Below are 57,671 nucleotides of genomic sequence, written 5' to 3' on the forward strand. Positions count from 1 at the left end.
ATATGCGGGATTCGCTTTTTCTTTTTATCTTTTATTTCTTGAAAAATATAATATGATAAGAATTAGAGGGGGTGAGTGAGATGAAAAAAAGTTTACTCGCAGTACTCAGCTTAGGATTAATATCCGGTGTAATTTATTTTTTGGCTTCATACACCGCAGAACCTGCAAAGCCAGTTATCCCTGCTGTTTCCCTGGAAAAGGATATCTGTGAAAGAGTTTCAGAACAATTTGGCGAAGACTGCCAGCGGGTTCTATTGTTTGACCCCCATTCACGATTAGTTTTTGCAGAGACCAATTCGGGAATTATCCCTGTTCTGACCAATCAGGAATTTACAGAATTTAAGAAGTTCATATATCCGATGATGGATTTCCAGGAATTCAGCGAAGAAAAAGGAGATAGGGGAGCCATCGACTGGCGGGCAGATAATAAGTCTGAGAAGGATTTTGCCATCCTATATGGATTTGCTGAGGATGATGCCAAAACCATCATAATTAACAGTGAAGGAAATATCCAGCCAACCCGCTTTCTTGTTCGGGATAACTTGTGGGTTTGGTATGCTGTTTTCGAGAAAGATGAAATTAAATTGCCGGTTGAGGTTACAGTTTATGATGCAGATGGACACATTGTTAAGGGAAATGAATAAGCATATCCTCCACTTCCTATTCAATCAGGAAGTTTTTTTATTTCCGCTGATTATCCATGAGTCCAATCCTTGCAAAAACCACCTTACAGAATTCGGACTTCAATTTGTGTAATACAGGAGTATAATACGTAGTAAGCAGACAATTCGATGAATTTAGAGTCTGACTTTTTGCAAACTTACTATTATAGAATCAGGTAAAGGAGGGAGCGCTCCCGATGATTCTTGACCAGCGCTGCATGACGATTTTGACGAAAATGGTCCATGCGCCTACACATGTTTCTCCGCAGGAGCTTATGGAAGAATTACAGATTTCCAAGCGGACCGTTTATTATGATGTTGACAAAATTAATAGCTGGCTCAAAGACCAGGGTTTAGATGAGCTGAAGTATATCCGTGCTGCTGGATTTTTCTTGATGAAGAAGAAAAGCAGCAGGTTAAACAGCGGCTGCACTCGTTTGATAAAGCTGCCGGTTATGAGTTTTCACGAAAAGAAAGAATGGCCTGGACTGCCATACTCATCCTGACCCGCGAGAAAACCATTTATCTGCAGGATCTGATGGATAAGCTGGGTGTCAGCAGAAGTACGCTTCTGGCAGATATCAAGGAATTAAAAAAGCAGCTTAACCAGTACCAGGTTCAGTTGAATTTCCATAAATCTTCAGGCTACTTTATTGCCGGTGAGGAGCAGGATAAGCGGAAAATGCTGATTTACTGCCTATCACAGGTTTTAACCAATCGCGGCTGGAATGATCTATTATCCGAAGTTCAGTTAACCATCCAGGACACGCCTGGACTGTCACCTGAAATGTTTCAGCGTACTGATTTAGAAACGATCTATGAGATTCTGAATGAAAGTGAATCATTTTCCGGTGTTCATTACACAGATGAAGTAATGGAGACGCTGAGTGCCCATATATTTATGCTGATCAAAAGGTTTAACCAGGAAAAATACATCAAGATGGATCCTGTTGAAAAACAGGTCATTAAAGAAACAAAAGAGTACACCGCTGCTCGATTTATTTGCCGGAAAATTGAAAGCGGTTTCCAGCTTGAAGTTCCTGATGATGAAGCCTGTTATCTTGCAACCTACCTGTTGGGTGCGAAAATAAGCGACTATGATACACATGAGCTGGAAAACCAGGACCTTGAGATCCTTAAATCAATGGCAGTAAGAATGGTCGATGATTTTCAAAAATATGCGTGCGTATTTTTCCAAAATCGGAAGGAGCTTGAACGGAATTTATTGATTCATTTAAAGCCCGCTTACTTCCGAATCAAATATGGGATCGAACTGGAGAATCCATTATCCAAATCTGTACAGGAGTCTTATCAGGATCTGTTTATTCTAACCAAAAAAGTGGTTCATCATTTTGAATACGTGCTGGGCAAAAAAGTATCTGATGATGAAGCGGCCTATATTGCGATGCACTTTGGAGGCTGGATTGATAAAGAAGGCGTCAGGGTGGAAGCCCGCAAAAAAGCGGCTGTGGTGTGTGCCAGCGGAATCGGCACGTCACGAATCCTTCAGAAACAAATTGAAGATCTCATGCCGTTTGTCGATGTGGCGAATGTATACACCGTCCGTGAATATGAGAAAGCGTCCCTGGCAGATTTGGACTTTGTCATTTCGACAACGCCAGTATCCCGGAAACATGTACCGGTGTTTATTGTAAATCCGATTCTTAACCCGTCTGAGAAGGAATCTCTGCTTAAGCAGGTTCAGGCATCAGAAAAAAGGCCGAAATCAGAAAACATAGACGCATTGATGGACATTATCCGGAAGCATGCAGATATAAATGACGAAAGCATGCTGATCCAGGAATTGAAGGTTTACTATCAATCAAATAAAGAAGCAAAAAGTGAGGTGGATCAAAAGCCAATGTTAAATGAAGTTCTAACCGCCGATAAAATTCAATTTGCAGATTCGGCTGCAAGCTGGCAGGAAGCACTGCAAATGGCATCACAGCCGCTATTGGCCGATCAATCCATCAGCCAGCATTATATTGATGCCATGATTGAAAACGTGAATGAAATGGGACCATATATTGTCATCGCGCCGGGAATAGCCCTTCCTCATGCCCGCCCTGAAGCTGGCGTGAACAAGCTGGGAATGAGCTTCCTGCAATTAAAGGAAAGCTGTGCTTTTTCGGAAAAGCCGGAGCATCAGGTAAGATTATTCTTTGTGCTGGCAGCCATCGATAATGAAACCCATTTAAAAGCATTATCCCAGCTGTCTAAAATGCTGTCTGACAGCGATAACCTTGAAAAACTGCAGAATGCTGATACTCAAGCTGACGTATTAGAAATCATTAATCAATATTCACAAGACTAAGGAGGAAAAAAATGAAAAAAATTCTAGTAGTATGCGGAAACGGACTTGGAAGCAGCTTTATCGTAGAAATGAATGTGAAAACAGTTTTAAGCCAACTGGGAGTGGAAGCAGATGTTTCACATACTGATTTAACTACGGCTAAATCTGAAAAAGCAGATATCTACCTGGGATCTAAAGACCTGATTTCCACTTTGGATGACGGAACAAGAACGATCATTGGTTTGACAAACATCCTTGACCAAAACGAGCTAAAAGCTGCATTGGAATCCCATTTATCATAATAGAGAAAGAAAGGGCAGGCGATAGACTCGCCCGCTGAAAAATAAAAAGAACAAATACAGTATAACCTGAAAAACTGTTAGATGAAAGATAGATACAGAGGATTTAAAAGGAGGGGTAAACATGTTTGATTTTATCATGAATGATATACTGGGCACGCCCGCCATCCTGGTTGGTTTATTCGCCTTGTTTGGCTTGCTTCTGCAGAAGAAGGGCATTGCCGATGTCATATCAGGTACGCTTAAAACGATTATGGGCTTTCTCATCCTGAATGGAGGAGCAAGCATCTTAATAGGCTCACTTGATATTTTCGGAAAAATGTTTGAAAAGGCTTTTCATATCCAGGGCGTTATTCCGAACAACGAAGCCATCGTAGCGATTGCCCAGCAGACATTTGGGAAAGAAACTGCGATGATCATGCTTTTCGGGATGGTCATGAACATAATAATTGCCCGTTTTACACCGTTTAAATATATTTTCCTTACCGGCCATCATACTTTATTCATGGCTTGCCTTATCTCAGCTGTATTTGCAACTGGCGGAGTAACAGGGCTTCCATTGATCATTATCGGGTCTATTATTCTAGGATTATTAATGGTATTCATGCCTGCGCTTGTCCAGCCATATGTACGCGAAATCACTGGCAATGACAGCATAGCTGTCGGCCACTTTGGATCTTTCGGCTACTTTGTTTCCGGCTTTATTGGAAAGCGTGTAGGGGATAAATCCAAATCGACGGAGGATATCAAAGTGCCAAAATCACTTGGATTCCTGCGCGATACATCTGTTGCGATGTCTCTCACAATGACGATTCTCTTCCTGGTTGTGGCGCCGATCGCCGGAAAAGGCTATGTAGAATCTGAATTGAGCGGCGGAGTTAACTTCCTTGTATTCTCGCTCATGCAGGCCATTACGTTTGCAGCTGGTGTATATGTAGTCCTTGCCGGTGTGCGGATGCTGATTGCAGAAATCGTTCCAGCTTTTAAAGGAATCGCTGATAAAGTGGTTAAAGATGCGAAGCCTGCCCTTGATTGCCCGGCAGTGTTCCCTTTTGCTCCAAATGCAGTTATTATCGGATTCCTATTCAGCTTCGTAGCTGGTTTGCTTTCCATGTTCCTTCTTCCATTATTCGGCCTGAAAATAATTGTGCCAGGCCTGATTCCGCACTTCTTCACAGGTGCAGCGGCAGGGGTTTTCGGAAATGCCACTGGAGGCAGACGAGGAGCCATGATCGGAGCATTTGCCAACGGTCTATTAATCTCATTCCTTCCGGCCTTATTGCTGCCGGTACTGGGATCACTAGGGTTTGAAGGAACTACTTTTGGAGATTCGGACTTTGGGGTTGTGGGGATTTTATTGAGCTTTTTGATTAAACTGTTTTCATAATATGCTTTATCAAAAGGGATTTCGCTTTCGGGTGGAATCCTTTTTTGCATTTTAATTTGCCGATTGAATTCATTGGACAAGGTGCATCATTTTTCGAAAATTCAAAAATATAATCATAACCTATTGATATATTTGGAAAATTGATTAATAATAATAAATGATAAAGAAAGCGCTTAACTAAAATGTGTTTTGATGATTAATAGTAGGCTAAAAACTATTATCTGAGACACAGATGAAATCAGCTAAGATGGAACAAGGAGAGAGGACATGAAAGTAACCATATATGATGTTGCAAAAGAAGCAAATGTCTCAATTGCTACCGTCTCTAAAGTTATTAATAATACCGGAAGAATTGGAGAAAAAACAAAAAGGAAAGTACTGGAGGTCATGAAACAGCTGGATTATCAGCCCAATATGATGGCTTCTGCATTAATGGGAAAACAGACAAAGACAATCGGCCTTCTGATTCCGGATCTTGCTAATCCATTTTTCTCAGAGCTTGCACGCAGCATAGAGGATCGTGCACATGAATTTGGATACAGCCTTGTTATTTGCAGTACTGATTACCAAACAGAAAAGGAAAACAAATATCTTGCTCTTTTAAAAGAAAAAGTGTGGATGGCTTCATTTTAGCATCTGGATTTGAAGATTTAAATAAAGTGGAAGAATTGGTAAAGGAAGATGTTCCTGTAGCGATAGTAGCACGTGATCTTCCAATGTTTTCAATAAATACGGTTGCATTAGATGATTTCATGGGCGGTTACTTGGCTGCGTCCCATTTAATGGAACTTGGCCATCAAAACATAGGTGTGATTGCCAGGGATGTCTGGAGCAACAGGGAGAGGCTGCGGGGATTCAAGCAGGCATTAGAAGAGAGTAATTTAGAGTTTACCCAGGAATTTGAATATATCAATGGGATTAGTCATGTTGAACCTGGAAAATTTATGACAGCTAAATATCTTAAAGGCAATAAGCCGCCAACAGCTATTTTTGCATGCAACGATTTATTGGCAATCGGAGCAATCCAGGCTGTTAAAGAACAGGGTATGCGTGTGCCTGAGGATATTTCAGTTGTGGGTTTCGATAATACTCTTATTGCTACAATTGTAGAGCCTCCATTAACTACGGTTGCCCAGCCAATTCAGCATATGGGAAGAGAAGTGCTGGATTTGATCATTTCGATGATTAAAGGAGAAAAAAGAAAAAATGCGTTTGACATTACTGCCTTCTCTAATCACCCGAAATTCCACAGCAAAAAACAGGAATAAAGACCTGAAAGAAAAATTAGAAAATTTATAAAAGTTATTGATTTTTTATAATATTATGAATAAAATAATATCAACACCTTTGATAAAGCGCTTAACTAAATGTGTGAAAACCCTCTTTAAATTAGAAGGGTAATTAAAAGCATTGGTCTAGATCGGCAGAGGGTTTAAAAGGCCTTTAAAAGAACTTTTTGTTTTTAAAAGGCCTTCCATTTTGTGAAAAATTATTTTTTTCAAAAAGTAAGCGCTTTAACAAAAGGCTCCTAACCAATGATTAAATTGAAACTTTTCCACTTGATTTTATTTTTATAGAAAAAGGTAAGCGCTTACTGTACTGAAGGAGGAGAATGCAATGAAGGCACTTCTAAAAACAGAGCCAGGGATTGGAAATATTGACCTTTTAGACATTGATGAACCCACTATGGGTCCAAATGAAGTGAAAATCGAAGTGAAGTTTACGGGGATTTGCGGCACGGATTTACATATTTACCATGAGACCTTTAAAAGTTATCCGCCTGTCATTATAGGTCATGAATTCTCGGGGGTTGTAGCTGATACAGGAGAAAATATTTCAAAGGTGAAATCGGGAGATCGGGTAGCAGTGCTTGGGTCAACTGCCATTACATGCGGCACCTGCCATTACTGCGAAACAGGATATTACATGTTTTGTTCAGAACGCCGGGGAATGGGGCATGGAGTGGATGGCAGTTTTACGCAATATGCTGTAGTTCGAGAAGATATGGTTTATAAGATTCCTGACAATGTAAGTCTTGAGGAGGCGGCATTATCCGAACCTCTCGCTTGTGCGGTTCAGGCCATTGAAGAGCTGACAAATATTCAAGTTGGCGATACCGTTTTATTATCCGGGCCAGGTCCTATTGGCCTCATCTGTTTGTCCTTGCTGGCTGTAAAAGGCTGTAAAGTCATTGTAGCAGGAACATCTGCAGATAAAATGAGGTTGGAAATTGCCAAAAAACTCGGAGCAGATGTTGTCGTTGATGTAACAGTTGATGACTTGCAATCCATTGTGATGAATGAAACGAATGGTATGGGTGCTGATGTAACGGTAGAATGTGCAGGTGCTGCCCCATCAATCAATAGCTGCCTTAAAGCTTTAAAAAAACGGGGCAAGCATATTCAAGTTGGCATAGCAGGCAAAGAAATCACAATGGATTTTGATATCATTTTGTACAAACAAATACAGCTATTTGGTTCTCTTGCACATTCCATGAAAACATGGAATCGAGTCATACAGATATTAGATCAAAAGAAAGTAAACCTTCAGCCAATCATTACCCATAAGCTTCCGCTGACACAATGGAAAGAAGCGTTTGATCTATGTGAACAAAAGCAATGCGGGAAGGTGCTTTTAAGCCATTCCTCATAAAGTTCATTTAAATGCAATTGATATATTCCGAAGGGAGGAAGCCAGATGTCAAAGACAAAATTGGCAGCTAGTGAAAAAGAAGATGTTCTTATTCCGGAGACAATGAAGTCTGCCTATTTGCAAAGACCTTTGGAAGTTAGTGTTGAAGAAGAAAGAGTCCCTAATGTGACTGGTAAAGAAGTACTGGTCAAGTTAATGGCCGTTGGGGTATGCGGTTCGGATATTCATTATTTTGCTCATGGGCGCATTGGCAAAAGATATGTCCAGTATCCGCATGTACAAGGACACGAGTGTGCAGGAATCGTTGTGTCTATAGGTGAAGAAGTAACAAAATTTAAGGTTGGAGATCGTGTAGCTGTAGAACCGGGTGTTGCTTGCATGAACTGTGAATGGTGTAAAGAGGGAAGGTATAACCTATGTCCCGACGTGCAGTTTTTATCTACACCGCCGGTAAAAGGGGCTTTCGTTCAATATTTAAGACACCGGGAGGATTTTCTATTTCCAATTCCCGATTCTTTATCTTACGAAAATGCAACTCTTGCAGAGCCATTATCCGTATCGATCCATGCCGTAAAACGCGGAGGCTTAACTCCTGGTTCCACCGTAGCCATTACAGGTATGGGACCTGTAGGTTTGATGACCGTCATAGCGGCAAAAGCATTTGGTGCAAAGGAGATCATTGTCAGTGATATCGAGCCATTAAGGCTGGAAACAGCCAGAAAATTTGGCGCTACAAAGATAGTTAACGCTGCAAATGAAGATCTGAATGCATTCATTGAAGAGATAACCTCGGGCTTAGGCGTTGATATGATTATAGAAACCTCCGGAAACGCTAAAGTATTACAATCATCAATTGAATCCGCGAAAAGAGGCGGCGCCGTTGTTGTTATCGGATTTCCGGCAATTGAAGAAGTGCCTCTCAACATCACATTAATGCTTCAAAAAGAAATAGATCTTTTTTCTGTCTATCGTTATACGAATACCTACCCTTTGGCCATCAGCCTGCTAGATACTATCGGCAGCAAGATAGAACCCATCATCACAGATAAATATCCGCTGGAAGATATCCAGGAAGCAATGAACCAGGCTCATACAAACCGAAGCGGAAGTTTAAAAGTCATGGTATATCCCAATCATTTACAAGATTAATAGAAGAGGATTTTAGAATTTGGAGTTATTTTTGAGGAGTTTATCTTCAAAAGGCTCTAAAAATAAAAAGGGGGATTTAAAATGAAAAAAGCATTGAAAGCGGCTTCACTGGCAACGATCTTAACTTTGACTTTAGCAGGGTGCGGAGGGGATCATCAGAAAAGAAATCGGCTAGTGCAGATGCAGCAGAAGGAAAGCAAACTGTACTGGAATTAAGTATTCCTGAGCCTGAGGGAGCAAAATTTGATGTAGCAGCAAAGGCATTTAAAGAGGAACTGGAGAACTTAACAGATGATCAAATGACAGTAAAAATACATTATAATAATGCACTTGGCGGAGAAAGAGAAGTATTTGAATTAATGGGAATGGGTTCTCTGGATATGGCTATTCAATCTGCAGGTCCTATGGGAAATTGGGTTCCGGAATTTAATATGTTTGATCTGCCGTTCCTATTCGATAATCGAGAGCATGCACATGCAGTACTAGATGGAGAAATTGGAGATGAACTGGCTCAAAAATTTGAAGAGCAGACAAATGTTAAGGTGCTTGGCTGGGTGGAAAATGGTTTTGTAGCAACATCTTCAAATAACGCCATTAACAGTGTGGAAGATGTAAAAGGGCTGAAGGTGCGTGTTCAGGAAAATGAGCTGCAAATTGATGCATGGAAGGCTTATGGTGCAGATGCAACACCAATGGCCTGGACTGAAGTATTTACTGGATTACAGCAAGGAGTTATTGACGGTCATTCCAACTCATTAGCAACCATCCAAACATCCAAGATTTTTGAAGTGCAAAGTCATGTTGCCCTGTTGGAGGACAGATATGCGCCTGGCCCAATTTCTATAAGCAAGGCTACTTTTGATGGTCTTACTCCAGATCAGCAGGATGCGGTTATAAAAGCTGCTGAACATGCAGAACCAATTGGAAGACAGGCAAATGAAGATAAAATAAATGAAGCAGCCAAATTCCTTAAAGATCAGGGATTGGAGCTGACAGAGCCGGATAAAGAATCCTTTAAAGCGAAAACCGATGCTGTCTATGAAAAGTGGGCACCAAAAATTGGGGAAGAAATCATTGAAAAAGTAAAAAATCTGGATTATTAGGCTACTGAGAGGGCAATGATGAATTGAATGATTTGTTGCCCTCTTCATTTAAGGAGTTGATTAGATGAAGAGCATACCCGGATTGTATATTCGAACCATCGATATGCTGAACAAGTTTTTTGGATATGCTTTGGCTTTTATCATGGCATTTATGACTATTATTATCTTTTGGCAGGTTATCGCACGCTACGTAGTCGGCTCTTCTTTGGCCTGGTCAGAGGAGCTTTCAAGATTCTTAATGATATTTATGATAATGATTGGCGCCTCGCTTGCGCTTAGGGAAAACCAGCTTATATCCGTTGAAGTCGTACCGGAAATGTTAAGGGGACGAGTGAAGAAATGGCTGACAGTTATAGTCCATCTCATTTCCATCTTTTTTTATACGATAATTATCATGTTTGGATGGAAGGTAGCACAAAGCTTTGGCAATCAAATTGCTCCTGGTACAGGAATATCAATGTTCTTTATCTACCTTTCTTTGCCTCTGGGAGGCGTATTGCTTCTAATGAACTCCATTACATGTATTTTGGAAGAGTTCATAGAAAGAAAGGAGTGAAATGATGCTGCCTGTTTTCTTTATATCTCTATTCATCTTTATCTTTCTAAGTGTGCCGATCGCTTTCTCTTTGGGGTTATCTACGGCATTAGGGGTTTGGATGCATGATACTTTGCCATTGGAAATAATTCCGCAGAGAATATTTGTTTCCATGAACTCGTTTCCATTAATGGCTATCCCGTTTTTATTCTTGCCGGAAATTTGATGGGCGCTGGAAGCATGTCGAAGAGACTGGTTAATTTCGCAAGTGCTCTGGTGGGTCACTTTACTGGCGGATTAGCTATGGTAGCGATCGTTACATCAATGTTTTTTGCAGCTATTTCAGGATCAGGTGCCGCCACAACAGCGGCGATTGGTTCTATTCTCATCCCGGCTATGGTGGCAAGAGGTTACAAAATTGAGTATGCTGCGGCCAATCAGGCGGTGGCAGGTGCTTTAGGGATTATCATTCCGCCAAGTATTGCCATGATATTATATGGTGTCGCGGCGGAAGTTTCTATAGGGGACCTTTTTATTGCGGGCATCCTCCCGGGCTTATTAATTACTTTTTCGCTTTTGATCAGTGCATATATCATCGCAAACCGCCGAGGCTATGTTGGGGAGGAGAAGAAGAGCTTCCCTGATGTCCTCGTGTCGTTTAAGAAATCGTTCCTTGCACTTCTAATGCCTATTATTGTGCTGGGAGGCATCTATTCAGGTGTATTTACTCCGACAGAAGCATCAGTTATTGCAGTTGTTTACTCTTTTGTTGTCGGTTTCTTTATTTATCGGGATATTACTATTCAGCAGCTTGCTGATACCTTAAAGAAATCAGCCATTAGCAGCTCAATCATCATGATAGTAATTGGAACTGCCGGCTTGTTTGGCTTTTTCATCGAGATGAACGGTGTTCCAGGAATGATATACAGCTCAATATCAGATGTAGTTACAAATAAATATATTTTCCTTATTATTGTAAACATCATTTTGTTTGTAGCAGGCATGTTCTTAGAAGGGGAGCTGCAATCCTTATTTTTGTTCCTCTGTTATTGGGTACTGCAGTCAATTTGGGAATAGATCCCGTTCATTTTGGAGTAATCATGGTTTGTAATTTAGCGATTGGATTGGTAACTCCGCCTGTAGGGATTGATTTGTTTGTTGTATCCCAGCTTACAAAACTTTCAATTGTAAGAATTGGAAAAGCGGTAATCCCATTAATTTTCATCTTGATTATCGATGTGCTCGTTATTTCATTTTTTCCGCCGCTTTCTACCTGGCTGCCTTCGTTATTAAAATAGGAAAATACGAGCTACGAGCAAAATTCTAAGTTCTTTATAACAAGATAAGTTTCCTTATCTTGTTCCTTTTTCAACATTTGGTAAAGCGCTTAACTAGATTAATAGAACAAAGCCTAAGGAGGATTTAAATGAGTATCCCATTAAACGAAGAAAAATTAAGTTATTTAATTGAGAAGTCATCTAAAGCAAGACAACTAATTATTCAGACGGTTCATCATGCAGGAGCAGGACATATAGGAGGTCCAATGTCTGCTTCTGATGTCCTCGTAAATTTGTATTTTAATGAAATGAATGTAAATCCAGATAACCCTACAGATGTACAGAGAGATCGATTTGTACTATCAAAGGGGCATTCAGCAATTGGGCTCTATGCAGTTTTAGCACTTAGAGGATATTTTCCGACAGAGGAATTGCAAACGTTTGATTCATTAAATTCCCGTTTGCAGGCTCATCCGGATATGAATACCCTTCCAGGTCTGGACATGTCAACAGGCTCGCTTGGCCAAGGGATTTCTGCAGCTGTCGGAATGGCCCTGGGTGCAAAGCTTCAGAATAAAAAATTCCGCACATATTGCATGATTGGTGATGGTGAGTCACAGGAAGGCCAGGTTTGGGAGGCTGCAGATATTGCTTCTAAATATAAATTGGATAATCTGGTGGTTATTCTCGACTTTAACAAGCTTCAGCAGTTTGGATGGCAAGGTGAAGGAGCTTCAAGAGCAACTCCGATAAATAAGCCAAAACAGCGCTGGGAAGCTTTTGGCTGGCATGTCATTGAGATAGATGGCCATAACCATCAGGAGATTAGTGAAGCTTTAAGTCATGCCAGAGAGGTAACAGGAAAACCGGTTATGATTATCGCAAACACGGTTAAAGGCAAGGGTGTTTCATTTATGGAAGGAGATTATTTATGGCATTCAAGAATTCCGACAGATGAAGAGTTAAGCAGCGCATCAGAAGAACTGGAAATGGGGGTTCAAAAATGAAAAGCTTACTTTCTAAAGATCAAGTTTCAATGAGGGACGTTTTTGGAGAAACACTGCTCAAATTATCTCTGGAGTCCGATAAGGTATATGCGATTGATGGAGATTTGGCTAACTCAACCAAAATAGATGCTGTTGCAAAAGGGAATCCTGCTAGATTTCTGCAAATGGGCATCGCTGAACAGAATATGATGAGTGTGGCTGCAGGACTGGCTGCAACTGGCTTGCAGCCCTGGGCGGCTACCTTTGCTGCATTTCTGTCTAAACGTGCCATTGATCAAATTCAAGTACAAATTGCTCAGCCGAAATTAGACGTGAAAATGATTGGAGCCTATAGCGGTTTGCTGACAGGGGTAACGGGAAAAACGCATCAATCGCTGGAGGATATCGCAATTTTCAGGTCACTTGCCAATATGGTTGTTCTCGCACCTGCAGACAGTACAGAAGTGGAAAAAATGATGGAGTTTGCACATAAATACGAAGGGCCATTATATATGCGCCTTGCCCGTGACCCTTATCCAATCATTTTTAATGAAGATTACCACTTTGAATTCGGCAAAGCGGTGCATTTAAAAGAAGGAACGGATATTACCATCATTTCTACAGGAACACAAACCAGCAGGTCTTTAGCCGCGGCAGAACAATTAGAAGCTGATGGAATCTCTGCTGCAGTGATTCATATGCCTACCATTAAGCCGCTTGATAAAGAAGCAATTGTTCAAGCTGCAGAAAATACAGGAGTTATTGTTACAGCAGAGGAGCATAGCATTTACGGCGGTCTTGGAAGTGCAGTGGCAGAAGTTTTAGTAGAAGAGAAGCCAGTTCCTATGCTTCGTGTAGGTGTAAAAGATCTAAATTCAGAGTCAGCTAAAAATGATGACTTGCTGGAAAAGTACGAAATTTCATCTGGCCATATTGTCAAAAGAGTCAAAGAGGCATTGACGAAGAAAAATTCTTTAATTTAACCATAGGATTGGAGAGGTAAATATGCAGACAAGTATTTTAAATGAAAAGCTATTTATTGATGGAAAATGGATTCAATCGGAAAATACACACAAAGTATATAACAAATACACCGGAGAGCTCTTTTCAGAGATTGGCATTGCTGATGAAAAGCTGGTGGATCAAGCAATTGCAGCTGCTGAATACGCACATAAAAATACAACATTTATCCCGGATTACCGCTATAGGGTTTTAATGCGTGCAGCAGAGCTGCTGCTGAGTCATGCCGAAGAATTCGCTCAAATTATTGCCAAGGAAGGCGGGAAGCCTATCACTGATGCAAGAGCAGAAGTGAATCGCTCAGCATCGACATTCCAAATTGCTGCTGATGAAACAAAAAAGCTCGTAGGAGAAATTATCCCAAATTATAACGTGCAGGGAAGATTCCTTTATACAATAAAAAAGCCTGTGGGAGTTGTAGCAGCAATTACCCCGTTTAACTTCCCTCTAAATCTTGTTGCACATAAAGTTGCTCCGGCCTTGGCAGCGGGAAATCCAGTTATTCTTAAGCCGGCATCTGATACAGCAACGATTGCTATAAAACTATGTGAACTGCTCGAGAAAGCGGGAGTTCCGAGAGGATACCTGCAATGTGTAGTAGGAAGCGGGGGTACAGTCGGTGAACAGCTCCTGAATGATGAAAGGATTGCGCATTATACATTCACAGGTTCACCTGGAGTAGGCAAACATATTCAGAAAACAATTGGATTAAGAAAAGCCACCTTAGAGCTGGGCTCCAACTCTGCCACTATCGTTCATAGTGATGCGGATATTCATAAAGCTGCTGCCAAGCTTGCAAAAATGTCATTTGCACATGCCGGGCAAATATGCATCTCAGTTCAGAGAATTTTTGTTCAGAAATCTGTTAAAGAGAGGTTCCTAGAAAAGTTTTTGCAGGAGGTTTCCTATCTTAAGGTGGGAGATCCTTTGGACCCGAATACGAATGTTGGCCCAATGATCAATGTGAAGGAAGCTGAACGCATTGAGCAATGGGTCAAGGAAGCTGAAGAGGATGGAGCAGTCATTTTAACCGGGGGAAAACGAGAAGGCAGTATTTTTTACCCAACCGTAATTACAAATGTGAGAAAAGGGATGAAAGTTTCGGATGAAGAGGTGTTCGCTCCTGTCGTTACCGTCTCAGATTACGAAACAATCGAAGAAGCAATTGAGCTTGTGAATGACTCGAAGTATGGCCTGCAGGCCGGAATATATACTTCAGATCTGAGTTTATCTTATAAAATTCCTTACATGCTTGAAGTAGGCGGTGTTGTTATTAATGATACATGCTGCTTCAGGACTGATCAAATGCCTTATGGAGGCGTGAAAGAAAGCGGAAATGGCAAGGAAGGTCCGGCTTATGCCATACAAGAACTCGTAGAAACTGTGACGGTCGTTGTAAATCTTGAAGAATGATAAATAGGTTCATATAAAAATAGAAAGAGCTGATAAGAGTGGAGACATTTAAGATAGCCGTTATCCCAGGTGACGGCATTGGACCGGAAGTAATAGATGAAGGCGTCAAGATTATGAAAAAGGCAGCAGAGCTGGATGGTCATTTGCAGTTCGAATTTACGTATTTTCCTTGGGGATGTGAATTTTATTTAAAGAATGGAAAGATGATGGATGAAGACGGGATTGAACAGTTAAAGTCTTTTGATGCAATCTACTTGGGAGCCGTCGGTTATCCAGGGGTGCCAGACCATATCTCCCTTTGGGATCTGCTCTTGAAAATCAGGAAGGAATTTGACCAGTATGTAAATATTCGACCCATCACACTATTAAATGGGGCACCCTGTCCCATTAATGGCGGAAATAAAGAAAACATCGATATGCTATTCATTCGTGAGAATAGTGAAGGTGAGTATGCAGGGGCCGGGGATTGGCTTTTTAAAGGCAAACCCGAAGAAGTCGTTTTACAGACAGGGGTCTTTTCACGGAAAGGTACTGAGCGCATCATCCGTTATGCTTTTGAAACAGCATCCAAAGCAGGGAAAACACTGACCAGCATTAGTAAGGGAAATGCACTTAATTATTCCATGGTATTTTGGGATCAAGTGTTTGAGCAGGTGAGCAAGGAATATCCCCAAGTTCAGACCTATTCCTATCTTGTTGATGCAGCAGCTATGTACATGATTAAAGATCCCGCAAGGTTCGAGGTTGTTGTAACCTCCAATTTATTTGGAGATATATTAACAGATTTGGGTGCAGCGCTAGGAGGAGGCATGGGGCTGGCGGCCGGAGCCAATATTAATCCTGAAAAAATATTCCCGTCAATGTTTGAGCCAATTCATGGTTCAGCATCGGATATCGCAGGGAAAGAGATAGCCAACCCGCTGGCTGCAATTTGGTCAGCCAGCCAGCTTTTTGATTTTCTCGGCTTTAACGATATAGGAGAAAATCTGCTCAGCTGCATCGAAAAAACTTTGGAAGAGAAAAGGGTTCTTACTCCAGATCTCGGCGGATCTGCTTCCACTTCAGAAGTTGGTGCGCGTGTAGCTGAAATCCTAACTGAAATGGCAAAAGTCCAGTCATCCATATAACAGCCATTTTGGAACTATAGAGAAAACAGCGCTTTTTCCTGGAGCGCTGTTTTTCCTATTGCACATTCGCAAGTAAAAAAGGTGCAAATTGAAGGCAGTTATCATATCTGAAAAAGGAGACTTGCCGATGATTAAAAAAATAGCTGTTATTGGAGCAGGAACAATGGGCCACAGTATTGCCCTTAACTTTGCGATCTATGGCCTTAATGTAAATATATATGACCCGGATTGGAAAAGTGTTGAAAAGGCTAAAGATGAGATTCAAAGGCAGCTGGACTTATTGCAGGAAGTAGGAAATATAGATATCCAAAATAAAATCAATACGCTCAAGAGTATCCATTTCTATACCAGCTTAAAAGAAACAGTAGCAGATAGAGAATTTGTGGTGGAAGCCGTCCCTGAGAATCTGGAATTAAAACAAGATCTTTTAAAAAAATTAGATGACTATTGCCCTCCAAAGACCATTTTAGCAAGCAACACTTCAAGCTTGGATTTGGAGAGCATGATGGTAAAGGTAAGTGAAATGAGAAAAAAGAATCCTGATAACTCATTGGTATAACCCTGCGCATATTATGCCTCTTGTGGAAATTTCAAATTTTGGAAATATCCATAAAGATGTGTATGAAGATGTGAAAAGTTTGCATATGTCCATCGGCAAACAATGTATAGAAGTATTAAAAAATATTCCTGGTCTGGTGGCAAATCGGATTCAGCAGAGTGTGGCAAGAGAGGTATTTTCACTGATGGAGCAGCAAGCTGCATCTCCCGAGGATATTGAAAAAGCTTTAATGTTTGGCCCGCATTTCGATACGCCACAACAGGGCAATTAATGATTGCTGATATGGGCGGATTGGATATATGGTGCACGGTAGGTGATAATTTGCTGAAAGATATGGAGAATAGGCAATTCTCCAGTCCTCTGCTAAGAGAGAAAACATCTGTAGGAAAGCTGGGGTTAAAATCCGGCGAAGGTTTTTTTAAATATCGAAAAGATGAAGAAGCGGAAATTAAAAAACAGTTTAATAGGAAGCTCCTTCATCAGCTAAATGCCTCTCAATACTATATAAATCATATTAAATGAAAGGGTGAATTTCTTGAAACTAATAACCTTTAAAGACAAGGACGGGACAATTAAATCAGGGTGGATAGAGAAAGAACAAGTTTTTGATATGGAAAAGGCAAGCGGGGGTAAACTGCCTGGCTCAATACTTGGTTTTCTGGAACGGTTTGAAGAAAACTATAAACTCGCTAGCCATATTGCTGACCTTGATCATTTGGGTACGTACAAACTGGACGATATTAAACTTTTAGCGCCTTTGCCGAACCCTAGAAGTGTGCGGGATTTTATGGCATTTGAAGGCCATATCGCGACTATAGCAGCCAAAAAAGGGGAAAATGTTGTGCCAGAATGGTATGAGATTCCGGTGTTTTACTTTACGAATCACCATGCCATTACAGGGCCGAATCAGAAAATTCAGCGCCCGGCCCAATGCAGTGAACTGGATTATGAATTGGAAATTGCTTGTATCATAGGCAGAGAAGGCAGAAATATAAGAGCTGAACAAGCTGATGATTATATAGCAGGGTACACCATTTTGAATGACTGGTCTGCACGTGATCTGCAAATGAGGGAAATGAAGGCGGGATTAGGACCAGCCAAAGGCAAGGACTTTGCTACATCGATTGGACCGTATATTGTGACAAAGGATGAATTGGAAGAATTCCGCGATGGAGATAGATTAAACCTGGAAATGACAGCTAGAGTTAATGGAAAGCAGCTGTCTAAGGGAAACTTCAAACATATTCATCATTCATTTGGACGAATGATTGAGCGGGCGTCCTCGGAGGCTACCCTATATCCTGGAGATATCATTGGTTCAGGTACTGTTAGTACGGGCTGTATCCTGGAATTAGGAACGGATATTCAAAATTGGCTTCAGCCTGGGGACATAGTGGAACTTGAAATTACCGGTTTGGGTAAACTCACCAATGAGATTATGTAATGAAACAGCTTTTTTTTCGGACTAAACTAGATTTGGAGAAAGAGAGGAGAATTAGATGTATTTGAGTCAGCAAAATTTTGATTTTTCCATACCAACAGAAATTATCTATGGCATTAATAGTGTTAAACATAAGCTTCCAGATACAATACGGAGCCTTCAAAAAGCAAAGGTCTTTGTTGCCACTGACCCAGGACTTCTTAATACAGGAATAATAGATGCAACTACCTCATTATTAAATAAGAACGGCATTGATACAGTAGTGTTTGCTGAAGTCGAGCCGAATCCCCATGCTCAGACTGTTATGAAGGGAGCACAGATATATAAACAGGAATCCTGCGAAATGATCCTTGCCATAGGGGAGGAAGCCCCATGGACTTCGCAAAAGCTGTTAGTGTGATAGTTGCTCATGAAGGACACATACTGGATTATCGCCGGGGTCAAAAGCCCCTTCACCAAGCTATTCCTTTACTCATTGCTATTCCTACTACGGTTGGAACCGGTTCGGAGGTGACTCCGGTCTCGGTGATCACTGATAATGAGGCGGGCAGAAAATATGTAATCGCTTCCCCTATGCTTGCACCAAAGGCGGCCTTTATCGATCCAAGTTTAACCACTTCTCTTCCGCGGCATGTCGTTTCTGCTACTGGAGTGGATGCTTTAGTGCATGCCATTGAGTCTTATACATCACTGAAATCAAACCCGATTACAGATGGATTAGCCTTTGAAGCAATCAAAATGATTAAGGAAAATTTGCCGGCAAGCTATGCGCACCCGGATAATCTTGAAGCCAGGGCACAAATACACCTGGCCAGCACAATGGCAGGTATATCCTTTGGAATAGCGGGCGTAGCACTAGTCCATTCTTGCTCGCACCCTATGTCGGCTTTATATCAGGTACCTCATGGACTTGCGAATGCCATATTGCTGCCGCACATTATAGAACATAACTTAATAGCCAACTATGAAAAGTATGCCAATATTGCAAGGATTTTTGAACCGTCGCTGACATTCGAGAATGATAGAAATGCTGCAAGGCAACTTGCTCCATTACTTAAAGAGTTTAATAAAGCTCTGGATATTCCAGAGGATTTTAGTTATCTAAAGCTAGATTTTACTGATGAAATGGTAGATCGCTTAACTAAAGATGCAATGAATGATTTAGGCACGATTCCAAATAATCCTCGGAAAGCAGATAAAGAAGATATTCGTCAAATTTATAAAAAAGTATTGCCGATGGCTTTAATAAAGACTGAACTGGAATTCGTAAGTGAAACAGTCTAGTCATAAGAGGCACCTTTATTAAAAGGTGTCTTATTTTGTTTATATCTATCATATTATGTTGCAAAAACGCAACGAAATTAAAAGGATAAACAGGATGAATAGGTGCTGTTCCCTTTTGCAAACTTGTTTTATTCAACCTTTAATGCGTTTCCGCAACACCTGTTGCGGTATTGCAACATTTTTTTACTGGCTATATAGTTTAAATATTACAAAATGTGAGAAATATCAGCATTTTATTAATTTTCTAATGTTGGCATACTTCTTGCATTAATAATTTATGAGTGAATCACTCAGAGGGAGCGGGAAAATTGTTAGTAAAAGACGCGATGACTCGTACTTCTATTAAATTTTTTGAAAACGATTACATCGATAGAGCTGCAAAAACCTTACTTGAATCCCATATGAAAGGCGGGCTGGTCTATAACGTTAGAGATGAGTTAGCGGGATGTTTTACAGAGCATAATCTATTAGAAGGTTTGTTAAATCAACATAAGGTACTATCAGAAATTTACCAGACTGACTTTTGTTTCCTTAACGAAATGGATGAATTAAACAATATAAAGCTCAATGATCAGGAAATCTGGCCAATCCTTAATAAAAGCAGGCAGATCACAGGCTTCCTGACAAAAGAACAGTATCTGGCGGCCTATGCCAGAACTTCTCAGGTGGAGCTCAGCCGCATGGATGCTATTTTTAATTCGGCACATAATGGGATTCTATCCATCGATTTGGAAGGAAGGATTACCTCAATGAATCCTCCGGCAGAAAAGATGGCTATGACAACTAAGGAGAAAGCCCTTGGTAAGTTTTTGACAGATGTTGTCACTCCAAGCGGGTTATTGAATGTTATCCGTACAGGTAAGGGACATACAGAAAAATACCGGGTAGGAAAAAGAAAATATTTAACCCATCGAACACCGCTCTATGATGGCAAAACTCTTGTGGGAGCGGTTGGTGTCTTTCAGGATATTTCAGAAATCGAATTTGTCTCGAGTGAGCTTGAATCCGTCAAGCAGCTCTTGAAAGAACAGGAAACGATACTGGATAACTCTACAGACGGAATCTGCATTACCGATGGGGAAGGAGCCATTATTAAATGCAACCAGAGCTTCAGGCAGCTTTTTGATGTAAGAAATGAGAGTCCTGACTACATAAAAGATATCGCCCGGCAGGTAGAAGCTAAGGGCAGATCGCATAACATCATGGAAACAAGCAAAGACAATAAAAATTCATTAATTATAACGGCAAATCCCATTAAGAACAGCAGCAATCAAATTGATAGAGTTGTTATCAATGTGAAGGACATGACTGAATTCGATGCGCTCAGAAGTGAGCTGGCAAAAACAAAGTCAATATTGGAGCATATGCATCTTTCCGAGAGATCAGAGACGTTCATAGCCAAATCACCTGAAATGGAAAGGCTGCTTGAGACCGTTCAGCAGGTGGCAAAGGTGGATGTAACGGTTCTATTATCAGGTGAATCGGGAGTGGGGAAAGAGGAAATCGCCAAGCTGATCCAGCAGTCGAGTCCGAGGTCGGAAGGGCCATTTATTAAGGTGAATTGTGGGGCTATTCCTGAATCACTGATGGAGTCTGAGCTTTTTGGATACGAAGGCGGTGCCTTTACAGGTGCCTTAAAAAAGGGAAAAGCCGGTTTATTTGAACAAGCAGATAATGGAACCATCTTTCTGGACGAGATTGGGGAAATCCCAAACCACCTGCAGGTCAAGCTGCTGCGGGTATTGCAGGAAATGGAGATTAACAGGGTAGGATCATCCAAAACGACAAAGATTGATGTGCGGGTAATAGCAGCTACCAACAGGGATCTTAAAGAATTGGTTGTGGAAGGAAGTTTTCGGGAGGACTTATTTTACAGGCTGAATGTTATCCCCATAGCAATTCCGCCATTAAGAAGAAGGGTCGAAGATATTCCAATCCTAATTGATGCGTATGCAAGGATGTTTGCAGCAAAATACCACAAACATCTCAAATTCACCAAGAAAGCCATACAGGTTCTGACTAATTATCAGTGGCCAGGGAATGTAAGGGAACTCGTCAATATGATTGAAAGAATATACGTAACAGCTTCGAATCCCGAAGTGGGGGAGCAGGAGGTTCTTTCTTTATTTAGCAAAGGCGATAACCAAGGAATGAGTCAGGATCAAGCCATTGTCGTAAATCAGTTATTACCGCTAAAAGAAGCTGTAGATCTGCTTGAAAGAGAGCTGATCTATAAGGCGTCACAGTCAGAGAAATCCTATCGGGGCATTGCCCGTGTGCTGGAAGTGAATCCTTCTACCATTGTTCGAAAGGTAAAAAAATTAGAAGGGGGATTATTAAAATCATGAGATCATTGCAGACGCTTGTTTCCCCTAAAAGCATTGCCATAATAGGAGCTTCGGAAAGGTTCCATCAAAATGCGGGACGTGTCATGGTCAATCTTCAAAAATCAAAGTTTTCCGGGGAGATTTATCTTGTAAACCCAAACCATGACACCATTTCAGGAATTCACTGCTATCCGAGTGTGCTGGAGATCAGTGAAGAAGTCGATTTGGCATGTGTAATTGTTCCTTTCAAACATACCCCTGACATCCTAAGAGAATGTGTAAAAAAACAAGTGAAGAGTGTCATCATCATCAGCTCCGGCTTTTCTGAAAGCGGGCCGGATGGAATTTACAGGGAAGAAGAGCTGAAGGAAATTGTTAAAGGTACAGAAACGGCGGTTTATGGGCCAAACTCACCCGGATTTTATCATTTTATAGGAAACTGGGGAATCTCTTTTTCACCCCGTTTTGAACCTAAGAATTTTCATAAGGGATCTGTTGGATTGATCAGTCATGGAGGAAGTTTAGGCCGGGCTGTACTTGATGCCAATGAAAAAGGCCTCGGTTTTTCCTATTGGCTGTCACCTGGAAATGAGATGGATATCACGATTAATGACTGCTTTGAATTTTTAATTAGTGACCCATCAACAGAAACCATTCTATTAATCATTGAATCTATTTCTGAGGAGGAGCGTTTTTTCCGGCTGCTGCACCAGGCCTATATCAAACAGAAGCCGGTGATCCTGCTGCCAATCGGCCATTCGGAGATTTCAAGAATTGCCGTTAAATATCACCTTGGAAGAAACAATGATTACTCCATTCCCTGGGATATGGTCAATCACCCAGGACTGGTAAAAGCCGAAAGCATTGATGAAGTGGTTGCTCTTTCATGGCTGTTTGATACATACCAAAAGGCAGCAGGAAAGCGTACGGCTATCTTTTCCTGGGCAGGGGCTACTTCCATTTATCTGGCGGATTTATGCGATAAGTACGGGATTCCGCTTCAGCCCCTGTCATCAGAACTTCAGCAGAAAATGAAAACGATTACAGGTATAGAGAAGTCATTCATGAATCCTATAGATTTGACCACCATTGTATACGATGATCTGTCAAAATTGACAACCTGTCTGGAGGTGCTTCATAAATCGGGTGACTTTGATAATATCATTGTTCCTTTCCCTTTCCAGGTAGACTATCAAAATGAAATTCTTTCGGAACAAATGAAAAAGCTGATGGAGGAAGGAGATAGTATTTTTATTCCGATTTTCATGTCGCAGGGATACCAGGGGGAGCTGGCCATTGACATATTAAAGGAAACAAAGAAACCTTACTTCTTTCATGAAAATACAGCCATCAAATCATTGTCTGCTTATATAAATTACTCGGAAACCCAGAGACAAGAGGAGGAACATAATGAAAAAACAATTAAATCCTGCTGATGCACTGCAGTTCATTAAAAGCGGCGACACATTGCTTGTAGGAGGATTCGGCCTATCGGGAACACCGCTTACTTTAATTGATGAGCTGGTGAAATCCGATAAAGAAAACCTTACAGTCATCAGCAACAATTTAGGTGAGGAAGGGAAGGGGCTCGGAAAACTGCTGGTGGCAGGGAAGCTGAAAAAAGCGAAAGGTTCTTATTTTACCACTAATCGAGATGCCGTTAAGGCTTGGTCAAAAGGTGAACTGGAGATTGAATTAATTCCTCAGGGCACATTGGCAGAAGCCATCCGGTGCGGCGGGGCAGGAATAGGCGGCTTCTATACGAAGACAGGTGCCGGGACCAAGCTTGCTGAAGGGAAGGAAGAGAAAGTGATCGATGGCGAATCCTACATTTTTGAAAAAGCAATCAAAGGGGATGTAGCCATTATTAAAGCACTTAAGGCTGATACACTGGGAAATCTGATTTATGACAAAACAGCGAGGAACTTCAATCCGGTTATGGCAACGGCTGCGAAGGTGGTCATAGCTGAAGTGGATGAGATTGTGGAAGCTGGATCATTTGCACCGGAAGAAGTGGTAACGCCTCACTTATACGTAGATTATGTCGTCATCAATCAATATGTAAAAAAAGGAGGGAGATACGTTGAGTCTATCTGACAGAATTAAAATCGCCAAAAGGGTAGCACAGGAGTTGAATGAAGGAGAAATTGTCAATCTGGGAGTAGGCATTCCAACCATTATTCCGGATTACCTTGATGACAAAAGGGTTTACCTTCAATCAGAGAACGGTCTTCTCGGGATGGGTCCTACCCCGTCTGATGACGATATTGATATGGATTTGATCAGCGCCAGCAAGAAGCCTGTTTCCATGGACGCAGGGGCATCCCTCTTTGATAGTTCGGATTCTTTCCTGATGATTCGCGGAGGACATATCGATACAGCTGTACTGGGGGCTTTGCAGGTCGATGAAACAGGAGAAGTCGCCAATTGGGCAGTGCCCGGAAAAACCATTCTTGGAGTGGGAGGGGCCATGGATTTAGTTGCGGGAGCCAGGCGGATGATTATTGCTTCCATGCACTTGTCTAAAGACGGTAGTCCGAAAATTGTGAAAAAATTATCCTTTCCAAGCAGCGGTACAAGAAAAGCAGATATGATTGTCACCGAACATGCTGTATTTAAGTTTCTTGAAGGAAAAATGTACCTCATAGAAAGGCTCTCCGATGTTTCGATCGAAGCGTTGCGGGAGATGACAGATGCTGAATTTCATGTGCTGGAAAAAACCAAAATGGAAACAAACTAAGGGGGAAAATAAGGTGAAAAAATTATTGGCAGTGTTGATGGCTTTTATGTTAGTCGTATTGGCAGCCTGTTCTTCGGATGAGGCGGGAAGCAGCGGTGAAGCAAGCGGAGGCGGAGGAGTAGAGGGAGCCCCGCGGGATATGGCCTTCGGATCTGCAACAGTTGGCGGTTTCTGGTACACATTGTCAGGGGCGATGGGAGAGAAAATGAAGGAAGTTTACCCGGAATCCTCCGTTACGGTAGTGGAGGGCGGCTCTGTTTCCAATCTTTTGGGCTTAGCCCAGGGCACATTTGCTCTTGGATTCAGTAATGGACAAACGGTACCTGAGGCATTGAATGGAATCAATGCATTTAAAGAAAAAGTCGATAATGTCAGCACCGTTGCAACCCTGTATCCAAATGTATTCCATATCGTTGTTCGGGCAGACTCTGATATTAAATCCGTAAAGGACTTAAAGGGCAAGAAGGTTAGCCCGGGAATTAAAGGATACAGCGGAGAGCTGGCATTCCTGGATATTTTAAAACTGAATGACATGAGCTACGACGATCTTGGCGGCATTGAATATATCGGAACGGCAGATGGAGCCGACCTTCTGCGTGATGGACATATCGATGCGATTGTAGGAATGGTTTCTGCGCCGGTTTCCACTTTCCAGGAGCTGGACACGACCCTCGGAATTCGCCTGATTCCTTTGGATGATGAAACAGTTAAAGGCCTGCATGAGTTAAATGAAGGATATTTGGAATATGACATTGAAGGCGGAACTTATTCTAATGTGAAAGAAGATGTTAAAACGGTTGCCGGCTATACGGTTCTGCTGGTTAATGATGATCTAATGGACGAAGAGTCAGTTTATAAGCTTACAAAAATGATGGTAGAAGAAAAAGATACATGGACAACATTATCCCCGATTATGAAAGACTTTAATGCAGAGTATTCAGTGCAAAACAATGTGGGCAAGCTTCACCCGGGAGCAGAGAAATATTACAAGGAAGTCGGGGCACTTAAATAAAACCAAAATAATCCTTTTAAAAAGAAGGTGAAATGATGTCTAAACACGACGTAACGGAAGCGGAAGCTTCAAAAATGATAGCGGAATATGATGAAGATGGTAATCTGAACAGCAAGCTGCGCCTATTAAAGGGCGCCGCTGGCAAAATCATTTCAATTATTGCCGTCTTAATGTCTCTTTTTCATTTGTATACAGCTTTCTTTGGGGTATTCGAATCGATCCTGCAGCGGTCGGCACACCTTGCATTTGCTCTGGCTTTAACATTTGCCATTTATAAGCCTTCCAAGAAAGCGGCAAAAAATGAAAGCATCCCCTGGTATGATTGGCTGTTTATGGTTTTGTCCATTGCTTGTTATTCCTATTATGTGATGAATTCCCAGGTCATTTCATCGCGGATGAGTTATATAGAGCCGCTGACAGCATTGGAAATTGCAATAGGAATCATATCCGGTTTGCTGCTGATTGAAGCAACACGCCGCGTGATTGGAAATACGCTAGTGATTATTATCTTCATTTGCATCGTTTACGGAGTTTGGGGTCATCTGATTACTGGGTCTCTTTCCCACCGTGAATTTACAATGATGTGGATTATTGATCACCTCTTTTATACGGTGACTGGTATTTTCAGTACTCCTCTTGGGGTATCCGCAACCTTTATTTTCCTTTTTATCCTCTTCGGAAAGTTTTTAGAGGTTTCGGGAGCAGGTCAATTTTTTATTGATTTATCAGTGGCTGGTATGGGGAAATATCGTGGAGGTCCTGCCAAAACGGCTATCGTGGCCAGCTCCATTTTGGGAACCATTTCAGGGAGCGCTGTTGCAAATACGGTTACAACTGGTGCCTTTACGATTCCATTAATGAAGAAAACCGGCTATAAGAGCCACTTTGCAGCTGCGGTTGAAGCGGTTTCCTCTACTGGAGGCCAGATCATGCCGCCGATCATGGGGGCTTCGGCTTTCATCATTGCTTCCTATTTAGGTGTGCCTTATATGGACATAGCCGTAGCTGCGTTAATTCCTGCAGTCCTTTATTACTGCTGCCTGTATTTCCAGGTCGATATGAGGGCAAGGCGTTTGGGGCTTGTTGGTTTAAAGAAAGAAGAACTTCCCAAGGTTTCGAGTGTTTTGAAAACCGGATTCATGTTCTTTATCCCCTTAGTAGTGATTGTGGTCATGCTTGCATCCGGCTCTTCACCAATGAAGGCTGGTCTTTACTCTATCGGCGTGACGATATTGGTTGCAGCTTTAAAAGGGGCAACAAGATTATCTTTTTCAAAGATTTTCAAGGCATTGGACTTAGGAGCCAGAGCTGCCATTGAGACAGCTATTGCCTGTGCGGCATCCGGTTTTATCATCGGAATTATTGGGCTTACCGGGATTGGCCTTAAATTCAGCAGTTTGATCATTGAATTATCCGGCGGCATTTTAATCATTACGCTTGTATTCACGATGATCACGAGCATCATTCTTGGAATGGGGCTCCCGACTGTTGCGGCATACATCGTACAGGTTCCGCTTACCATCCCTGCATTAATCGAGCTGGGTGTATCCCCGCTTGCAGCCCATATGTTTGTTTTCTATTTTGCAGCACTATCTGCCATAACACCGCCAGTAGCACTGGCTGCATTTGCGGCGGCGGGGCTTGCCGGTTCCGAGCCGATGAAAACAGGCTTAACTGCAGTAAAGCTTGGCCTCGCGGCATTTATTGTCCCTTATATGTTTGTATACGGGGAAACCTTGCTTCTTGTTGGAGACGTTCCGGATATTATTCTATCTGTTGCAACCTCCATCATTGGAATTATTGGGATTGCCTGGGCTGCAGAAGGATGGCTGTTCCGCCATTCATATTGGTATGAAAGAGCCGTTCTTTTTATCGGGGCTCTTCTGATGGTCAACCCGGGATTTTTATCAGACATCATCGGCTTTGCCATCCTGGCGGCAATGTTTTTATATCAAAAGTTTGTACCTAGAAATACAGTGGCCAATACATTATCAAACTAAGGGGGAACAGAATGAACACCATCACAGTAGTAGGTTCAGGTGTTATGGGAAAAGGGATTGCTTATACCTGTGCCATTTCGGGATTTGAAGTTTACTTGAATGACATTAATCTGGAAATAATAGATAAAGCCAAAAACGATATTTATAGCTTATTGGAAGGCAGCCTTCAAAAAGGGTTTATTTCAGAAGACCAATATGGGAAGGCAAAAGACCGGCTTCATTTTGAAACAGATTTAGAGGCTGCTGCGGAAAATGCAGACCTTGTTATTGAAGCAGTCCTGGAAAAGATAGAATTGAAGATTGATATTTTTAAAAAGCTGGACAGCATCTGTTCTCCGGAAACCATTCTGGCCACCAATACTTCAACAATGAGTCCAACGGAAATTGGGGCACAAACATCACGGCCCGATAAGGTGGTGGCCATGCACTTCTTTAATCCGGTCCACAAGATGAAGCTGATTGAAATTATCCGTGGACTGGAAACATCTGATGATACGGTCCGCATGGTGAAAGAAGTCGGTGAAAAGCTTAAGAAGGAAACCGTTGAAGTGAATGAATTTCCGGGATTTGTGACTTCCCGGATGAATTGCCTGATCGGCAATGAAGCCATGAACATGCTGATGGAAGGAGTAGCCTCTGCTGAAGATATCGATAAAGCCCTGAAGCTGGGGCTTAATCACCCGATGGGCCCTCTTGCTCTGGCGGATTTAGTAGGCTTGGATACCCGGCTGCGCAATATGGAGTATTTATACCAGACACTTGGAGAAAAGTACCGCCCTTGTCCGCTGCTTATCAAATATGTAAAAGCCGGACGGCTGGGGAAAAAGAGCGGCAGCGGATTCTATCAATATTCTTAAGGGGTGAGAACGTGCATCAATACGAAAATCTGCTTGTTCAAATCGAACAGGGGGTTATGTGGCTGACCATTAACCGTCCTGAACAGCGTAATGCATTAAATCAGGAGACGCTCCAGGAGCTCGGAGATGCCTTTAGCTGGGCAGAAGCAAATGATGAGGTGAGATGCATCATCATCCAGGGAGCAGGGGAAAAGTCCTTTGCAGCGGGAGCGGACATAAAGCAGCTTCATGAAAGAAAAATGCTTGAGGCATTGATTCCGGGCATGCAGGGGCTCTACAAGAAAATTGAACAGTCCAGCAAAGTAACGATTGCGGCGGTAAAGGGGTATGCACTGGGTGGAGGTTGCGAGCTGGCCCTTGCCTGCGATATTCGAATCGCAGCGAAAAAAGCAAAATTCGGCTTGCCAGAGCTTAACCTGGGCATCATTCCTGGTGCAGGCGGGACACAGCGCCTGTCCAGGGTGGTTGGCAAGGGAAGGGCACTTGATATGATCCTAACCGGCAAAATCGTTGATGGAGAAGAAGCCGAAAGAATCGGGCTTGCAACTTACCTTACAGCAGATGATGAACTGGAAAGGAAAGCAGAGGAGGTTGCCTCTCAGATTCTTAAAAAAGGCCCGGTTGCAATCAAGCTGGCAAAGCTTGCCGTACATAAAGGCTTTGATGTTGATCTGGAGACAGCCATGCTGATTGAGAAGCTTTCACAGGCAGTAGTTTTTGGAACAGAGGATAAAAGAGAGGGTACAGCAGCATTCCTGGAAAAAAGAACGGCGGAGTTTACTAACCAATAAGGGAGAGACAGAAATGGACTTTAATTTTTCTGAAGATATAAATTTTTTAAGAGAAAATGTGCGTAAATTTGTAAAAGAAGAAGCAGAGCCATTGGCGATGGAAATTGAAGAGAAGGATATGATACCGGAAAAGCTGGTGGAGATGTCCAAGGAAATGGGTTTATTCGGATTAAGCATTCCGGAAGAATATGGCGGGCTCGGGCTTGACATGGTCGGAAAGTGCGCCATTTATGAAGAGCTTGGCAAAACACATAATGGCTATACCACTTTAATAGGGGCGCATACGGGAATCGGCTCTGTCGGAATAGTGGAGCTTGGTACAGAAGAGCAAAAGCAAAAATATTTGCCGAAAATGGCCACGGGGGAATGGATTGGCGCTTTTGCCTTAACGGAACCGAGCGCCGGCTCGAACGCTGCGGCACTGAAAACGACTGCTGTCAGAAAAGGGGACAAATATATTTTAAATGGATCCAAGCATTATATTACTAATGCAGTTGACGGCCATGTCTTTACCGTAATGGCAGTAACGGATCGGGCAAAAGGAGCGAAAGGAATTACTTCCTTTATAGTTGAAAAAGATTTCCCCGGCTTTGTCCTTGGGAGTGTTGAACAAAAAATGGGGTTAAGAGGCTCCCATTCGGCAGAGCTTTTCTTTGAAAACATGGAGGTTCCCGCCGAGAACGTTCTTGGTACAGAAGGACAGGGATATATCAATGCACTGAAAATCCTCGCCAATGGCCGAGCTGGCCTGGCTGCCAGAAACCTTGGCTCCTGTGAAAAGCTTCTGGAGCATTGCCTGCAATATACCCAGGAACGGGAGCAATTCGGCAAGCCGATCATTGAAGTCCAGGCTGTTCAGCATATGCTGGCGGAAATCAGCATGCAAATCGAAGTGCTTAGATCCATGACTTTCAGAGTTGCCTGGATGACCGATCAAAAAATGAGGGTTGTGAAAGAGGCTGCCATTGCGAAGCTATTTGCTTCAGAGGTTTATAACAAAGTGGCAGACTTAGCCGTGCAGATCCATGGCGGAATCGGCTATATGAGAGACTATCCGATTGAACGCTACTACAGGGATGCAAGAATTACAAAAATCTACGAAGGAACCTCTGAGATTCAGCGCAATATCATTGCGAATGAGCTTAAGCGGGAATCTTCCTATGTGGGGGTGTAAGGAATGAATCAAGCATATATTGTCGAATCTGTCCGGACGGCTATTGGCAGAATGGGCGGAACGATAAAAGACGTCCCAGTCGACCATCTTGCAGAGAAGGTCATTCGGGAAGTATTAAACCGCTCTCATACTGATGTACTTGTGGATGAGGTGATTCTTGGTCAGGCCAAGCAAAGTGCGGATACATCCAATCTTGCACGTCTGGCCGCCTTAAGAGCGGAGCTGCCTATTGAGGTTACAGGCTATACAGTTCACCGCCAATGCGGATCCGGTCTTCAGGCCATCAATAATGCGGATATGCAAATCAGGCTCGGCTATTCTGATGTAGTCGTGGCCGGAGGAGCTGAAAGCATGAGCACAGCGCCATACTATATCCGGAACGCCCGTTATGGCTTCCAGGCCGGAAATGCACAAATTCTGGATCCGAATACCGAAAGCCAGCCTTGTTCCCAGCCAATCAAAAAATATGGGAATCTGACAATGGGATTAACCGCTGAAAACCTGGCTGAGAAATATACTATTTCAAGGGAAGAACAGGATGAATTTGCGCTTCGCAGCCAGGAGCTTGCGCATGCTGCCATTGAATCTGGCCGTTTCGAAAAGGAAATCATCCCGGTTGAATATAAGCAAAAAAGAGAAACAAAGCTTTTTAGTGTGGATGAGCATCCGCGCAGTACAAATATTGAGAAGCTCTCGAAGCTTAAGGCGGTATTTAAGGAAAATGGAACCGTGACAGCAGGCAATGCCAGCGGCCGCAATGACGGTGCTTCCGTCATTTTGATGATGAATGAAACAAAGGTCAATGAATATGGCTTAAAACCAAAGGCGAAAGTCATTGCCCAGGCTGTGAGCGGAGTATCTCCTGAGATTATGGGGATTGGTCCTGTCACCTCGACATTTAAAGCGCTAAAGCAATGTGGTTTATCGATGGATGACATTGGATTGATTGAGCTGAATGAAGCATTTGCAGCTCAGGCACTTTCGGTCATTCGTGAATCCGGAATGGATATGAATAAGGTGAATGTTAATGGCGGTGCCATTGCTTTAGGCCATCCGATAGGGGCTACAGGAGCGATTTTGATGACAAAGCTGCTGCACGAGATGGAACGAAGAGGCGAAAAATATGGACTGGTCACTCTATGTATTGGCGGCGGACAGGGAATTACCACCATAATCGAAAACCTTCAAGTTTAAGAATATTCATGAAGGAAGTGTTGTGATGAACAGGCCACATATTGTTCAGATTCTCCCCATGTATCATGCGGATGGGGAGAATCTGCTGAACAAACATGCTGATGTGAAGAAGTTTACCGAATTTAACGAACAGGAGATATGTGATTACCTCCAGATTCATCATGTCGACGGAATCATCCTTCGGGCTCCGGCAAGGATCACACCTGCCATTCTGGACTGCTGCCGGCAGGTAAAAGCCATTTCGGGTGCGGGAGTCGGACTTGATAATATTGATGTCGGATATGCGACGAAAAAGGGAATACCCGTTTTGCATGCACCAAAGCTCAACAGTACCGCCACGGCAGAACATGCAGTGAGCCTGCTTTTAGCGGTGATGAAAAAAACGGCTTATTTTAACAGGGAAACCAGGAGTGGGAACTTTCAGTCAAGGGATGGGGATTTTACACTTGAATTGGAAGGAAAGCAGCTGGGGCTTGTTGGCTTTGGGAGTATAGCGCAAAAAGCGGCCAGGATTTTAGTCCATGGCTTCGGCATGAAAGCTGTGGCGTATGTCAGAACAGTCAATGCAGAAAAACAGCAAGCGGCTGACCGAATAGGAGTGGAACTAACTACGTCTATAGAAAATGTTTTTACTAAAAGTGATGTTGTAAGCTTACATATTCCATTAACCATAGAAACAGACAAACTAGTAGATTATCAATTACTGTCGCTTATGAAAGAAACGGCTGTACTGATAAACACTGCCAGGGGCGGCGTGATCAACGAGGAAGATTTGGCAGAAGCATTGAAACAGAATCGAATTCTGGGTGCAGGGATCGATGTTTTTGCAGATGAGCCGCCGCCTTCTGATCACCCGTTTTTTCAGCTTAAACAAGTAACCGTGAGTCCGCACATTGGCGGAATCAGTCTTGAGGCGGCAAGGAAAACCTCCATGCTGATTGCAGAGAACTTAATTCGTGCCATTCAAGGTCAAAACCTTTCTGTAATAGTCAATCGAGCTGAACTGACCGAAGCAGGGAAGGGGTTATTTTCATGACACCAGAACATTTGAAGAAAGTCATAACAGATTTTGAAAGCAGCCCATTCTGGAACTTTATCGGATTGGAATTAAGGGAATTAAGAGAAGGGCATGTTCTATTAGCCCTTCCCCTCCAGAAGGAGTTCATAAATGTAAGAAATTCTGTCCACGGCGGCATCTATGCATCCATACTGGATACAGCAATGGGCATGGCAGGCAGGTCTCTGGGATATGATGAGGTTGCGACACTCCATCTAAACATTCAATATCTTAAGTCTGTGATGGACGGTACGGTTTACTCCGAGGCAGAGATTGTTCATCAAAATCGCAGCACGGTATTGATTGAAGGCAGGCTAAAGAATGAAGACGGTGAACTGATTGGACATTGCACCGGAACCTTTAAGCTATCAAAAGGTGAAAAGGGATGATGCACACAGCTATTACAGAGATGTTTAACATCCGCTATCCCATTATCCAGGGAGGGCTTCAAGGACTTGGAACATCCCCGCTTGTGTCCGCCGTATCGAATGCAGGCGGACTCGGCCTGATAACAGCTGGAAGCTTTTCGTCCAAGGAAGAAATGCTGGAGGATATTGAGTCGGCAAGAAAGCTCACCTCCAAACCATTTGGTGTAAATATCGCTCTTGGAATCCGCAAGCCAATGGATGAATATGTGGAAGGGGCAATCGAAGCCCGTGTTCCCGTTGTTTTCACCTCAGGAAATAACCCCGAGAAGTATATGGAGAGCCTTAAAGCAAACGGAATAAAAGTCGTTCATGTCGTGCCTTCAGTAAGATTTGCCAAAAAAGCAGAATCGATTGGCTGCGACGCAGTGGTCGTGGTTGGATATGAGTGCGGGGGCCATCCGGGCAAAGAGGATGTAACCAGCCTTACCTTGATTCAAAAGGCTGTAAAGGAGCTTTCGATACCTGTCATTGCAGCAGGAGGGTTTTCAACAGGAAAATCTGCTCTTGCTGCTTTTGCTTTAGGGGCACAAGGTGTGCAGATGGGAACAAGGTTTTTGGCTTCCAGGGAAACAGCACTCCATGAGTCGATCAAAGACAAATTGATAAAGCTTCAGGAAACAGATACCGTGCTTGTGAAAAAATCAATCGGGAAAGCCATGAGAGTGATGAAAACAGACCGTGCGCTGGAGCTGCTGAAAAAGGAAGAAGACGGAGCAGTTTTAGAGGAGATCTTTCCATTTATAAGCGGTGAATCCTATATGGAATTAATTAAAAATGGCAATGAACATTCCGGTGTCATCTCATTAGGGCAGACCATCGGATTAATAGATGAAATAAAAAAGACAGAAGAGATTATCAAGGATATTGTGCAGGAATACGAACAGCAGCTTGAATGTTTGTACAGGAATTTGAATAGATAGGAGCGAAGTCATTGTTTAATCAAGAAAACCAGGTGGCTGTTGTTACTGGCGCAAGCAGGGGATAGGAAAGGAAATATCCAGAAGACTGGCCTCGGAAGGTGCATATGTCTATTTAGTCGACATTAATGAAGAAGCCTTAGCTGATACCCGACATGAACTGCTGGAAAAAGGCTTTGCTGCAGAAATGCTCAAGGCTGATATCACCAATGAACAGGAAGTGGAAAGGTTTTTTCCTATATAGAGGAAAGGCATGGAAGGGCGGACATTTTAGTCAATAATGCCGGGATCATCCGGGATAACCTGTTATTTAAGATGAATGCCGATGATTGGGACAGTGTCATGAATGTTCACTTGAAGGGAACTTTCCTCTGCAGTAAATATGCCCAGAAATTAATGGTTCAGAACAAATATGGAAGAATCATCAATCTATCTTCCGTATCAGCTCTGGGAAGCAGGGGCAGGCCAATTACGCAGCGGCAAAAGCAGGGATCCAGGGATTTACGAAAACACTGGCTATTGAACTGGGAAAATACAATATTACCGTTAATGCCATTGCACCTGGGTTTATTAAGACAGAAATGACAAAAGCAGTCGCAGAACGGCTTGGCATTTCCTTTCAGGAATTAATTGAATCCAAAGTAAAGCAAATTCCGGTAAATAGAGCAGGCACTCCAGAGGATATCGCACAGGCGGCAAGCTTTTTTGCCAGTCCCGCATCCTCATTTATTAGCGGTCAGGTCTTATATGTTGCCGGAGGCCCAAAAGCATAGGAGGTTATGATATGAAGCATTGGAATATTGCACTGATCCCTGGAGATGGAATAGGCCCGGAGGTGGTGGCAGAAGGAGTAAAAGTATTAAAAAAAATAGAGGAACTTGATCTCGGTTTATCCTTTTCTTTTACAGAGTTCCCATGGGGCTGCCAATATTATTTGGATAAAGGAAAGATGATGGCTGATGATGGAATCGAACAATTAAAGGAATTCGATGCCATCTATTTGGGGGCAGTAGGCTATCCTGGTGTGCCTGACCATATTTCACTGTGGGACCTGCTCCTGAAGATCCGGAAGGAATTTGATCAGTATGTAAACATTCGCCCAATTAAACTTCTGCATCCGGAGCTGACACCGCTAAAAAACAAAGGGGAAAAAGAGATCGACTTTTTGGTTATCAGGGAGAATAGTGAAGGTGAGTATGCTGGAGCAGGGGATTGGCTCTTCAAAGGAAAGCCTGAGGAGGTAGTCCTGCAGACCGGTGTGTTTTCAAGGAAAGGAACAGAACGCATTATTCGCTATGCATATGAAGAAGCCCGCAAACAGAAAAAGACATTAACAAGCATCAGTAAAGCAAATGCACTGAATTACTCCATGGTGTTCTGGGATGAGGTATTTGATGAAGTGGGGAAAGAATATCCGGATGTCAAAACTTACTCCTATTTGGTGGATGCTGCAAGTCTCTACTTTGTTCTGCAGCCGGAAAGATTTGAGATTGTCGTTACCTCCAATTTATTCGGGGACATTCTAACCGATCTGGGGGCTGCGATTACAGGGGGACTCGGGCTGGCTGCGGGAGCGAATATCAATCCTGAAAGGGAGTTTCCATCCATGTTCGAGCCTATTCACGGATCCGCACCGGACATTGCCGGGAAAGGTCTTGCCAACCCGCTGGCTGCCATCTGGTCCGTCAGCCAGATGATGGATCATTTTGGAGAACCGGCCTGGGGAAGCGCCATCCTGAAAACGATGAAAGACCTGCTTCAGCATAAGAGTTCACTAACTCCGGATCTGGGCGGAAAAGCTTCAACGGATCAGCTTGGCAATGAGTTTATGGAGCTTTTAAGCAGTTATGCTCCGGCTAAGGTTAAAAGTCCTTCCAGTGGAGTTAAATAATAGAGAGAAGGGTTCCTATGATACGGTTTTCTCTCGTATTAAGCATGTGTTTTCTTTATATTCTTGAGGCATTTGTGCCGAATATGTACATTAGCTTTATTTTTAATATGGCGGCTGCAGCGGTCTTTTTCACCATGGTGCCGTTATTGGATAGGAAGGGCAGGATATTTACACTGGGCCTATTCTCTGCGGGGATTTTCATTCATTATGCAGTCGGGGATAGGGGCCTGCTGCTGATTGAGGGCATCACTCAGAATATGGCCCTGCTGGCCATTCTCATTCTGGCTCCGCTTCTGTCCATTCCCTTAAGAAGGGAAGGAATTATTGACACAGTTATAACGTATTTAAATGAACTGAAAAACAGCCCTGCCCATACTTTTTATGGCATAAGCTCATTTATGCTGACTCTGGCTCCCATTTTGAACATGGGGGCCTTAAGGATTGTACACGGCTTTGTGGAAAACATCAAAATTCCATCCAAGTTATTATCAAGGTCGTACTATGTAGGGTTTACACCGGCTGTTATTTGGTCGCCATTCTTTGCTTCAGTAGGAATTGTTTTGTTTTATTTAGAGATCACGTATCTTTCTTATGTAGCGTTTGGTGTGGTTTTTGCCATATTGCAGATGGCAGCAGGAATGATTCTGTTCCGACCGGCTGGAGCTGTGGAGACGGCAGCTGCACTTGAGGAGGAAACTGGAGACGCGGCAGCTGATAAAGGCAGAAAAAAGGATTTGTACACGCTGGCCGGCTTTGTACTTGGCCTGGTGCTCCTCTTGATTGTCATGGAGCATGTTTCCCACAAATCAATGCTATTGCTGGTAAGCATGGTCTGCTTCATTGTGCCGGCAGGCTGGATGGTCCTGCGGAAGCAAAAAAGGCCGTAAAGGAAGAAGTTTCCCTCTATAAGAGCAAGATACTGGCACAGAGGATGGAAATTTGCCTTTTTCTAAGCGCGGGTCTTTTTGGCAACGCTGTTTCACACACACCTGTAAAACAGCTGCTGGAGAAGTCCATGCAATGGTCAGCACAGCAGTCTATCGGAACTTTGTTCTCGTTCATCATCCTGTTTGTTACGTTAATGGCCTTTATTGGAGTCCATCAAATTATCGTCATTCCGCTGATCCTAACCTCGCTGAACTTTGCCGAAATGCCTGGTATTACGGTAGTCAGTGTGGCATTTATGTGCATTTTCACCTGGATGCTTTCTTCTTCCATTTCACCACTTAACGCCCTGAATATCATCATCAGCCAATGTGTTCAAAAAAACGGGCTGACCGTTGCATTCAGATGGAATGGTGTATACTTTATCTCTGTTACAGGGATGGCCTTTTTGTATGTTTATATACTGAATTGGTTTTAACAGGGGCGTGGCGTGCGGAGCCGGACATAAGCAGGCACCTTTCGTATTCCATACAAAGGTGCCTTTTTAACTGCTATTTATTAATAAATGACTGAAACCCATAAGACTTATGACTTCTTCTTCGTTCTAGATTGAAAAAAGCTGACAGCTTCCAAAATAAATAACTTCTCCTGCTCACTCAGCATTCTCCAGTTTCCAGCTTTTATTTTCATTAGTAAGCCCTCCTCGATTTTTCATTCTCTAGTGACAAGGACATGGTTGTAAAATTCTTACTTATCTATACCGCCATTCTATTAATCTGAAACAACAAAAGTTTTTGCAAATTCCGACACTTGTTTTTGTATAATAAGGACTAACCATCAGGAAAAATGTGCTCTTGAAGGTCTTTTGCTATAATTTGAGCCTTTCTTGGACCTATTTCTCCACAATTCTACCTATTTCCCAATATTTTGATTTTAAGTTAAAATGAAAGAATAATAGATAATTTTTTGGGGGATACTTTATGGGCTATCGGGTACCGCTGCTTAGAGGGTTAAAGGAACCTTATTTGATTTCACATCAGCTGAGGAAAGAGGAGAGACTGTCAGGTTTATGGAAGCAGGTTCTGCTGGTCATGTTGCTGAGCGCGCTAGTGTACGGGCTAAGTGCCTACTTCGGCATTGGGAGCGAGCAGACATCAAGAAGCTTGACGGATATGTCCAGAAGCGAGTATGAGCTGTACAAGCTGTTCTTTGGCGGCGGACAAATCGTTTTTGGCGTTATTTATGCTGCCATGATCATTTTCGTGCCCTCGCTGCTTTTTTGGACGCTAGTTGATGTTGAATACCGAAAGCTGATCAGCATTCAGCTGATGGTGATGCTGATTCTCTTAATGGAAAAAGCAATAAACATTCCACTTTTTCTTATTCTGGGGTTAAACAGTGAATCATCGCTATTTTCACTCGGCATCATCGCTCAGGCGGCCTCATTTCCGGAGCTTTTAATCTATACCTTTTCCGTGATTACGCTCTTTAAAATATGGACATTTGTCCTGCAATATAAGTACTTAAAAGTCGTTTCCGAAAGAAGCCCTCGCTTCCTGATATTCATGCTGATCGGAACGCATCTGTTTTTTGTGATTGTCTCGGCTTTACTCTCATCCATTCAATTGGAAAAGCTAATTTAAGTGAGGGATTCTTCTATGACGTGGAAATTGAGATTGCTGCTTATCGGTGTGACGCTGCTCCTGGCTTGCAATATTGCCCTGATTTTCTTAAAAAGCGATAAGATCAGCAGAACCTACTATATTGATGAATGGACGGCTGTGAAAAAACAGGACCTCCTTGAGACCATGCCGGCAAAGGGTGTCCTGGCTCCAAAGGAAGAGCATCACCTATACTATGAGAATACAACCGGCACATTCAAGGGCTTCCTTGTAGAAAAAGGGGATGAAGTTCAGCCGGGTACAGGCTTATTCGAATACTCACCGGATGATATAGCCCTGACGAAGGAGAATTTCCAAATAGAAAAAGAAAAACTGGAACGTGAACAAACCAGCATAGAAAGTCATATCAGAGATTTGGAAAGCATGCAGAGAACACTTGCCCTCACACCTGCAGAAGAAGATGAACCAAATCCAAATGCATATATGATTCAAACGGTTGAACGGGATATTGCTGAAAAGGAGCTGCAGGTCAGCAGGCTTGAAAGTGAAATCCAAAAGTACGAGGATTTGATGGATGCTGCGGACGAAAGCCTGTCTAATCTGACTGTGGAAAGTGAAGTAGAGGGAACGGTCAAAAGCATTAAGAATGACCTTACCAATCCAGTTGTAACCATCATTTCGAATGAGCAAAAGGTCGAGGGGTTTTTACAGAGCAGGAAATTCATAAAGCGGCAGAAGGAATGAAGGTATTCATCATTCCAAAAGGCAGCAACAAAAAAATAGACGGAACCCTTGAAAAAGTCTTAAAGTATCCAACATCAGAACCACACGCGGAAACAGAAAGCCGCTTTGAATTTACGATTGCTATGAACGAAGCACCTGAGTTTGAAAGTTTCCATGGAGAGCATGTCGATTTGCGTATTGTTACGAATGAAGTGGAAGATACCCTGACTGTTCCTGCTGAAGCGGTGAAGAAGGTGAAAAAGGGCTCGTATACATATGCAATCCAGCAAAACGGCAGGCTTGAACGAAAGACAATTGAAACAGGGCTGAAAATCGGAAAGACCCAGGAAGTGAAGGAAGGGGTGGAGACGGGGGAACTCGTGCTTCTCGAACGGCCGCCATTTCTCAAAACGGGCTTTCCATTTATCACACCATTAGAAGTGGCAAAGCTTAAAAAGAAAGACTTAAAGGATTTAAGAAAGAAAGATATGCTGAAATATGCAGCCAGAGGACTTCTTTCCAGATAGAGAAAACCAGCAGCCATATATGCTGCTGGTTCTTTTATGCCTAATAATAAGGATCTTCGTTACCAGATCGGGATCTGAACAGGATGCCGATAAACATAATCACGGCTGTAATCAGCCATACAATCATAAAGGCTGAGCCAAGTGAAAAAGAGTTACTCGCATAGTTCATGCTTTGCTCAGTATAGACGATATACACAAGGGGTACTGCATTCAAAAGGAAAAAAACAATAATGGCAGCCAGCTTTATTGGCGTCTGATGCTGAAGCTTGGAATAAATTAAAAGAAGACTCGTTAATAATAAAGATAAGGACCAAAATGTAATAATGCCTACGATGTTCATCTGATCTCCTCCTTTAGACCCCGCTATCTATATCATTCTTCAAAATATATGTATACTCCTTCCAAAATATGAAAAAAGACACCTGTAAAAAGGTGTCCTAGTAAAAACGTTTAAATCCATCAAAATGGCTCTTCCAATACGAATTATCCAGACTGGAAACTTCAACGCCTGATGAGCCAGCGTGGATAAATTTATTATTTCCTACATAGAAACCTAAGTGAGAAATGCCTTTCTTATATGTATTCTCGAAAAATACTAAATCGCCAGGCTGAGGCGTATTCACATAAAAAGAGCGGCTGTAGTAGCCTTCTGAAGAGTAGCGTCCCATTTTGGAGCCTGTCTGTTTTAGGACATAATAGATGAATCCGCTGCAGTCAAAGCCTGAAGGTGTTTGGCCGCCCCATTGGTATGGAACACCTACATGCTTTTGGGCTTCGGCAAGAACCGATGCTGCTGCTCCGCTTGTCTGCTCATTATTTCCTGGCTTCCCGCTGGAAACAGATTCATTTGAATCCTTGTCTGCACTTAAGTTTAGCTTTTGTCCGATCAGAATTAAATCAGAACTTAGTTTATTCCACGCTTTAATCTGTTGAACAGTAGTTTTATACCTAGCAGCAATGCCGCCTAGAGTATCCCCTTTTTTAACTACATATACCTCAGAACTGCCGCCATTTGCAGGGCTTGACGGTGCAGGTGCTGAACCTGTCTGCCCTTGGGAATCTCCTGAAGTGTTACCAGCAGACTTTGAAACCTTAAAGACTTGTCCTGGGTAGATTAAGTGTGTGCTAAGGCCATTCCAGCTCATTAAATCTTTTAGACTAATATTATGATTTAAGGCAATTTTAGATAGAGTATCCCCGCTTTTAACGGTATAGCTTTTGGCTGTATTAGCTGGTGCAGGTGCTGTGTTTCCGCCTGATGGCTGATTGGATTCAGGCTTCTCTGCTGCCCCTGGTATTTCGAGTTTTTGATTGATTGATAGAAAATCAGAACTTAAGTTATTGGCTTTTTTAATATCCGTAACAGTCGTTTTGTATTTAATAGCCAGATGATACAGGGTATCTCCTTTTTTAACTGTGTATGTATCGGCGGAAGCCTGAGAGGCAAAGGCAGAAGAAAGCATTGCTGCAGCAGCAATTGAAACCATCTGTTTTTTCACTTTTCCGAATCACTCCTTGGACATATTTTGGTACCATTTTATCACATATATCGTCCAAAAAGATCATATTTTTACATGATTATACAAAAAACTAACTATTATTTTACAATAATAAAGGACTGTCGACTTATGTCGTGCTTCCTACTGAATATTTCTGTCGAAAATTGCCACTTTTCCAAGTATAAAGTCATTATATCGTTCATCTCTTTGAAGGCGAAAGATATCAAGAGCCTGCTCCATATATTTTTTTGCCAAAACAAGCTGTTCTTGGAGTTCATAATTAAATCCAATATGATAATGAAGATGCCCTAATAGAAATAGCTGATCCTTCTCTAAGCAGCTTTCAATAGCCTCATTGCAAAGCTTGGTAGAGCGATCAAAATCCTTTAAGTCTGTATAGGTTTTGGCCGTATTATAAAGAAGCCTGCTTCGGACGGTTTCATCATTTAAATATAGGATTCCTTCTAAATGATACATTGCTTGAAGATAGATAGAAAGGGCCTCTGTGTATCTCCCTGCTTCATATAAAAATATTCCTTTGCTATTGAGAATCTCGATTTCCCTTTCACTCCACACTTTCTCGAATGTCAAATCGATGGCTCTATCGATGAATAGAAGTGCTTCTTCTAACTGGTGATCGACATGGTATTTGTAAATCCCTTTATGCCAGAGAAGAATCTGGAAATTTCTCTTGTTGGATGTAAAGAGGGGATTCCTTTCTTCTGATTCCACAATCCCTTTTATGAGGGGGTAATCAAGGTTGCGCCTGGCTATTCTAAGCTGGTTATTAACCTCCTGAACATAATCAAGCCTAGGGGTCGTTCCGTGCTCAAAGAAATAATTGATATCTACACCCAGCCTCTGTGAAATGAAATATAAAGTGGATGCCAAAGGAAGGACATCGCCTTTTTCAATTTTGCTGATTTGCGCCTGTGTACATATATCCTTTGCCAGGTCTTTTGGGAAAGCCCTGCTGCTTTTCTTAACTCTTTGATTTTTTTCCAATCGCAGAAAAGTCCAAACAATACCCTCCTAAAAATATTCTTATAGTTATATTTACTATTGAAAATCCATATAAACAAGAGGTATCTCCCTGAAACCCATAAAAAATGAGTAATTATCAATGATACATGAATTGCATATTAATGTTTTAATAAAAATGTGAATTGCTTTTAGGAGGAAATCCTAACTGCAACTGAAGGAACATCCTTTTAAATCTCCAATTTTAGCCGGTTCCACAAGAGGAAGCGGTTCTTTTTATGTTTTTAATTGGAAAAATATTGTCAAATAACCAAAAAAGAAATAGAATGTTGTCATAGATTGCTAGGAAAATAGGAGGAGCAAAAAGGTGCTGGAAAATAATGAGGATCACAAAACGATAAATGAGCTTTTTTCGAGATGCTTACAAAAGTATATGAAATCGGAGTTGGGGAAAAGGAAATGAGCGTAAACCAGCTTCTTTCAGAGATTGAAAATGACCTGAGAAAAATAGTGGGGAATTAACGATATCAACTGGGACATAGAATATGGATGCATACTTAACCCTCTTTATAGAAGGGTTTTTATTTTGTATTAAAAAGTGAATAAAGCTTCCATCACTTTGAAGGCAGTCATTTATAAAATTTTTAATTAATGAAAGGATATTTGCAGGGAATATCGAATAATATTATAGTGGGGCTAATTTTAAATAAGCTGCGAAGAGTTTTTCTCCATATCAGTTCATCTTTAAAGCATGCACTCCACAAACAGCATATAGACTGATGCAGTTTCTGAACACACCTGAATCTATATTAAACGATATTATACCTTTTGTGGTAAAATAATACTATTAATCATACTAAGTGAGGGAAAGCTGATGAATTTAAGTGAGTATTTAATTGGCGACAGCTTACAATCTTTTCGTCAGTATAAAGGGTTAAGTGTTAAGGAGCTTGCAGAGGGAATATGTTCAGAGGAAGAACTTATTTCTTTTGAGAGAGAGAAAGCGTATCCAAGTCTGGAAACGCTGAATCAATTAGCAAATAAAATGAATATTGATCTTACGTACTTCTTTAATATTGCCTCGAAGTCTACCATAAATTATTCTACAGCTGTTATGCAAATTATTAATAAGCACAAGCGGAATTGGAATTATCAGGCCATCTATGAAATTGTGCAAAAGGAACTGGATAATCCCATTTTTCAGCCTGTCATGCTGAAGCAATTCCTAGTCTGGCATCAGGGGATCTGTGTTTTTTATCTTGAAAATGATTTTGATAAAGCGATCCAAATATTGCATGGCGCTTTAGATCTTACAAATGAAAAAAGGGTCAACTTAACGGAAAGAGAAGTCGAAATACTAGCAAGCATCGCTATTTTATATAAAGATATGAATCATTATAAGGAAGCCATATCGTTGTTCAAAAAGGCACTTAATGATTTGGAAAAGCTGCCGCATATCCTTGAGAGCAGAGGGAAAGTCAGGATTCTATTCGGCTTATCCCAGGCCTTGACAGAGGTCCGTGAATTCCAGGAATCGCTGGTGTATTGCCAAAAGGGAATTGATATTTGCATACATGAAGAAATCCAATATTTGTTTGCCAACCTGCACTATCAAAGCGGAGAGAATCATATAAAACTTGGCAATAAAGAAAAGGGAATTGAGTTTCTTCAAAAAGCTATTTATATCCTGCAGCTGCAGAAAAATGATAAATTCATCCAAATTGTTGAATCGGAAATGGAAAAATTACTCAATAGATGTTAATATATAAATAATTCAATAAATTATGAAAAAGAGAGGAGTCAATGTCGTGAAAAAATTAATTTTAGCAGGAGCATTGGCATTAGGTGTAATTGGGGTTGGAGCTTCCTTCGCGGGGAACCAGGAGGCAGGCATTCCATCAGAGCATAGTGTTGTCAAACCGGTAGAGTTAGCCGGCATTCCATCAGAACATAGTGTTGGCAAAACTTTCGAACTAGCTGGTATTCCTTCAGAACACAGTCCGGCATTTTCAACATACGGGATTCCATCAGAGCATTAATATATCAGTCTTCTATTAAAAACGGGAATTTTCCCGTTTTTTTATTTTGGCTAAAGGATTGCCAGATACCCTATATTAAATAGATATTGAGAAAGTAAGTGTTCGCGGTCCTATCTTAAGTAATAGACACGAAAATCCTATATGAGGAAGTGCCATGAAGTTTCGAAGTAGTGGTTCTGTTAATCCTGGAAAAAGAGCCGCCCAATCAATCGGACGGCTTTGTTTACAACTCTATCAATATGCCTGATTTATCATCGTGCTGTTTTAACCTTGGATAAAATAAGCAGGCAGGATCGGATTCTTCCAGCTGCAGAATATACTTCTCCAATTCATCCAGCCCTTTTTCAAAGGCCATCTTTGCTGTTGTAAGCCAGGTTTCCTCCTGGTCCGAACCTCGGCGGGAATGCAGCTTTAAACCATCAGACAGCAAAAGGATCTTATTTACAGCTATAAGCGGAATATGCCCATATTCCAGAAAATCTGCAGCTTCATGGGAACCGTCAATAATCCCATAGCCCTCAGGGGTGTTCAGCTTATTCCGGTTCGCCTGGAGCAATTCCTGAACATTCTTCCTAAAAAGTTGGTGCTTCCTCTTCAGCTCCTCTATTGAAACATCCTCTATTGTGGAAATACCATTTAAATAATTGTCCCATTCTTTTTGCATGAGCATGATCGCTTCATTGTCGAGCCGGTCGATATGGTCGAAGGTGACCTGCCGGATGGATTGATCCTTAAACTGCAGGAAAAGCATGCAATCGCCAGCTGATGCCCAATCCATTGAAGCGGCTGTTCCATCTTCATTTTTATGAATCTGAATGGCAGCCAGACCGCAAGAGCTTCTTTCGTGCTTAGGGATTTGCTCTAGGAGATGCTGCTCTTTATTTGAGCTCTCCGTTGTCTCCCTCAGATCTGTATTGCCTTCAATGATCTTATCCCTTAGCGGTGAGAATGCTTCTTTTTCCAAAGCTTTTTTATCAGCCCGGATGCCAGTGAGCCTGGCAGACCGCCAAGGCCGGTTGCCCCGTCAATTACCGCAAAAATGTTCTGTTGAGGATCAACAACAATTGCGTCTTCGTTAATATCTCTATCTCCTATTGTGAAAACCGTCTTGATTTGCATATGAAAACCACCTATTTTATAAAGTAATAAGCGATAAGAGAACCGATAATAACCAATGCTGATGTTAAGCTTATAGACACCGTTCTCCAGGGGTGCTGTATTTTCGTTTGAAAAAGCAATCCGAATCCAACGAAAGCTAAAACGAGTGAACCTGAAAGAATTAATATAAGCAAGGCGCTCTCGAGGAAGTCCCGATTGCCAAGAATATTTAAAGAGCCGATGGTAAAGCTGATGATGGCAGTGAAAAAGCCAAGCATTTGCAGGTTTTCCGATTTTAACTTAGAAATGGATTGATCGATTTCCTGCTTAGCTACATCAAAACTCTTTTCAGTGATGGCAATTTTGTCAGAGAAGACCTGAGAGAATTCGTTTGTCTGAACCTTATTTAGATGGAATAGGTAGTCATTAATCCGAATGGCATAATCTTTTTTCGGATTCCTCCATATCTATGGCTCTTCGGATCGCTTCCTTTGCTTCGCTGAACCTTCCCATCGCAGCAAGTATTCTTCCTCTTGTACAATAGAACTTGGCATATCGTGGCGTTAAATGAATAACACGATTGATGATTTGTCCTGCATCCTGTAATTCTTCCTCGGTAATCATCATTCCGTTCTCTCTCGCATGAATAATGGCCTCAGCATAATTATGAAGGACGCCTACCTGATTCGGCAACTTTTGTGAGGCTTCTTTGGCAAAAGTCACAGCCTGTTCGATCGCTTCAGCGGTTCCGATTTCCTTATATAAAAGGGAAAGAATATGCGGGTATAAAGGATACTCAATAAATCTTTCGCCAAACCTGTCGACGATTTCCTTAAAGTGGCTTATGTTTTTCATTCTTCGTGCATATGTAGATAAAACGACAAATATGGAAAAAAGTATGGAGGGATTCTGCTCCGAGTTCATGCTGTTTTCAAGATATAAAGTCCATTCATTGTATTCGGTTTCACTCAATGTTTCAGCCACCTTTGTGAGCTTAAGTTCATACTCCCTTGTTGTATGGGGAGGAAGACCGGTAAATCGCTCGGCAAAAGTGGGCTGGATGAGAGCATTTGCTTCCATTTTTGTCACCCTTTAGTTAACTTTTTAGACACAGACACTAGTATTATATTATGCTGGGAAAGGCAAGATAGATGCTGATAACTATTACAAGCATAAAATGGCTAACGTTTAATATTTCCTAAAACTATTTTACTATATGCATTATGTATCTACTATAAATATAAAAATAGCGCAATCAAATACTTTTTGAGGAAAGCTATCAAAATGCCACTCTTGAAATTGAAAAGAAATTCGAAGAGTAGTTTAAGTTAATAAATGAATACTTGAACCACCGATGTGCGATATAAGGGAGGTAGGCATCTGCGCTATCTCCTTTTTATTTTCGGATTGCGTATAAGAAGCATAAGATGTTCAAAAGGTTCTCTAATTTTACACAAACAAGAGTTTATACAATGATATCAGGAGTAATTATATTACTGAGGTGATAAATGATGATAAGAAATATAATAAATGTTACTTCACCAAATATGACAGAGAACCAAGAAGACGAATATGAAGAGTATGATTACAAAGAAGAAATTGAGGACAGACATTATTTTTACTAAAAGTCCTTTGAGACTAATTTGCTTTTTTTTATAGGGGCCTAGAATTTTGAAATCGTTGGATAAAAGGAATTGATGTTACTCTATGCACCCTTTACTATGGATCAAAATATATATATATATACCCCATAATTTACATTCACTTAATGAAGACTTAATAATCCTTTGTTAAGCTGGAGGAAAGTTAATAAGGAGTGATGAAAATGGTCAAGAAATTAAAGATTAAATGGCATAAGTTTTGGTTCCTTGCTTATAACACGATCTTAGGCGCAACTTCATCTTCAACCCTTTTTATTAACCTCTATAGAAAATCAAAATATCACCATACAAAATTAATACAATACCTTTGAGAAAATTCGGGAGCCTATTAGGCTCTTTTTTATTTGGCAGTGAACAGTGTGGGATAATCAGGTGGCTTTGCTGTTCAGAATAATCTCTTATGCATTTATACGACTATCTTAGAATCGTATGCCTGATAAACCCTTTCAGATGAAAAATTCTGAAAATTATAGTTTGATTATGCAGTAGGGGGAAATGGCTTAATAAGCGGGAAATAAAATAAAAGAGGAAACTTGTTTGAGCCCATTATTTGGAACTATTGAATATTATGAACAAAAGATTGAAAATTATATATCTTGTAAGCAAATTATAAGAAGGAAAGATGAGCACCTTTCAATAATCGTTTCACAACTGGAAGCAGAAATCCGCAATGACTTTACTTGCCATGATCGCATCAAAAAAGAATGCCTCGAAAACCTCTATAAAGTTTCCAATAAAGCATCATCAGCACTACATTAATCATATAAAAACTCGGTAATTTAATAAGCACATAAAGGATTCCTTAAAAAATTTCTATTCTGTTCTGTTTCGCCGCGATTTTACACTTTCCTCAATGAAATGATAGTCTGCCAAGATTATGTGGCGGTTCAGAACAATTCTTATTATATAAAAACTAGTGCCTCATAAATGTTTACCCCAAATCTCGAAAAGCTTCTTATCCAGCCATAAATATTTTGATTAAATAAATTGCTTGCAACCTGAAAATTTAAGGGATTCTAATGGAATCGCTCCCAATATAAATGGTAAAATGTAGGAAGGAGGGATTTCCATGAAAAGATGGTTGGTTTTACTTATTTCTATTCTATTCCTGGCATTGCTGAGCGGCTGCAATAAAGATGTTAAGCCTCAAGACCGTTTTGCCCAGTATGTTGAGCATTGGAATAAGCAAGAGTTCGATAAAATGTATGAGTTTCTGTCAAAAAGCGCTAAAGAGTCTATCAGCAAGAAGGACTTTGTAAACCGCTATGAGAAGGTATATAAAGATTTAGAGATTAGCAAGTTGAAAGTTACATATAAACCAGATATGGAAAAAGAATATAAGAAGGAAGAAAAGGCTGCTCTTCCATTTTCAGCTTCCATGGATAGCGCAGCAGGAAAAATTGAATTCACTCATGACGCCAGCCTGGTGAAGGAAGAAAAAGAGGATGAGAAGAGCTGGTTTGTTGCTTGGGATACAACTTATATTTTCCCGGAGCTTGGACCTGAGGATAAAATCAGCTACAGCACCGTTCCGGCACAGCGGGGGATATAGTAGACCGCACAGGTGACCCGCTGGCTTTAAACGGAACTTTATATGAAATTGGTGTTGTTCCTGAGCAGATGGAAGGCCAAAAGGAGCAGACAATTAAAGGTCTCTCATCCGCCTTGGGCATCTCAGAAGAGCAAATCAACAAGAGCCTGAATGCAGACTGGGTACAGCCAGGATACTTTGTTCCAATTAAAAAAGTCTCCCCGGATGACAAGGCAACACTAGATAAAGCGTTTGCTCTGAAAGGTGTTGTGAAACAGGATATAAAAGGAAGAATCTATCCTTTCGGTGAGGCATCAGCTCATTTGGTTGGCTATGTAGGCCCCATTACAGCTGATGAACTAAAGAAGAATGAAGGGAAAGGATATTCCTCCACTGATATCATTGGAAAAAGAGGACTGGAACAAGTACTTGAAGAACGGCTGAAGGGAACAAACGGTGTCAAAATTGGCATCACAAAGAAAGATGGTTCTGAGGTTGTGTTATCAGAAAAACCTGTGGAAAATGGCGAAACAATTGAGCTGACAATCGACATCACTCTCCAGAAGCATCTATATGAAGAACTGAAGGGAAGTCCGGGAACTTCTGCTGCAATTGATCCGGTTACAGGTGATACGCTTGCTTTAGTCAGCAGTCCAAGTTTCGACCCGAATGAGGCTTCGCTGGGCTTTACCGCTGAGGAGTGGAAGCAGCTTGAAGAGAACAAGGATATGCCACTCATGAACCGATTCAAGCAAACCTATGCTCCAGGTTCTGTGATGAAGCCAATCACAGGAGCTGTTGGACTATCCGAAGGGACACTGACACTTGATGAAACCATTCAAGTGAAAGGACTTAAATGGCAAAAGAGCAAATCATGGGGCAGCTATCAGGTAACACGTGTTAAGGATCCGAACGGGCCTGTTGATTTTGAAAAAGCCATGATGTACTCAGATAACATCTATTTCGCTAAAGAGGCACTTGATCTTGGAAAAGAGAAATTCTCTGCGGGCTTAAAGAAGTTTGGCTTTGAAGAAGAGGTTCCTTTCCCATTCCCGATCGAACAATCCCAGATTGGCGGTCTGGACAGTGAAATCAAACTGGCAGATTCAGGCTATGGACAGGGAGAAGTGGAGATGAGCATCCTTCATCTGGCAGCATCCTATACGCCTATTGTCAATAAAGGCTCTCTCATAAAGCCGGTATTAATGGGAGAGGAAGAAAAGAATCAGGTGTGGAAAGAAAATATTATCAGTGAGGAAACAGCCAATACTGTAGAAACGGCCATCACCAAAGTGGTTCAGGAGCCTTCCGGAACAGCTCACTCTGCGAATATGAAGGATTACCCGCTTGCCGGAAAAACAGGCACAGCCGAGCTGAAAAGAAGTGCAGAGGAAAAAGGACAGGAAAACGGCCTGTTTGTTGCCTATAATCCAGGGGCACCTAAACTGCTGATTGCAATGATGATAGAAGGCGTTGAAGATAAAGGCGGTTCAAAGGTTGTTGTGGAAAAGGTAAAGAAGGTATTTGAAAAAAATAAAGATCGATTTTAAATAGAAAAGGGAGGCAGATGGCTGCTTCCCTTTTTTGATTCAGTTATCTTTCACAGGCAATTTTGTCCTTGTCCCTGTCTTTTGACTTGTTCGCATCATAGAGTTTAGCGGATACATATGGTTTATATTTGGTTTTTCCGCCTTTATTCTTAATGCCGGCTGATCGTGCTACTCCTCCTTTATAGTCTTTATTAAGCTCTGTGCAGTTTTTATATGTTTTGATTTTGGCAGTTTTTGCGGAAGCTGCCGGGCTAAAAGACAATGAGGCTAAAAGGCATAGGGTAATGATGGCTGAAAGCAATTTTCTCAAAATAACTCCTCCTATTTTCCTAAATATGTAATAAATATAATTCATCTTCTATAACAGATCAATGATAATTTAAATCTCTTAAATTGTTTATTGTAAAAAATAGGAACAGGAAATATAATATAGAAGTATTGAAAAAATGGTGAAATGAGGAAGATTATGAGGAAATTAGGCGTTGTTCTATCAGTTTTAGTCTTAATTTTCAGTTTGTTCAGCCCTGCCGCTTCAGCTCAGAGTCCGGAATTTGAGGAAGAATTTAAGCAGTATTTAAGTGACATTAGCGCAATCAGGGGTTTTGAAGTTACGAAGGAAGACATTGAAATGGTTCTTTCCATGTATGATGAAACTATTGAAGATTATGATTCTGTACAAGAGCTTAGTGAGTCCCTTGGTGAAGTAATTAAAGCTGATTTAAGCAACATTCAATATATCTATGATGATTATGAGTTGAATGAGGAGTCTTTAAGAAGCTTGCTTGCAGAATTTGGTGAAGAACTGGAGGATTACATTTTTGTCGGTGATCTTGAGGAGAGCGTATTTTTTTATACTAAAGATGAGATTGTCGATGAAGATATGATTCTGGAACTATTAGAGGTGTTTAAAGCTGAATTTGATTTAACAGATGAAGAGATTGAGAGATTGAAGAATCATCTCATTTCGATAGAGGATGACCTTTTGAGCCCTGAAACCATGGCCCGGATGGAGGAATTATCTTATCGGATGATGGCTATTGGAGAGTTCGATGAGACAGGGGAACTGAGTTCAGAACAAGTAGAGGAATTGCTGTCAATTTTTGATGAACTGCTTTCCATTTATCAGGTAAAAGCAGAGTATACTCTTATCACTAAAGGTACTGAAAAGAACCTGACTCTTCTTGAATTAGTAAATATGAAGGAATTGATCAATGCCAAGCTGAAAATCAGTATTTATAATCTGGCAGGCGATTTCCTGGCAGATATCATCATCACAGGTGAAATGTTTGATTCAGATTTAATTAAAGAAACAGGCAAGGATATTACAAATGCAGCGGAAAAAGTGGAAAAGGTGAAAAAGCCTTCCTCTGAAAATAAAACAGTAAAAGGCGGAAAGCTCCCAAATACAGCTTCCAACAATCTTATATATGGGGTTCTTGGACTGCTCGGGATTATGGTCGGCATGACATTATTCCGCAGAGTAAGGGAAAGATAATATGAGGCAAGAGAAAAGCCGAAGGAATAGAGAAGTCAGCCACAGAAAGCGGCTGCTTCTTCTTTTCTTTAGTTTAAGCTTAATTGTGCTGGGGCTTTGGTTTACTACGACAAGCGTCTATAAAGTTGGAAAAGGGTATATCTCTTATAAGATGAATGCGCCTGAAAGAGAAATGGAGCTAAAGAAAGAAGTCTCTGCAGCAGGAAAAGTGGAAGAGGAAGAAGAAAAGGAAGTTTTATACCCGGATAAGCCGGAAGTAGGCGAGGAAATCGGTGAGCTGTACATCCCGAAAATCAAATCCGTGCTGCCGATTATCCATGGAACAGATGAAGATGAGCTTGAAAAAGGCGTAGGGCATTATGCCGGCAGTGTAATGCCGGGGGAAAAAGATAACTCTGTCCTTTCCGGTCATAGAGATACGGTCTTCAGAAGGCTGGGTGAAGTAGGCGAAGGAGATATTCTGGAAGTAACGACAAAGGCCGGAACCTTTGAGTACCGTGTCAATAAAGTGCGGATTGTGGATGCGGACGACAGGACGGTAATTGTCCCTAAACCGCGTGCTATGCTGACGGTTACAACCTGCTACCCATTTGATTTTATTGGTGATGCACCACAAAGATACATTCTGGTTGCCCATCTCATATCCAAAAAGTAAAGAGATTAACAGAGTCTCCTTAATAAGGGGGACTTTTTTTTATAGAAAAAAATTTTTGTATTCCTATTTTCGACAACCATTAGATAAATATCCCTATATAATATACATATTCTACTAATTTCAAAAGTGAGTAGAGTGATAGGAATTTGAATAGCGGAGGAAAAGAGATGAGTCAGTTCAAAAGGGTAATATGCTTGTTTCTGGTATTGCTTCTTGCAGTCCAGCCCATCACAGTTTTGGGAGTGGAGAAAGAGAATACGGCCAAAGCCAGCCGTCTGAAGGAAACCATCCATAAGGAGGGGCTCCCAAAAAGGTTAAAGAGGCCACAAAAGATATTAGGACTGTAACTAAAGATGACTTTCCTTTAATGGAACCTGGTGATTTTGCTGGTACATTACTGGATAGCTGGAATTCATATCATCATATATGGTTTGAAGATGTTTTGGAATATACCGATTCCAGAATGATGCTTGAATTCTATTATCAATCATCTGCGTATTATTCAAAAGATTCCATTGTCTCCCTTGAATTTTATGAAGAGGAAAATGACAGCTTTGCGTTCCTGGGGTCTGTGGACTATGATTTGTACGGTATCCAGAGCGCTTATTTGGAGTCATATATTGATAAATCCTATTTTGCAGAACAGCCATACATTTATATGCGTCTGGGTGTTTCAAAAAGTATTTATTCAGAATATTATTCAGATGCCTTCTTGTTAAAAGTGAAAAATCCTTTTTATAAAGGTGAAGAGGAAGGACCATCGAACAAATATACCCTCATCAGCAATGAATCCGTTTTAGGGGATTCCTTTCAAACCACTGGGCAGTTCTCAATCAATAATGAGAAATATGCTTCCAATAAAAAGCTGAAGCAGGATGCGTACAGACTAGATGTTAAGAAGCCCTTTGATGTAAGGAAGAATAAAGGGAAGCAGCTGGGAAGCTATAAAAGCAAAAGATCTGCTTATCAGCTGGGACAATCAAAGTATTTCTGGGTGTACGATTTTTACTCCAATGCGGATTATCAGATAAATGCAACCCTGCTTTATTCCGGGTCAAAAGCGAATGTGTGGGTAAATAACAGCCAGCTGACACAGAAGCAGGCTGAAGATCTTGGCAAAGAGTTTGATGCAGGCATTCATCCGATTATTACAAACCATTTCGCTAATGAATCGGATGTGGATGGTGACGGAAAAGTTAATATTCTTGCTTATGATATCCAGGATGGATTTAATGGGAGCGGAGGTTATATAGCCGGGTATTTCTATCCGGGGGACCTGTATAATATTCAGTATTCAAACCAATCAGAGATCTTCTATGTGGATACCTATCCGCTAATGGGGACCGGTGCAGCAAAAGATCCTTCAGCATCCTATGAAACGCTGGCTCACGAATTTCAGCATATGGTCAACTTCAACCAGAATGTCTTTATTGAAGGTGATGAAGACGGCATGGATATCTGGCTTGATGAAGCCTTGGCCATGGCGGCAGAACAAGTGTACACAGGGCAGCCGTTGACTGACAGAATCGATTATTACAATTATTCCAATTCAATTGCCAGAGGACACTCACTTCTTTATTGGGACAATAATGGAGATACACTTGCCAATTACTCTTTATCCTATTTATTCGGGCAATATGTGAAGCTTCAGGCGAACAAAGGCAATGCTATTTTTAAAGAAATCCTGAAGGATTCCAATAATGACTATAGGGCAGTAGAAAATGTCATGAAGAAGTATGTGGATCCGTCACTTACATTTGGGAAGACGATGACAAATTTCCGTGGAGCACTTTTGTTGAAGCAGCACGACGGGCAATATGGATTTAAAGGTGAGCAGGCTTTTAATGCTCTGCAGCCGAGACTATATACAGGAGCATCCACCAATTTAAGGGGCGGAGGTGCCATTGTTACCCAGGCATCAAATGAGATTCCAGTGGACAAAGGGGCGGATATTACATATACCTTTGTTGGTGAGGAAGAGGATGCAACTCCCCTGCTGCTCCAACAGTTAATCCGGTCAGTGACCAGGATAGCACTGTAACAGGAAAAGCAGAAGAAGGCAGTAAAATAACAGTGAAAGCTGGAAATACTCTGCTGAGTACTGCAACTGCTGACAGCAGCGGGAATTTCAGTGCTGCAATAGCAAAGCAAAAGGCAGGAACAGTTTTATCGGTGACGGCGGAAGATAGCTCCGGAAATAAAAGTCCTGAGACCGAGGTTACGGTACTAGATAAAACTGCTCCTGCAGCACCTAAAGCAGATCCTGTAAGAGACTATGATAAAAAGGTAACAGGCCAGGCAGAAGCGGGCTCTACAGTGACAGTGAAAAAAGGCTCGTCTGTTCTTGGCACGGCTGCAGCAGGAACAGACGGAAAGTTTAGTGTAGCATTAAAGGCTGCTGAAAAAGCAGGAACGGTCTTAACGATTACCGCCACTGATAAGGCTGGGAATGTAAGTAAAGTAACTAATGTTACGGTAATAGACAAAACTGCTCCTGCATCGCCAAAGGCTGACCCTGTAAAAGATTATGATAAAAAGGTAACGGGGCAGGCAGAAGCGGGGTCACAAGTGACAGTCAAGAAAGGAAGCAGTACACTCGGTTCGGCTACTGCTGATAAGTATGGGAAGTTCACTATAAGCTTGAAATCTGCACAAAAAGCCGGCACTGTACTGAGTTTGACAGCGGCAGATAAAGCCGGCAATGTAAGCAAAATGGCTAAAGTAACAGTAATAGATAAAACAGCTCCGGCCGCACCAAAAGTAAATTCGATGAAAGACACTGATAAAAAAATTACAGGAACAGCAGAAGCCGGGTCCAGAGTTACTGTGAAAAGAGGAAGCACAATACTCGGTACAGCTACAGCAGCTAAAGATGGAAAGTTCACTGTCACAATCAAATCAGCTCAAAATGCTGGCACCGTTTTATATGTAACGGCAAAGGATAAGTCAGGCAATACAAGCAAGGCAGCAAAAATCACGGTGAAGGACAAAACGCCGCCTAAAACGCCTTCCGTTAACAAGGTGACATCCTCATCAACAAAAGTAACCGGAAAAGCTGAAGCTTATTCCACGGTATATGTAAAAGCTGGCACTAAGGTAATTGGGTCTGCTAAAGCCGCCAAATCAGGCAGTTTTTCAGTAAAGATAGCCAAACAGAAAACAGGAAAAATCCTTTATGTTTATGCCAAAGATAAGGCAGGCAATACCGGGAAGTCGGCAAAAATAACTGTGAAGAAGCGTTAATAAATTGAAGGGGAAAGGCTGCGGCCTTTTCTCTTTTTTTATGACACATTGATAGGGAAATCCCTGAAAGAGGTTTCCGGTACGACTCTTTGTGAATAATGATAACAGCAATGAAACATCCTATTTACAAACATTTGCTATAAATTAACAGAATCTTTACAGCTGTCCATCAGGCACATTGTTAGAATAAAAATATATGCCCCAAAACAGTCTTATGGACAATTACTTGTAAAGAAAGGATTTAATATGATGTCGAAACAAAAGCTAGTACTCTCTGTTGTGACTGCGTTTTTCCTTATCTGCCTATTTGGAATCATCATTATAGAGCCTGCTGAAATCTGGAATAGAATTAAACATAACAGTGAAAAAATGAATGTTGTTGGGTATTCTGACAATGTTGTTTATGACGGAAATCATTATAAATTACTTCATCCTATTGGTGAAAAGAATGGTTCGCTCTATATATCCCTGCCTGATTTAAAAGCCATCACGTTAGTGGAAACAGAGGAAAATGAAGATAAGCTAACGATTAGTTATAAAGATAGAAGTGTTACTTATAACAATGGATTAATTCAAAATTGCAATTTGGCTAAGGATGAAATGTGCGGATATGAAATAATAGACGGTATTATCTATGTCCCCGATCAGTCTGTTGAAAAATACTTGGGGTTTCAAATGGACTTCTTTTATGATAAGCAAACGAACACTGTCTCTATTAAAAGTCCTGAGGAGCAGACCAAAAAGCCTTATGATCAGGAACTAGGCTCTACGATTTTTGTACATAAGGAAAATGTTCCGGGTGAAAAATATGAACCGAGAAGCGGCATATACCTGGGTGGTTATGTTTTGCAGGATGAATATATAAATACGAGCATGAACACATTCAACAAGCTTACTGGAAAAACACATGCCTCCTATTTCAGATACGTCGGGTATGGAAAGCCATTTCCGAAGGAGTGGGCTGAAGAAGTCATCGCGGCAGGCGGCTTCCCGCAGGTAGCATGGGAGCCGAATAATGGACTGGATGAAGTGAAGGATGATGAGTATTTGAGGCAATTCGCAAAGGATGCTGGTGAATTAAAGGTCCCGATCCTTTTACGCTACGCAAGTGAAATGAACGGAACCTGGACCTTTTATTCGGGTCATTCCGAGCAATACATCGAGAAATGGAAATTGGTGCATGAAGTGATGGAGGAAGAAGCCCCTAACGTCATGATGCTCTGGAATGTCTTTACGATGCCGGAATCAACGATTGATGAATTCTATCCCGGTGATGAATATGTCGACTATGTTGGCGTCAATATTTATAACGTTTTCTATCATAATGATAATATCGAAGCAAAATCGGATTTTGAAGATCCGCTGCGTTTATTGGACTATGTATATAACACTTACAGCCATAAAAAACCTATTGTCATTGGTGAATTCGGGGCAACCAATTACACCGTGACAGATGGGAAGCATCATGACGACTTCGCTGTTGAAAAGATAACCCGGATGTATAAATACCTTCCTGAACTATATCCGCGTGTTAAATTTATTTACTACTTTGATGTGAATAATCTTGTTAATGCGCCGGAAGGAAGGAAAATCAATAATTACGCCATTACAGAGAAAAAAGCATTCTCAATGCATACTCAAACAATATAAAAACAAATCGTTATTTATCAAAAGTAGAGGAGAGTCCAGCTAAGAATGAGACTTATTCGTACAGAGATTTCTTCTTTTATTATGGTGGACAATTATACGTTGATTTTCAGTTTGTACGGGATTATCTGGACATGAATGTAAAAGAAAAAAGTAAACAAACATATGAAGTAGCCAACAAAGGAAAAAGCCTAAAAGTAAAGCAGGAGACTTTGAAGATAGACAAAGCTGCCTTTTTTGAAAAAAGAGAAATAACAGGCCTTCCACTTATGGAAATCCTAAAGGGTTTTGATATGAAGTATGAATTTAAAGATGGAAATTTGCATCTTTATTATTGAGTCTTAGTTTATATAACTCGCCTAGCCCATAATTGAATAAAAAGAGAAGAGGCAAATGCCTTTTCTCTTTTTTTGTTTCTCACAATATAGTAAAAAAGTTCTGGTTAAATGGAAATAAAATATATCCAAAATAAGTAATTTGGGATAAAATATTCTTAATTTTATTAAAGGAGAGATACACTTGATAGCAACTAAAACGATGAAAAGTTTCCTCTTTGCACTTCTTGCATGTTGTGCATTTTTAATGTGGGGGACAGAAAAGGCGGCTGCATCCATTTCAGATGCGAAGGCTATTAATCTTAATCAGACCTATAAAGGTGTACTTAAAGATTATGACCAGAAGGATTTCTATAAATTTACCATTTCGGCACCAGGGAATATCACTGGCAATAAAACAAAAACACAATTCTACTTGGGATGGAGAGATTATGAACAGTTCAGGCCAGGTGTTTGAGTCGTTCATAACGGATGACAGTGAAATGGTGAGCGGAGATGCATCAAGAGCTGTTGGCCTGCCGGCGGGCACCTACTACATAAAAATTGAAAACTACTCCGGTGCAATAGGAGTGAATTATGAATTTAAGGTTCAATATACACAATCC

At 41.4% G+C, this 57,671-nt stretch carries 61 protein-coding genes and 6 pseudogenes (1 of these 67 running past the window's edge); 59 read left to right on the plus strand and 8 right to left on the minus strand.

What is annotated here, in order from left to right; genetic code table 11:
- Positions 1-80: 80 nt before the first annotated feature.
- From M5V91_RS24260 to M5V91_RS24455, 43 genes and pseudogenes are all read left to right on the plus strand, one after another.
- Positions 81-644 (plus strand): hypothetical protein, encoded by a 564-nt coding sequence (locus M5V91_RS24260; RefSeq protein ID WP_251174244.1) that lies wholly within the window; start codon positions 81-83, stop codon positions 642-644.
- Between the two features lie 215 nt (positions 645-859).
- Positions 860-1,168: an HTH domain-containing protein gene (locus M5V91_RS24265; RefSeq protein ID WP_284521542.1), complete on the plus strand. Its 309-nt coding sequence runs from the start codon at positions 860-862 to the stop codon at positions 1,166-1,168.
- Positions 1,141-2,976, plus strand: a complete 1,836-nt coding sequence (locus M5V91_RS24270) for a BglG family transcription antiterminator (RefSeq protein ID WP_284521543.1) — start codon at positions 1,141-1,143, stop codon at positions 2,974-2,976. The genes M5V91_RS24265 and M5V91_RS24270 overlap by 28 nt, the downstream gene beginning before the upstream one ends.
- Positions 2,977-2,987: 11 nt before the next feature.
- Positions 2,988-3,257: a PTS sugar transporter subunit IIB gene (locus M5V91_RS24275; RefSeq protein WP_009332100.1), complete on the plus strand. Its 270-nt coding sequence runs from the start codon at positions 2,988-2,990 to the stop codon at positions 3,255-3,257.
- Positions 3,258-3,378: 121 nt separating this feature from the next.
- Positions 3,379-4,641 (plus strand): PTS ascorbate transporter subunit IIC, encoded by a 1,263-nt coding sequence (gene ulaA, locus M5V91_RS24280; RefSeq protein ID WP_009332099.1) that lies wholly within the window; start codon positions 3,379-3,381, stop codon positions 4,639-4,641.
- Between the two features lie 267 nt (positions 4,642-4,908).
- Positions 4,909-5,909 (plus strand): annotated as a pseudogene (locus M5V91_RS24285) (LacI family DNA-binding transcriptional regulator).
- A gap of 349 nt (positions 5,910-6,258) precedes the next feature.
- Positions 6,259-7,293, plus strand: coding sequence for a zinc-dependent alcohol dehydrogenase (locus M5V91_RS24290; protein WP_251174241.1), 1,035 nt, complete (start codon positions 6,259-6,261; stop codon positions 7,291-7,293).
- 45 nt (positions 7,294-7,338) lie between these two features.
- Entirely contained in the window at positions 7,339-8,442 is a 1,104-nt protein-coding gene (locus M5V91_RS24295) for an NAD(P)-dependent alcohol dehydrogenase (protein ID WP_159863101.1), read from the plus strand.
- A 140-nt stretch (positions 8,443-8,582) separates the two neighbouring features.
- Positions 8,583-9,545, plus strand: coding sequence for a TRAP transporter substrate-binding protein DctP (gene dctP / locus M5V91_RS24300; protein WP_284521544.1), 963 nt, complete (start codon positions 8,583-8,585; stop codon positions 9,543-9,545).
- A 64-nt stretch (positions 9,546-9,609) separates the two neighbouring features.
- On the plus strand, positions 9,610-10,101 hold the full coding sequence (locus tag M5V91_RS24305; protein WP_251174239.1) for a TRAP transporter small permease: 492 nt from the start codon (positions 9,610-9,612) through the stop codon (positions 10,099-10,101).
- Position 10,102: 1 nt separating this feature from the next.
- Positions 10,103-10,306, plus strand: a complete 204-nt coding sequence (locus M5V91_RS30700; protein ID WP_369425914.1) for a TRAP transporter large permease subunit — start codon at positions 10,103-10,105, stop codon at positions 10,304-10,306.
- A gap of 14 nt (positions 10,307-10,320) precedes the next feature.
- A pseudogene (locus tag M5V91_RS24310) lies at positions 10,321-11,378 on the plus strand (TRAP transporter large permease).
- 128 nt (positions 11,379-11,506) lie between these two features.
- Positions 11,507-12,364 carry a transketolase gene (locus M5V91_RS24315; protein WP_159863097.1) on the plus strand — a complete coding sequence of 286 codons (858 nt, stop codon included), beginning with the start codon at positions 11,507-11,509 and terminating at the stop codon, positions 12,362-12,364.
- On the plus strand, positions 12,361-13,326 hold the full coding sequence (locus tag M5V91_RS24320) for a transketolase family protein (protein WP_159863096.1): 966 nt from the start codon (positions 12,361-12,363) through the stop codon (positions 13,324-13,326). The genes M5V91_RS24315 and M5V91_RS24320 overlap by 4 nt, the downstream gene beginning before the upstream one ends.
- Before the next feature lie 22 nt (positions 13,327-13,348).
- A complete protein-coding gene (locus M5V91_RS24325; RefSeq protein WP_251174237.1) occupies positions 13,349-14,776 on the plus strand; it encodes an aldehyde dehydrogenase family protein in 1,428 nt (475 codons plus the stop codon).
- 38 nt (positions 14,777-14,814) lie between these two features.
- Complete coding sequence (locus M5V91_RS24330) at positions 14,815-15,903, plus strand: tartrate dehydrogenase (RefSeq protein ID WP_284521545.1); 1,089 nt, start codon at positions 14,815-14,817, stop codon at positions 15,901-15,903.
- 127 nt (positions 15,904-16,030) lie between these two features.
- A complete protein-coding gene (locus tag M5V91_RS24335; protein ID WP_284521546.1) occupies positions 16,031-16,462 on the plus strand; it encodes a 3-hydroxyacyl-CoA dehydrogenase family protein in 432 nt (143 codons plus the stop codon).
- A gap of 13 nt (positions 16,463-16,475) precedes the next feature.
- Positions 16,476-16,526 (plus strand): annotated as a pseudogene (locus M5V91_RS30705) (hypothetical protein); the annotation flags it as partial.
- 6 nt (positions 16,527-16,532) lie between these two features.
- Positions 16,533-16,733: a 3-hydroxyacyl-CoA dehydrogenase family protein gene (locus M5V91_RS24340; RefSeq protein WP_284521547.1), complete on the plus strand. Its 201-nt coding sequence runs from the start codon at positions 16,533-16,535 to the stop codon at positions 16,731-16,733.
- Positions 16,733-16,984 (plus strand): 3-hydroxyacyl-CoA dehydrogenase family protein, encoded by a 252-nt coding sequence (locus M5V91_RS24345; RefSeq protein ID WP_251174234.1) that lies wholly within the window; start codon positions 16,733-16,735, stop codon positions 16,982-16,984. Before M5V91_RS24340 ends, M5V91_RS24345 begins: the two co-directional genes overlap by 1 nt.
- Before the next feature lie 13 nt (positions 16,985-16,997).
- On the plus strand, positions 16,998-17,906 hold the full coding sequence (locus M5V91_RS24350; protein ID WP_201306495.1) for a fumarylacetoacetate hydrolase family protein: 909 nt from the start codon (positions 16,998-17,000) through the stop codon (positions 17,904-17,906).
- 55 nt (positions 17,907-17,961) lie between these two features.
- A pseudogene (locus tag M5V91_RS31015) lies at positions 17,962-18,449 on the plus strand (iron-containing alcohol dehydrogenase family protein); the annotation flags it as partial.
- 27 nt (positions 18,450-18,476) lie between these two features.
- The gene (locus M5V91_RS31020; protein ID WP_439649975.1) at positions 18,477-19,187 is read left to right on the plus strand and encodes a dehydroquinate synthase/iron-containing alcohol dehydrogenase family protein; all 711 of its coding nucleotides are present in this window, start codon (positions 18,477-18,479) and stop codon (positions 19,185-19,187) included.
- A 308-nt stretch (positions 19,188-19,495) separates the two neighbouring features.
- Positions 19,496-21,535: a sigma 54-interacting transcriptional regulator gene (locus tag M5V91_RS24360; RefSeq protein ID WP_217026267.1), complete on the plus strand. Its 2,040-nt coding sequence runs from the start codon at positions 19,496-19,498 to the stop codon at positions 21,533-21,535.
- Entirely contained in the window at positions 21,532-22,950 is a 1,419-nt protein-coding gene (locus tag M5V91_RS24365) for a CoA-binding protein (protein WP_217026268.1), read from the plus strand. The genes M5V91_RS24360 and M5V91_RS24365 overlap by 4 nt, the downstream gene beginning before the upstream one ends.
- Positions 22,925-23,611, plus strand: a complete 687-nt coding sequence (locus tag M5V91_RS24370) for a CoA transferase subunit A (RefSeq protein ID WP_217026269.1) — start codon at positions 22,925-22,927, stop codon at positions 23,609-23,611. Before M5V91_RS24365 ends, M5V91_RS24370 begins: the two co-directional genes overlap by 26 nt.
- Complete coding sequence (locus M5V91_RS24375; protein ID WP_217026270.1) at positions 23,598-24,254, plus strand: 3-oxoacid CoA-transferase subunit B; 657 nt, start codon at positions 23,598-23,600, stop codon at positions 24,252-24,254. Before M5V91_RS24370 ends, M5V91_RS24375 begins: the two co-directional genes overlap by 14 nt.
- A gap of 13 nt (positions 24,255-24,267) precedes the next feature.
- Positions 24,268-25,266: a TAXI family TRAP transporter solute-binding subunit gene (locus M5V91_RS24380; RefSeq protein ID WP_251174232.1), complete on the plus strand. Its 999-nt coding sequence runs from the start codon at positions 24,268-24,270 to the stop codon at positions 25,264-25,266.
- A 32-nt stretch (positions 25,267-25,298) separates the two neighbouring features.
- Complete coding sequence (locus M5V91_RS24385) at positions 25,299-27,266, plus strand: TRAP transporter permease (RefSeq protein ID WP_251266825.1); 1,968 nt, start codon at positions 25,299-25,301, stop codon at positions 27,264-27,266.
- 11 nt (positions 27,267-27,277) lie between these two features.
- Complete coding sequence (locus M5V91_RS24390; RefSeq protein ID WP_019380736.1) at positions 27,278-28,123, plus strand: 3-hydroxyacyl-CoA dehydrogenase; 846 nt, start codon at positions 27,278-27,280, stop codon at positions 28,121-28,123.
- 11 nt (positions 28,124-28,134) lie between these two features.
- Positions 28,135-28,914 carry an enoyl-CoA hydratase/isomerase family protein gene (locus M5V91_RS24395; RefSeq protein ID WP_284521548.1) on the plus strand — a complete coding sequence of 260 codons (780 nt, stop codon included), beginning with the start codon at positions 28,135-28,137 and terminating at the stop codon, positions 28,912-28,914.
- Positions 28,915-28,927: 13 nt separating this feature from the next.
- Positions 28,928-30,088, plus strand: a complete 1,161-nt coding sequence (locus M5V91_RS24400) for an acyl-CoA dehydrogenase family protein (RefSeq protein ID WP_217026273.1) — start codon at positions 28,928-28,930, stop codon at positions 30,086-30,088.
- Positions 30,089-30,091: 3 nt separating this feature from the next.
- On the plus strand, positions 30,092-31,282 hold the full coding sequence (locus M5V91_RS24405; RefSeq protein ID WP_251174231.1) for a thiolase family protein: 1,191 nt from the start codon (positions 30,092-30,094) through the stop codon (positions 31,280-31,282).
- 25 nt (positions 31,283-31,307) lie between these two features.
- Positions 31,308-32,318 carry an NAD(P)-dependent oxidoreductase gene (locus M5V91_RS24410; protein WP_174750864.1) on the plus strand — a complete coding sequence of 337 codons (1,011 nt, stop codon included), beginning with the start codon at positions 31,308-31,310 and terminating at the stop codon, positions 32,316-32,318.
- Positions 32,315-32,728 (plus strand): PaaI family thioesterase, encoded by a 414-nt coding sequence (locus M5V91_RS24415; RefSeq protein WP_019380741.1) that lies wholly within the window; start codon positions 32,315-32,317, stop codon positions 32,726-32,728. Before M5V91_RS24410 ends, M5V91_RS24415 begins: the two co-directional genes overlap by 4 nt.
- Entirely contained in the window at positions 32,725-33,687 is a 963-nt protein-coding gene (locus M5V91_RS24420; protein ID WP_251174230.1) for an NAD(P)H-dependent flavin oxidoreductase, read from the plus strand. The genes M5V91_RS24415 and M5V91_RS24420 overlap by 4 nt, the downstream gene beginning before the upstream one ends.
- 11 nt (positions 33,688-33,698) lie before the next feature.
- Positions 33,699-34,457: pseudogene (fabG, locus tag M5V91_RS24425) on the plus strand (3-oxoacyl-ACP reductase FabG).
- An 11-nt stretch (positions 34,458-34,468) separates the two neighbouring features.
- Positions 34,469-35,575, plus strand: a complete 1,107-nt coding sequence (locus M5V91_RS24430) for a tartrate dehydrogenase (protein WP_251174228.1) — start codon at positions 34,469-34,471, stop codon at positions 35,573-35,575.
- 17 nt (positions 35,576-35,592) lie between these two features.
- Entirely contained in the window at positions 35,593-36,462 is an 870-nt protein-coding gene (locus tag M5V91_RS24435; RefSeq protein ID WP_284521549.1) for a hypothetical protein, read from the plus strand.
- 44 nt (positions 36,463-36,506) lie between these two features.
- Positions 36,507-36,938 (plus strand): hypothetical protein, encoded by a 432-nt coding sequence (locus tag M5V91_RS24440; RefSeq protein ID WP_284521550.1) that lies wholly within the window; start codon positions 36,507-36,509, stop codon positions 36,936-36,938.
- A gap of 502 nt (positions 36,939-37,440) precedes the next feature.
- On the plus strand, positions 37,441-38,103 hold the full coding sequence (locus tag M5V91_RS24445) for a hypothetical protein (protein ID WP_159345230.1): 663 nt from the start codon (positions 37,441-37,443) through the stop codon (positions 38,101-38,103).
- A gap of 15 nt (positions 38,104-38,118) precedes the next feature.
- Positions 38,119-38,826: an efflux RND transporter periplasmic adaptor subunit gene (locus M5V91_RS24450; RefSeq protein WP_284521551.1), complete on the plus strand. Its 708-nt coding sequence runs from the start codon at positions 38,119-38,121 to the stop codon at positions 38,824-38,826.
- Positions 38,823-39,332 carry a permuted SH3 domain-containing protein gene (locus tag M5V91_RS24455; RefSeq protein WP_284521552.1) on the plus strand — a complete coding sequence of 170 codons (510 nt, stop codon included), beginning with the start codon at positions 38,823-38,825 and terminating at the stop codon, positions 39,330-39,332. The genes M5V91_RS24450 and M5V91_RS24455 overlap by 4 nt, the downstream gene beginning before the upstream one ends.
- 40 nt (positions 39,333-39,372) lie before the next feature.
- On the opposite strand, the gene M5V91_RS24460 is transcribed toward M5V91_RS24455, so the two are convergent.
- The 3 genes from M5V91_RS24460 to M5V91_RS24470 form a co-directional block, all read right to left on the minus strand.
- Positions 39,373-39,672 carry a hypothetical protein gene (locus M5V91_RS24460; RefSeq protein ID WP_284521553.1) on the minus strand — a complete coding sequence of 100 codons (300 nt, stop codon included), beginning with the start codon at positions 39,670-39,672 and terminating at the stop codon, positions 39,373-39,375.
- 97 nt (positions 39,673-39,769) lie between these two features.
- Positions 39,770-40,831 carry a C40 family peptidase gene (locus M5V91_RS24465; protein WP_217026283.1) on the minus strand — a complete coding sequence of 354 codons (1,062 nt, stop codon included), beginning with the start codon at positions 40,829-40,831 and terminating at the stop codon, positions 39,770-39,772.
- Between the two features lie 141 nt (positions 40,832-40,972).
- Positions 40,973-41,836 (minus strand): helix-turn-helix domain-containing protein, encoded by an 864-nt coding sequence (locus M5V91_RS24470; RefSeq protein WP_284521554.1) that lies wholly within the window; start codon positions 41,834-41,836, stop codon positions 40,973-40,975.
- A gap of 393 nt (positions 41,837-42,229) precedes the next feature.
- Here M5V91_RS24470 and M5V91_RS31150 point away from each other — a divergent pair, with 393 nt between their 5' ends.
- The 3 genes from M5V91_RS31150 (at position 42,230) to M5V91_RS24480 (ending at position 43,851) form a co-directional block, all read left to right on the plus strand.
- Positions 42,230-42,334 carry a YwzD family small protein gene (locus tag M5V91_RS31150; RefSeq protein WP_500797313.1) on the plus strand — a complete coding sequence of 35 codons (105 nt, stop codon included), beginning with the start codon at positions 42,230-42,232 and terminating at the stop codon, positions 42,332-42,334.
- Positions 42,335-42,686: 352 nt separating this feature from the next.
- Positions 42,687-43,574, plus strand: coding sequence for a helix-turn-helix domain-containing protein (locus M5V91_RS24475; RefSeq protein WP_251174222.1), 888 nt, complete (start codon positions 42,687-42,689; stop codon positions 43,572-43,574).
- Between the two features lie 46 nt (positions 43,575-43,620).
- On the plus strand, positions 43,621-43,851 hold the full coding sequence (locus tag M5V91_RS24480) for a hypothetical protein (RefSeq protein WP_251174221.1): 231 nt from the start codon (positions 43,621-43,623) through the stop codon (positions 43,849-43,851).
- A 223-nt stretch (positions 43,852-44,074) separates the two neighbouring features.
- On the opposite strand, the gene M5V91_RS24485 is transcribed toward M5V91_RS24480, so the two are convergent.
- The 4 genes from M5V91_RS24485 to M5V91_RS24500 all read right to left on the minus strand — a co-directional run bounded on the left by M5V91_RS24485 (position 44,075) and on the right by M5V91_RS24500 (position 46,029).
- The gene (locus M5V91_RS24485) at positions 44,075-44,815 is read right to left on the minus strand and encodes a hypothetical protein (RefSeq protein WP_284521555.1); all 741 of its coding nucleotides are present in this window, start codon (positions 44,813-44,815) and stop codon (positions 44,075-44,077) included.
- Entirely contained in the window at positions 44,788-44,970 is a 183-nt protein-coding gene (locus M5V91_RS24490; RefSeq protein WP_284521556.1) for a hypothetical protein, read from the minus strand. Before M5V91_RS24490 ends, M5V91_RS24485 begins: the two co-directional genes overlap by 28 nt.
- Before the next feature lie 11 nt (positions 44,971-44,981).
- On the minus strand, positions 44,982-45,227 hold the full coding sequence (locus M5V91_RS24495) for a hypothetical protein (RefSeq protein WP_284521557.1): 246 nt from the start codon (positions 45,225-45,227) through the stop codon (positions 44,982-44,984).
- A gap of 148 nt (positions 45,228-45,375) precedes the next feature.
- The gene (locus M5V91_RS24500; RefSeq protein ID WP_284521558.1) at positions 45,376-46,029 is read right to left on the minus strand and encodes a tetratricopeptide repeat protein; all 654 of its coding nucleotides are present in this window, start codon (positions 46,027-46,029) and stop codon (positions 45,376-45,378) included.
- A gap of 1,118 nt (positions 46,030-47,147) precedes the next feature.
- Between M5V91_RS24500 and M5V91_RS24505 the strand changes: the two genes are divergently transcribed.
- The 3 genes from M5V91_RS24505 (at position 47,148) to M5V91_RS24510 (ending at position 49,691) form a co-directional block, all read left to right on the plus strand.
- Positions 47,148-47,369: a hypothetical protein gene (locus M5V91_RS24505; protein WP_251174218.1), complete on the plus strand. Its 222-nt coding sequence runs from the start codon at positions 47,148-47,150 to the stop codon at positions 47,367-47,369.
- A 310-nt stretch (positions 47,370-47,679) separates the two neighbouring features.
- Positions 47,680-48,162, plus strand: a complete 483-nt coding sequence (locus tag M5V91_RS30710; protein ID WP_369425915.1) for an NTF2-like N-terminal transpeptidase domain-containing protein — start codon at positions 47,680-47,682, stop codon at positions 48,160-48,162.
- 47 nt (positions 48,163-48,209) lie between these two features.
- Positions 48,210-49,691 (plus strand): peptidoglycan D,D-transpeptidase FtsI family protein, encoded by a 1,482-nt coding sequence (locus M5V91_RS24510; RefSeq protein ID WP_369426000.1) that lies wholly within the window; start codon positions 48,210-48,212, stop codon positions 49,689-49,691.
- A 43-nt stretch (positions 49,692-49,734) separates the two neighbouring features.
- Here M5V91_RS24510 and M5V91_RS24515 read toward each other — a convergent pair whose 3' ends face one another.
- Entirely contained in the window at positions 49,735-49,953 is a 219-nt protein-coding gene (locus M5V91_RS24515; protein WP_374940689.1) for an excalibur calcium-binding domain-containing protein, read from the minus strand.
- Between the two features lie 204 nt (positions 49,954-50,157).
- Between M5V91_RS24515 and M5V91_RS24520 the strand changes: the two genes are divergently transcribed.
- The 10 genes and pseudogenes from M5V91_RS24520 to M5V91_RS24565 form a co-directional block, all read left to right on the plus strand.
- The gene (locus M5V91_RS24520; protein WP_251174215.1) at positions 50,158-51,186 is read left to right on the plus strand and encodes a processed acidic surface protein; all 1,029 of its coding nucleotides are present in this window, start codon (positions 50,158-50,160) and stop codon (positions 51,184-51,186) included.
- 1 nt (position 51,187) lies between these two features.
- On the plus strand, positions 51,188-51,841 hold the full coding sequence (srtD, locus tag M5V91_RS24525) for a class D sortase, LPxTATN-specific (protein WP_251174214.1): 654 nt from the start codon (positions 51,188-51,190) through the stop codon (positions 51,839-51,841).
- A gap of 167 nt (positions 51,842-52,008) precedes the next feature.
- Complete coding sequence (locus M5V91_RS24530; protein ID WP_284521559.1) at positions 52,009-52,188, plus strand: hypothetical protein; 180 nt, start codon at positions 52,009-52,011, stop codon at positions 52,186-52,188.
- A 20-nt stretch (positions 52,189-52,208) separates the two neighbouring features.
- Positions 52,209-53,882, plus strand: a complete 1,674-nt coding sequence (locus tag M5V91_RS24535) for a M30 family zinc metallopeptidase (RefSeq protein ID WP_284521560.1) — start codon at positions 52,209-52,211, stop codon at positions 53,880-53,882.
- Positions 53,883-53,893: 11 nt separating this feature from the next.
- Positions 53,894-54,769: pseudogene (locus M5V91_RS24540) on the plus strand (Ig-like domain-containing protein); the annotation flags it as partial.
- 93 nt (positions 54,770-54,862) lie between these two features.
- A complete protein-coding gene (locus tag M5V91_RS30715; RefSeq protein ID WP_369426001.1) occupies positions 54,863-55,084 on the plus strand; it encodes an Ig-like domain-containing protein in 222 nt (73 codons plus the stop codon).
- A gap of 246 nt (positions 55,085-55,330) precedes the next feature.
- A complete protein-coding gene (locus tag M5V91_RS24550) occupies positions 55,331-56,734 on the plus strand; it encodes a glycoside hydrolase family 26 protein (RefSeq protein ID WP_284521561.1) in 1,404 nt (467 codons plus the stop codon).
- Positions 56,735-56,865: 131 nt separating this feature from the next.
- On the plus strand, positions 56,866-57,069 hold the full coding sequence (locus M5V91_RS24555; protein ID WP_284521562.1) for a hypothetical protein: 204 nt from the start codon (positions 56,866-56,868) through the stop codon (positions 57,067-57,069).
- A gap of 181 nt (positions 57,070-57,250) precedes the next feature.
- Positions 57,251-57,523 carry a hypothetical protein gene (locus M5V91_RS24560; RefSeq protein WP_251174211.1) on the plus strand — a complete coding sequence of 91 codons (273 nt, stop codon included), beginning with the start codon at positions 57,251-57,253 and terminating at the stop codon, positions 57,521-57,523.
- Positions 57,498-57,671, plus strand: partial view of a hypothetical protein gene (locus tag M5V91_RS24565; protein ID WP_251174210.1) — the 5' portion only. The gene runs 138 nt beyond the window's last position; the window shows 174 of its 312 coding nt (coding positions 1-174); it begins with the start codon at positions 57,498-57,500; its stop codon lies off the right edge, out of view. The genes M5V91_RS24560 and M5V91_RS24565 overlap by 26 nt, the downstream gene beginning before the upstream one ends.

The sequence above is a fragment of the Cytobacillus pseudoceanisediminis genome (assembly GCF_023516215.1).
Classification (GTDB): Bacteria; Bacillota; Bacilli; order Bacillales; family Cytobacillaceae; genus Cytobacillus; species Cytobacillus pseudoceanisediminis.

Bases quoted from the DNA above. Each gene is read 5' to 3' on its own strand.
- M5V91_RS24260 (WP_251174244.1), top strand. From the start codon at position 81: ATGAAAAAAAGTTTACTCGCAGTACTCAGCTTAGGATTAATATCCGGT.
- M5V91_RS24265 (WP_284521542.1), top strand. From the start codon at position 860: ATGATTCTTGACCAGCGCTGCATGACGATTTTGACGAAAATGGTCCAT.
- M5V91_RS24270 (WP_284521543.1), top strand. From the start codon at position 1,141: ATGGCCTGGACTGCCATACTCATCCTGACCCGCGAGAAAACCATTTAT.
- M5V91_RS24275 (WP_009332100.1), top strand. From the start codon at position 2,988: ATGAAAAAAATTCTAGTAGTATGCGGAAACGGACTTGGAAGCAGCTTT.
- ulaA (WP_009332099.1), top strand. From the start codon at position 3,379: ATGTTTGATTTTATCATGAATGATATACTGGGCACGCCCGCCATCCTG.
- M5V91_RS24290 (WP_251174241.1), top strand. From the start codon at position 6,259: ATGAAGGCACTTCTAAAAACAGAGCCAGGGATTGGAAATATTGACCTT.
- M5V91_RS24295 (WP_159863101.1), top strand. From the start codon at position 7,339: ATGTCAAAGACAAAATTGGCAGCTAGTGAAAAAGAAGATGTTCTTATT.
- M5V91_RS24305 (WP_251174239.1), top strand. From the start codon at position 9,610: ATGAAGAGCATACCCGGATTGTATATTCGAACCATCGATATGCTGAAC.
- M5V91_RS30700 (WP_369425914.1), top strand. From the start codon at position 10,103: ATGATGCTGCCTGTTTTCTTTATATCTCTATTCATCTTTATCTTTCTA.
- M5V91_RS24315 (WP_159863097.1), top strand. From the start codon at position 11,507: ATGAGTATCCCATTAAACGAAGAAAAATTAAGTTATTTAATTGAGAAG.
- M5V91_RS24320 (WP_159863096.1), top strand. From the start codon at position 12,361: ATGAAAAGCTTACTTTCTAAAGATCAAGTTTCAATGAGGGACGTTTTT.
- M5V91_RS24325 (WP_251174237.1), top strand. From the start codon at position 13,349: ATGCAGACAAGTATTTTAAATGAAAAGCTATTTATTGATGGAAAATGG.
- M5V91_RS24335 (WP_284521546.1), top strand. From the start codon at position 16,031: ATGATTAAAAAAATAGCTGTTATTGGAGCAGGAACAATGGGCCACAGT.
- M5V91_RS24345 (WP_251174234.1), top strand. From the start codon at position 16,733: ATGATTGCTGATATGGGCGGATTGGATATATGGTGCACGGTAGGTGAT.
- M5V91_RS31020 (WP_439649975.1), top strand. From the start codon at position 18,477: ATGCTTGCACCAAAGGCGGCCTTTATCGATCCAAGTTTAACCACTTCT.
- M5V91_RS24365 (WP_217026268.1), top strand. From the start codon at position 21,532: ATGAGATCATTGCAGACGCTTGTTTCCCCTAAAAGCATTGCCATAATA.
- M5V91_RS24370 (WP_217026269.1), top strand. From the start codon at position 22,925: ATGAAAAAACAATTAAATCCTGCTGATGCACTGCAGTTCATTAAAAGC.
- M5V91_RS24385 (WP_251266825.1), top strand. From the start codon at position 25,299: ATGATGTCTAAACACGACGTAACGGAAGCGGAAGCTTCAAAAATGATA.
- M5V91_RS24390 (WP_019380736.1), top strand. From the start codon at position 27,278: ATGAACACCATCACAGTAGTAGGTTCAGGTGTTATGGGAAAAGGGATT.
- M5V91_RS24400 (WP_217026273.1), top strand. From the start codon at position 28,928: ATGGACTTTAATTTTTCTGAAGATATAAATTTTTTAAGAGAAAATGTG.
- M5V91_RS24405 (WP_251174231.1), top strand. From the start codon at position 30,092: ATGAATCAAGCATATATTGTCGAATCTGTCCGGACGGCTATTGGCAGA.
- M5V91_RS24410 (WP_174750864.1), top strand. From the start codon at position 31,308: ATGAACAGGCCACATATTGTTCAGATTCTCCCCATGTATCATGCGGAT.
- M5V91_RS24415 (WP_019380741.1), top strand. From the start codon at position 32,315: ATGACACCAGAACATTTGAAGAAAGTCATAACAGATTTTGAAAGCAGC.
- M5V91_RS24420 (WP_251174230.1), top strand. From the start codon at position 32,725: ATGATGCACACAGCTATTACAGAGATGTTTAACATCCGCTATCCCATT.
- M5V91_RS24430 (WP_251174228.1), top strand. From the start codon at position 34,469: ATGAAGCATTGGAATATTGCACTGATCCCTGGAGATGGAATAGGCCCG.
- M5V91_RS24435 (WP_284521549.1), top strand. From the start codon at position 35,593: ATGATACGGTTTTCTCTCGTATTAAGCATGTGTTTTCTTTATATTCTT.
- M5V91_RS24440 (WP_284521550.1), top strand. From the start codon at position 36,507: ATGGAAATTTGCCTTTTTCTAAGCGCGGGTCTTTTTGGCAACGCTGTT.
- M5V91_RS24445 (WP_159345230.1), top strand. From the start codon at position 37,441: ATGGGCTATCGGGTACCGCTGCTTAGAGGGTTAAAGGAACCTTATTTG.
- M5V91_RS24450 (WP_284521551.1), top strand. From the start codon at position 38,119: ATGACGTGGAAATTGAGATTGCTGCTTATCGGTGTGACGCTGCTCCTG.
- M5V91_RS24455 (WP_284521552.1), top strand. From the start codon at position 38,823: ATGAAGGTATTCATCATTCCAAAAGGCAGCAACAAAAAAATAGACGGA.
- M5V91_RS24460 (WP_284521553.1), bottom strand. From the start codon at position 39,672: ATGAACATCGTAGGCATTATTACATTTTGGTCCTTATCTTTATTATTA.
- M5V91_RS31150 (WP_500797313.1), top strand. From the start codon at position 42,230: ATGCTTACAAAAGTATATGAAATCGGAGTTGGGGAAAAGGAAATGAGC.
- M5V91_RS24475 (WP_251174222.1), top strand. From the start codon at position 42,687: ATGAATTTAAGTGAGTATTTAATTGGCGACAGCTTACAATCTTTTCGT.
- M5V91_RS24490 (WP_284521556.1), bottom strand. From the start codon at position 44,970: ATGCAAATCAAGACGGTTTTCACAATAGGAGATAGAGATATTAACGAA.
- M5V91_RS24495 (WP_284521557.1), bottom strand. From the start codon at position 45,227: ATGCTTGGCTTTTTCACTGCCATCATCAGCTTTACCATCGGCTCTTTA.
- M5V91_RS24500 (WP_284521558.1), bottom strand. From the start codon at position 46,029: ATGGAAGCAAATGCTCTCATCCAGCCCACTTTTGCCGAGCGATTTACC.
- M5V91_RS30710 (WP_369425915.1), top strand. From the start codon at position 47,680: ATGAAAAGATGGTTGGTTTTACTTATTTCTATTCTATTCCTGGCATTG.
- M5V91_RS24520 (WP_251174215.1), top strand. From the start codon at position 50,158: ATGAGGAAATTAGGCGTTGTTCTATCAGTTTTAGTCTTAATTTTCAGT.
- srtD (WP_251174214.1), top strand. From the start codon at position 51,188: ATGAGGCAAGAGAAAAGCCGAAGGAATAGAGAAGTCAGCCACAGAAAG.
- M5V91_RS24530 (WP_284521559.1), top strand. From the start codon at position 52,009: ATGAGTCAGTTCAAAAGGGTAATATGCTTGTTTCTGGTATTGCTTCTT.
- M5V91_RS24535 (WP_284521560.1), top strand. From the start codon at position 52,209: ATGGAACCTGGTGATTTTGCTGGTACATTACTGGATAGCTGGAATTCA.
- M5V91_RS24550 (WP_284521561.1), top strand. From the start codon at position 55,331: ATGATGTCGAAACAAAAGCTAGTACTCTCTGTTGTGACTGCGTTTTTC.
- M5V91_RS24555 (WP_284521562.1), top strand. From the start codon at position 56,866: ATGAATGTAAAAGAAAAAAGTAAACAAACATATGAAGTAGCCAACAAA.